This is a genomic window from Pseudomonas orientalis (genome assembly GCF_022807995.1).
Taxonomy (GTDB): Bacteria; Pseudomonadota; Gammaproteobacteria; order Pseudomonadales; family Pseudomonadaceae; genus Aquipseudomonas; species Aquipseudomonas orientalis_B.
The window spans coordinates 4,324,804-4,381,318 of sequence record NZ_CP094351.1 but is presented as its reverse complement, the minus strand read 5'-3'; the positions used below and the strand labels follow the sequence as shown (position 1 = coordinate 4,381,318).

At 60.6% G+C, this 56,515-nt stretch carries 57 protein-coding genes (2 of these 57 running past the window's edge); 45 read left to right on the top strand and 12 right to left on the bottom strand.

Features of this window, described 5'->3' with window-relative positions; genetic code table 11:
* A protein-coding gene (locus tag MRY17_RS19440; protein ID WP_243352715.1) for an MFS transporter crosses the window boundary here: on the top strand, nt 1-1,290 show its 3' portion. Its footprint begins 84 nt before the window's first position; only the last 1,290 of its 1,374 coding nucleotides appear in the window; its start codon lies beyond the left edge, outside the window; its stop codon occupies nt 1,288-1,290.
* A 57-nt stretch (nt 1,291-1,347) separates the two neighbouring features.
* Here the strand turns inward: MRY17_RS19440 and MRY17_RS19435 are convergent, their stop codons facing one another.
* The 4 genes from MRY17_RS19435 to flgA all read right to left on the bottom strand — a co-directional run bounded on the left by MRY17_RS19435 (nt 1,348) and on the right by flgA (nt 3,939).
* The gene (locus MRY17_RS19435) at nt 1,348-2,097 is read right to left on the bottom strand and encodes a flagellar brake protein (protein ID WP_057726462.1); all 750 of its coding nucleotides are present in this window, start codon (nt 2,095-2,097) and stop codon (nt 1,348-1,350) included.
* A 96-nt stretch (nt 2,098-2,193) separates the two neighbouring features.
* A complete protein-coding gene (locus MRY17_RS19430; RefSeq protein ID WP_181283050.1) occupies nt 2,194-2,664 on the bottom strand; it encodes a flagella synthesis protein FlgN in 471 nt (156 codons plus the stop codon).
* A 48-nt stretch (nt 2,665-2,712) separates the two neighbouring features.
* Nucleotides 2,713-3,033, bottom strand: coding sequence for a flagellar biosynthesis anti-sigma factor FlgM (gene flgM / locus MRY17_RS19425; protein WP_181283051.1), 321 nt, complete (start codon nt 3,031-3,033; stop codon nt 2,713-2,715).
* Nucleotides 3,034-3,174: 141 nt separating this feature from the next.
* Nucleotides 3,175-3,939: a flagellar basal body P-ring formation chaperone FlgA gene (gene flgA / locus MRY17_RS19420; RefSeq protein WP_243352714.1), complete on the bottom strand. Its 765-nt coding sequence runs from the start codon at nt 3,937-3,939 to the stop codon at nt 3,175-3,177.
* Between the two features lie 75 nt (nt 3,940-4,014).
* Here flgA and MRY17_RS19415 point away from each other — a divergent pair, with 75 nt between their 5' ends.
* The 7 genes from MRY17_RS19415 (at nt 4,015) to MRY17_RS19385 (ending at nt 10,291) form a co-directional block, all read left to right on the top strand.
* On the top strand, nt 4,015-4,947 hold the full coding sequence (locus MRY17_RS19415; RefSeq protein ID WP_181283053.1) for a chemotaxis protein CheV: 933 nt from the start codon (nt 4,015-4,017) through the stop codon (nt 4,945-4,947).
* A gap of 44 nt (nt 4,948-4,991) precedes the next feature.
* Complete coding sequence (gene cheR, locus MRY17_RS19410) at nt 4,992-5,819, top strand: protein-glutamate O-methyltransferase CheR (RefSeq protein ID WP_124359486.1); 828 nt, start codon at nt 4,992-4,994, stop codon at nt 5,817-5,819.
* Nucleotides 5,820-6,130: 311 nt separating this feature from the next.
* Complete coding sequence (gene flgB, locus MRY17_RS19405) at nt 6,131-6,538, top strand: flagellar basal body rod protein FlgB (protein WP_104504434.1); 408 nt, start codon at nt 6,131-6,133, stop codon at nt 6,536-6,538.
* A gap of 3 nt (nt 6,539-6,541) precedes the next feature.
* A complete protein-coding gene (gene flgC / locus MRY17_RS19400; RefSeq protein WP_024076985.1) occupies nt 6,542-6,985 on the top strand; it encodes a flagellar basal body rod protein FlgC in 444 nt (147 codons plus the stop codon).
* 16 nt (nt 6,986-7,001) lie between these two features.
* Nucleotides 7,002-7,721 (top strand): flagellar hook assembly protein FlgD, encoded by a 720-nt coding sequence (gene flgD, locus MRY17_RS19395; RefSeq protein WP_104504433.1) that lies wholly within the window; start codon nt 7,002-7,004, stop codon nt 7,719-7,721.
* Between the two features lie 31 nt (nt 7,722-7,752).
* A complete protein-coding gene (gene flgE, locus MRY17_RS19390; protein ID WP_181283054.1) occupies nt 7,753-9,063 on the top strand; it encodes a flagellar hook protein FlgE in 1,311 nt (436 codons plus the stop codon).
* A gap of 175 nt (nt 9,064-9,238) precedes the next feature.
* Nucleotides 9,239-10,291 carry a hypothetical protein gene (locus tag MRY17_RS19385; protein ID WP_243352713.1) on the top strand — a complete coding sequence of 351 codons (1,053 nt, stop codon included), beginning with the start codon at nt 9,239-9,241 and terminating at the stop codon, nt 10,289-10,291.
* Between the two features lie 91 nt (nt 10,292-10,382).
* Here MRY17_RS19385 and MRY17_RS19380 read toward each other — a convergent pair whose 3' ends face one another.
* The gene (locus MRY17_RS19380; protein ID WP_191952256.1) at nt 10,383-13,274 is read right to left on the bottom strand and encodes a ribonucleoside-diphosphate reductase subunit alpha; all 2,892 of its coding nucleotides are present in this window, start codon (nt 13,272-13,274) and stop codon (nt 10,383-10,385) included.
* 575 nt (nt 13,275-13,849) lie between these two features.
* Here MRY17_RS19380 and MRY17_RS19375 point away from each other — a divergent pair.
* Together MRY17_RS19375 and MRY17_RS19370 are read left to right on the top strand one after the other, a co-directional pair.
* On the top strand, nt 13,850-14,575 hold the full coding sequence (locus MRY17_RS19375; protein WP_181283056.1) for a response regulator: 726 nt from the start codon (nt 13,850-13,852) through the stop codon (nt 14,573-14,575).
* Nucleotides 14,572-16,182, top strand: a complete 1,611-nt coding sequence (locus MRY17_RS19370; RefSeq protein WP_243352712.1) for an ATP-binding protein — start codon at nt 14,572-14,574, stop codon at nt 16,180-16,182. The genes MRY17_RS19375 and MRY17_RS19370 overlap by 4 nt, the downstream gene beginning before the upstream one ends.
* Before the next feature lie 81 nt (nt 16,183-16,263).
* Here the strand turns inward: MRY17_RS19370 and MRY17_RS19365 are convergent, their stop codons facing one another.
* Nucleotides 16,264-16,980 (bottom strand): 4'-phosphopantetheinyl transferase family protein, encoded by a 717-nt coding sequence (locus tag MRY17_RS19365; protein WP_243352711.1) that lies wholly within the window; start codon nt 16,978-16,980, stop codon nt 16,264-16,266.
* 166 nt (nt 16,981-17,146) lie between these two features.
* Between MRY17_RS19365 and MRY17_RS19360 the strand changes: the two genes are divergently transcribed.
* Genes MRY17_RS19360 through MRY17_RS19350 form a run of 3 tightly spaced genes read left to right on the top strand, consistent with a single transcriptional unit; the run spans nt 17,147 to nt 19,491 of the window.
* Nucleotides 17,147-17,452 (top strand): hypothetical protein, encoded by a 306-nt coding sequence (locus tag MRY17_RS19360; protein ID WP_191952253.1) that lies wholly within the window; start codon nt 17,147-17,149, stop codon nt 17,450-17,452.
* An 18-nt stretch (nt 17,453-17,470) separates the two neighbouring features.
* The gene (locus MRY17_RS19355; protein WP_010208358.1) at nt 17,471-18,148 is read left to right on the top strand and encodes a response regulator; all 678 of its coding nucleotides are present in this window, start codon (nt 17,471-17,473) and stop codon (nt 18,146-18,148) included.
* Nucleotides 18,145-19,491 (top strand): ATP-binding protein, encoded by a 1,347-nt coding sequence (locus tag MRY17_RS19350; protein WP_181283060.1) that lies wholly within the window; start codon nt 18,145-18,147, stop codon nt 19,489-19,491. Before MRY17_RS19355 ends, MRY17_RS19350 begins: the two co-directional genes overlap by 4 nt.
* Nucleotides 19,492-19,509: 18 nt before the next feature.
* Here the strand turns inward: MRY17_RS19350 and MRY17_RS19345 are convergent, their stop codons facing one another.
* Nucleotides 19,510-20,508, bottom strand: coding sequence for an AraC family transcriptional regulator (locus tag MRY17_RS19345; RefSeq protein ID WP_181283061.1), 999 nt, complete (start codon nt 20,506-20,508; stop codon nt 19,510-19,512).
* A gap of 338 nt (nt 20,509-20,846) precedes the next feature.
* Here MRY17_RS19345 and MRY17_RS19340 point away from each other — a divergent pair, with 338 nt between their 5' ends.
* The 3 genes from MRY17_RS19340 (at nt 20,847) to MRY17_RS19330 (ending at nt 23,898) form a co-directional block, all read left to right on the top strand.
* Nucleotides 20,847-22,178 (top strand): dicarboxylate/amino acid:cation symporter, encoded by a 1,332-nt coding sequence (locus MRY17_RS19340; protein WP_065884792.1) that lies wholly within the window; start codon nt 20,847-20,849, stop codon nt 22,176-22,178.
* A gap of 140 nt (nt 22,179-22,318) precedes the next feature.
* Nucleotides 22,319-23,305: an XdhC family protein gene (locus MRY17_RS19335; protein ID WP_243352710.1), complete on the top strand. Its 987-nt coding sequence runs from the start codon at nt 22,319-22,321 to the stop codon at nt 23,303-23,305.
* The gene (locus tag MRY17_RS19330; RefSeq protein ID WP_124359476.1) at nt 23,302-23,898 is read left to right on the top strand and encodes a nucleotidyltransferase family protein; all 597 of its coding nucleotides are present in this window, start codon (nt 23,302-23,304) and stop codon (nt 23,896-23,898) included. The genes MRY17_RS19335 and MRY17_RS19330 overlap by 4 nt, the downstream gene beginning before the upstream one ends.
* 449 nt (nt 23,899-24,347) lie before the next feature.
* Here the strand turns inward: MRY17_RS19330 and rne are convergent, their stop codons facing one another.
* On the bottom strand, nt 24,348-27,506 hold the full coding sequence (gene rne / locus MRY17_RS19325) for a ribonuclease E (protein ID WP_243352709.1): 3,159 nt from the start codon (nt 27,504-27,506) through the stop codon (nt 24,348-24,350).
* A 758-nt stretch (nt 27,507-28,264) separates the two neighbouring features.
* Between rne and rluC the strand changes: the two genes are divergently transcribed.
* The 3 genes from rluC to MRY17_RS19310 are packed head-to-tail and all read left to right on the top strand — an operon-like array spanning nt 28,265 to nt 30,878.
* Entirely contained in the window at nt 28,265-29,224 is a 960-nt protein-coding gene (gene rluC, locus MRY17_RS19320) for a 23S rRNA pseudouridine(955/2504/2580) synthase RluC (protein ID WP_065951059.1), read from the top strand.
* The gene (locus MRY17_RS19315) at nt 29,211-29,873 is read left to right on the top strand and encodes an HAD-IA family hydrolase (protein ID WP_181283065.1); all 663 of its coding nucleotides are present in this window, start codon (nt 29,211-29,213) and stop codon (nt 29,871-29,873) included. Before rluC ends, MRY17_RS19315 begins: the two co-directional genes overlap by 14 nt.
* Before the next feature lie 21 nt (nt 29,874-29,894).
* Complete coding sequence (locus tag MRY17_RS19310; protein WP_181283066.1) at nt 29,895-30,878, top strand: S49 family peptidase; 984 nt, start codon at nt 29,895-29,897, stop codon at nt 30,876-30,878.
* Between the two features lie 129 nt (nt 30,879-31,007).
* Here MRY17_RS19310 and MRY17_RS19305 read toward each other — a convergent pair whose 3' ends face one another.
* Complete coding sequence (locus MRY17_RS19305; protein ID WP_191952248.1) at nt 31,008-31,586, bottom strand: Maf family protein; 579 nt, start codon at nt 31,584-31,586, stop codon at nt 31,008-31,010.
* Between the two features lie 105 nt (nt 31,587-31,691).
* On the opposite strand from MRY17_RS19305, the gene MRY17_RS19300 reads away from it, so the two are divergent.
* The 20 genes from MRY17_RS19300 (at nt 31,692) to MRY17_RS19205 (ending at nt 49,431) form a co-directional block, all read left to right on the top strand.
* Nucleotides 31,692-32,222: a YceD family protein gene (locus tag MRY17_RS19300; protein ID WP_057721115.1), complete on the top strand. Its 531-nt coding sequence runs from the start codon at nt 31,692-31,694 to the stop codon at nt 32,220-32,222.
* A gap of 13 nt (nt 32,223-32,235) precedes the next feature.
* Nucleotides 32,236-32,418 (top strand): 50S ribosomal protein L32, encoded by a 183-nt coding sequence (gene rpmF / locus MRY17_RS19295; protein ID WP_003179396.1) that lies wholly within the window; start codon nt 32,236-32,238, stop codon nt 32,416-32,418.
* A gap of 4 nt (nt 32,419-32,422) precedes the next feature.
* Nucleotides 32,423-33,433 carry a phosphate acyltransferase PlsX gene (plsX, locus tag MRY17_RS19290; protein ID WP_243352708.1) on the top strand — a complete coding sequence of 337 codons (1,011 nt, stop codon included), beginning with the start codon at nt 32,423-32,425 and terminating at the stop codon, nt 33,431-33,433.
* A 126-nt stretch (nt 33,434-33,559) separates the two neighbouring features.
* Nucleotides 33,560-34,498 carry an ACP S-malonyltransferase gene (fabD, locus tag MRY17_RS19285; protein ID WP_243352707.1) on the top strand — a complete coding sequence of 313 codons (939 nt, stop codon included), beginning with the start codon at nt 33,560-33,562 and terminating at the stop codon, nt 34,496-34,498.
* A 24-nt stretch (nt 34,499-34,522) separates the two neighbouring features.
* Nucleotides 34,523-35,266 carry a 3-oxoacyl-ACP reductase FabG gene (gene fabG, locus MRY17_RS19280; protein ID WP_057721118.1) on the top strand — a complete coding sequence of 248 codons (744 nt, stop codon included), beginning with the start codon at nt 34,523-34,525 and terminating at the stop codon, nt 35,264-35,266.
* 191 nt (nt 35,267-35,457) lie between these two features.
* Nucleotides 35,458-35,694, top strand: coding sequence for an acyl carrier protein (gene acpP, locus MRY17_RS19275; protein ID WP_003175607.1), 237 nt, complete (start codon nt 35,458-35,460; stop codon nt 35,692-35,694).
* 128 nt (nt 35,695-35,822) lie between these two features.
* Nucleotides 35,823-37,067: a beta-ketoacyl-ACP synthase II gene (gene fabF / locus MRY17_RS19270; RefSeq protein ID WP_181283070.1), complete on the top strand. Its 1,245-nt coding sequence runs from the start codon at nt 35,823-35,825 to the stop codon at nt 37,065-37,067.
* A complete protein-coding gene (gene pabC, locus MRY17_RS19265; protein ID WP_191952246.1) occupies nt 37,067-37,882 on the top strand; it encodes an aminodeoxychorismate lyase in 816 nt (271 codons plus the stop codon). Before fabF ends, pabC begins: the two co-directional genes overlap by 1 nt.
* Complete coding sequence (gene mltG / locus MRY17_RS19260; RefSeq protein WP_191952245.1) at nt 37,883-39,004, top strand: endolytic transglycosylase MltG; 1,122 nt, start codon at nt 37,883-37,885, stop codon at nt 39,002-39,004.
* 19 nt (nt 39,005-39,023) lie between these two features.
* The gene (gene tmk, locus MRY17_RS19255) at nt 39,024-39,656 is read left to right on the top strand and encodes a dTMP kinase (protein WP_243352706.1); all 633 of its coding nucleotides are present in this window, start codon (nt 39,024-39,026) and stop codon (nt 39,654-39,656) included.
* Complete coding sequence (locus MRY17_RS19250; RefSeq protein WP_243352705.1) at nt 39,649-40,638, top strand: DNA polymerase III subunit delta'; 990 nt, start codon at nt 39,649-39,651, stop codon at nt 40,636-40,638. The genes tmk and MRY17_RS19250 overlap by 8 nt, the downstream gene beginning before the upstream one ends.
* Before the next feature lie 56 nt (nt 40,639-40,694).
* Nucleotides 40,695-41,498 (top strand): TatD family hydrolase, encoded by an 804-nt coding sequence (locus MRY17_RS19245; protein WP_243352704.1) that lies wholly within the window; start codon nt 40,695-40,697, stop codon nt 41,496-41,498.
* Nucleotides 41,499-42,056: 558 nt separating this feature from the next.
* Complete coding sequence (locus MRY17_RS19240) at nt 42,057-42,710, top strand: TetR/AcrR family transcriptional regulator (RefSeq protein WP_243352703.1); 654 nt, start codon at nt 42,057-42,059, stop codon at nt 42,708-42,710.
* A gap of 116 nt (nt 42,711-42,826) precedes the next feature.
* Nucleotides 42,827-43,795, top strand: coding sequence for a GTP 3',8-cyclase MoaA (locus MRY17_RS19235; RefSeq protein WP_191952242.1), 969 nt, complete (start codon nt 42,827-42,829; stop codon nt 43,793-43,795).
* Between the two features lie 227 nt (nt 43,796-44,022).
* Nucleotides 44,023-44,628, top strand: a complete 606-nt coding sequence (locus MRY17_RS19230; protein WP_181283077.1) for a DUF4823 domain-containing protein — start codon at nt 44,023-44,025, stop codon at nt 44,626-44,628.
* A 16-nt stretch (nt 44,629-44,644) separates the two neighbouring features.
* Nucleotides 44,645-45,205 (top strand): DUF1285 domain-containing protein, encoded by a 561-nt coding sequence (locus MRY17_RS19225; protein WP_243352702.1) that lies wholly within the window; start codon nt 44,645-44,647, stop codon nt 45,203-45,205.
* Nucleotides 45,206-45,275: 70 nt separating this feature from the next.
* A complete protein-coding gene (locus MRY17_RS19220; RefSeq protein WP_181283079.1) occupies nt 45,276-45,989 on the top strand; it encodes a GntR family transcriptional regulator in 714 nt (237 codons plus the stop codon).
* A complete protein-coding gene (locus tag MRY17_RS19215; protein ID WP_181283080.1) occupies nt 45,986-46,999 on the top strand; it encodes an ADP-ribosylglycohydrolase family protein in 1,014 nt (337 codons plus the stop codon). Before MRY17_RS19220 ends, MRY17_RS19215 begins: the two co-directional genes overlap by 4 nt.
* 55 nt (nt 47,000-47,054) lie before the next feature.
* Nucleotides 47,055-48,521 (top strand): purine-cytosine permease family protein, encoded by a 1,467-nt coding sequence (locus tag MRY17_RS19210; protein WP_243352701.1) that lies wholly within the window; start codon nt 47,055-47,057, stop codon nt 48,519-48,521.
* Entirely contained in the window at nt 48,514-49,431 is a 918-nt protein-coding gene (locus MRY17_RS19205) for a PfkB family carbohydrate kinase (protein WP_243352700.1), read from the top strand. The genes MRY17_RS19210 and MRY17_RS19205 overlap by 8 nt, the downstream gene beginning before the upstream one ends.
* Nucleotides 49,432-49,546: 115 nt before the next feature.
* On the opposite strand, the gene MRY17_RS19200 is transcribed toward MRY17_RS19205, so the two are convergent.
* Genes MRY17_RS19200 through MRY17_RS19190 form a run of 3 tightly spaced genes read right to left on the bottom strand, consistent with a single transcriptional unit; the run spans nt 49,547 to nt 50,645 of the window.
* Nucleotides 49,547-49,927, bottom strand: coding sequence for a Rho termination factor N-terminal domain-containing protein (locus MRY17_RS19200; RefSeq protein WP_191956918.1), 381 nt, complete (start codon nt 49,925-49,927; stop codon nt 49,547-49,549).
* A 49-nt stretch (nt 49,928-49,976) separates the two neighbouring features.
* Complete coding sequence (locus MRY17_RS19195) at nt 49,977-50,243, bottom strand: hypothetical protein (protein ID WP_181285469.1); 267 nt, start codon at nt 50,241-50,243, stop codon at nt 49,977-49,979.
* Between the two features lie 51 nt (nt 50,244-50,294).
* Nucleotides 50,295-50,645 carry a hypothetical protein gene (locus tag MRY17_RS19190; protein ID WP_181285470.1) on the bottom strand — a complete coding sequence of 117 codons (351 nt, stop codon included), beginning with the start codon at nt 50,643-50,645 and terminating at the stop codon, nt 50,295-50,297.
* A 191-nt stretch (nt 50,646-50,836) separates the two neighbouring features.
* Here MRY17_RS19190 and MRY17_RS19185 point away from each other — a divergent pair, with 191 nt between their 5' ends.
* From MRY17_RS19185 to MRY17_RS19160, 6 genes are all read left to right on the top strand, one after another.
* The gene (locus tag MRY17_RS19185) at nt 50,837-51,316 is read left to right on the top strand and encodes a GNAT family N-acetyltransferase (RefSeq protein WP_181285471.1); all 480 of its coding nucleotides are present in this window, start codon (nt 50,837-50,839) and stop codon (nt 51,314-51,316) included.
* Nucleotides 51,317-51,465: 149 nt separating this feature from the next.
* Entirely contained in the window at nt 51,466-52,287 is an 822-nt protein-coding gene (locus MRY17_RS19180) for an SDR family oxidoreductase (protein WP_181285472.1), read from the top strand.
* 31 nt (nt 52,288-52,318) lie between these two features.
* On the top strand, nt 52,319-53,299 hold the full coding sequence (locus MRY17_RS19175) for a substrate-binding domain-containing protein (protein WP_181285473.1): 981 nt from the start codon (nt 52,319-52,321) through the stop codon (nt 53,297-53,299).
* Entirely contained in the window at nt 53,296-54,795 is a 1,500-nt protein-coding gene (araG, locus tag MRY17_RS19170; RefSeq protein ID WP_243352699.1) for an L-arabinose ABC transporter ATP-binding protein AraG, read from the top strand. Before MRY17_RS19175 ends, araG begins: the two co-directional genes overlap by 4 nt.
* Before the next feature lie 19 nt (nt 54,796-54,814).
* Nucleotides 54,815-55,780, top strand: a complete 966-nt coding sequence (gene araH, locus MRY17_RS19165) for an L-arabinose ABC transporter permease AraH (protein ID WP_181283891.1) — start codon at nt 54,815-54,817, stop codon at nt 55,778-55,780.
* A gap of 185 nt (nt 55,781-55,965) precedes the next feature.
* Nucleotides 55,966-56,515 carry the 5' portion of an IclR family transcriptional regulator gene (locus tag MRY17_RS19160; RefSeq protein ID WP_181283892.1) on the top strand. It continues 254 nt past the right edge of the window, so only the first 550 of its 804 coding nucleotides appear in the window; the start codon lies at nt 55,966-55,968; its stop codon lies beyond the right edge, outside the window.

The following is a 56,515-nucleotide window of genomic DNA, read 5'->3' as shown; positions in this document are numbered from 1 at the left end:
TTGGCCTTGCGCTTGGCGGCGGACCATGTCGACAGCCTGTGGGTGGGTGCGCTGATGGCAGCCAACTACTTTGGCCTGGTGCTGGGTGGCAAGATCGGCCACCGTTTGATTGCTCGTGTCGGGCATATACGCGCCTACGCTACCTGCGCCGGAATCGTCGGCGCGGCTGTGCTGGGCCATGGCTTGATCGATTGGCTGCCTGCCTGGATCGTGCTTCGGATCATCGTGGGCCTGGGGATGATGTGCCAGTACATGGTCATTGAAAGCTGGCTCAATGAGCAGGCAGATGCCAAACAGCGTGGTGTAGTGTTCAGCGGCTATATGATCGCTTCCTACCTCGGCTTGGTGCTGGGCCAACTGATACTGGTGATGCATCCCCATCTGGGGCTTGAACTGCTGATGCTGGTGGCGCTGTGCTTTGCCCTGTGCCTGGTGCCGGTGGCCATGACTCGACGTATTCACCCGGCGCCGCTGCATCCGGCACCGATGGAACCGCGTTTCTTTATCAAGCGTGTACCACAGTCCCTCAGCACGGTGTTGGGTGCCGGCCTGATCGTCGGCTCGTTCTATGGCCTGGCGCCGCTCTATGCGTCCCAGCAGGGGCTGACGACCGAGCAAGTCGGCTTGTTCATGGGATCCTGTATTTTCGCTGGACTGCTCGTACAGTGGCCACTGGGCTGGTTGTCGGACCGCTATGACCGCGCTCTGCTGATCCGCTGCTTCGCCTTGTGCCTGGCGGTGGCGGCGTTGCCCTTGGCGATCATGACTCAGGTACCTTTGGAAGTGCTGTTCGTGGCGGGCTTTTTTTGTTCACTAGTGCAGTTTTGTCTTTACCCGTTGGCCGTGGCTTTTTCCAACGACCACGTAGAAGGTGATCGTCGGGTATCGCTCACGGCCATGTTGCTGGTGACTTACGGAGTGGGTGCCAGCATCGGCCCGCTTCTGGCGGGTGTGGTGATGAAGCTGTTCGGCAGCCAGATGCTGTACGCGTTTTTCAGCTTGTGTGCGTTGATCCTGGTATGGCGTATACGGCCCAAGGCGGTGACCAATTTGCATCAGGTAGACGATGCGCCGCTGCATCACGTTGCAATGCCTGACAGCATGTCCAGTTCACCGCTGGTGGCCGCGCTTGATCCCCGGGTGGATGAACAGGTGGTACAGGAGCAGATGCAGACCACTGTTCCTGACCCGGAACCCGAACCTGCCATCGACGAGCCGGCTGCCGAGATTTCGCCTGAGTCAACCGACCCGGAAGAACATCCCCATGACTTGAGCCGAGCGCGCCCCTGAACGAAAAACGGGCAGATCCTATGAGGGTCTGCCCGTTTTATACTGAGTGTTCAAGGCTTAGAAGTCGTCGTCTTTGTCAAAGCGTCGAGCTTCACGTTGCAGCTGATACACAAAGCGTTCTACCTGGCGCTGCACTAAACCGCTCATGTTATGAAAGCGCACGCCGGCAAAGGTGGTGTTGATCCTGTCTTCGAAATGCAGGTAACGCAACTCGACAGAGGTAGTCATGCTGCCGAATGGCAGCGCGGCGATGAAGCGGTCATAGACCTGGCCCAGTTGCAGGCGTTCGGTAATGTCGCCTTCAAAGCGCAATTTGCACCCAGTGGCCGAAATGTCGAGCAACTTGCCGTTGATCGGAGCCTTGAGCTTTTCGCCACCCAGTTCAATATTGACCAACTGCGCCAACTTCAGGGCCGCGCGGAATGCATCACGACGCTGATGATAGACCACCTCGCTGGGCATGCTGCCCCTGTAGATACGGTGACCGTCCTTCTCGCTGATGCTCAGCGTGCCATTACTGTCCCAGGCAACCCTAACGCCATCATGGAAACCTTCGATGCGGAACGGTTCGCCATTTTCGAGGTGACGCTCACCGTCACGCGGAATCATCTCGTCCAGTACCAGCGTCTTGCTGTCTTTGTCGATATCTACAAGATAGCTTTGGAAGCGTTGGCTGCGCTCATGGAACGTGATGATCAACGGATCATGGCTGTCTTGAAGCATTCGCAGAGTGCTGGCGATTTCCAGAGGCGTGGTAAGAACCTTTGGCGGCTGCGGCGCATCTTCCGCATTGAGGGTGTTGAACACAGTTGTTCCATCTCCAGGCAAAATACGACTACACGCAAGAACCGGCATTTTGCCAGTATGTGGCGCACCTTGGATAGGCCGCGCTGTAAAGCGGTGTCAGGCTTGGCTGCGGGTACTTGGCTTGACCAGGCGTGAAGTGGAACCTTGGGCGTTATACAGAGCTGGGGGCTCACCGCCGTGAAGAATACGTAACTGGTTGGCCGTGGTGGCTTGCTGAAGCTGGATAGACTGGCCGTTGAGCAGGTTGGCTTCCTGGCACAGGGTGAGCAGCTCATTGAGTGCTTTGCTTTGCGTCAGCAACTGATCGCCGACCGAGGAATGACTTGCCAGCTGTGCCAGGCCGTCGTGATCGGCGGGCAGGCCCAGGCTGATGAGAATCTCGCTGCGCTTCTTGCCATGCTGTTCGAGCAGCACAATCAGTGACTGTTTGCGCGCGAGTATTTCTTCGAGCAAAGGCATGTCCCGACCATACAAGGCCAGGGACTCTTCTTTAAGCAGCTCGAGCAATTGTTGCGTCGGCGCCAGATCATCAATGATCAGTTGAAGCAAATGTTCGTCGTGGTGCATGGCTGGCCTTGGGTTTTAAGCGTCCAGAAGCCCAGCGCAGGCCTTTGCCTAGCGCTCGGCTTCGAAGTTAAGCAGCTTGCTGGCTACGCGGTTGCTGTCGACTGTATAAGTGCCATCGGCGATGGCCTGTTTCAACTCGGCCACGCGGGCTTTGTTCACAATCGGCTGATCGCGCAGCGAGTCAGTGACTTTCTGCAACTGTTGAGCCTCATTGCTCAGGTGTACCGACTCCCCACTTTGACTGGCACCCGCCTGTTCTGTCTTGGTCGGCAGGGGCTGGGACTTGGCTTCTACGTTTTCCTTGCCGGCGGTACGCGTAGTGCCTGACGTCGTCGGGGTGTTATTTAAACGGCTGAAATCGATGACCATGATCAAAAAACCTCTGGGTATTTGGACGCTTGCCATGTTTTCGGCAATACCCGGACAAACTTTAGGCGCGAATGACAATAAATCTCCGCACGGGACATTCCATGCACAGTGTAGGAAAACCTGGCGTCCCGTACCAGTAATCTATAACGCCACCTCGACTTGACCTGGAGCTGTCACCCGCGCCTTTATCACACGGTTGGAGTTGAGGTTCTTGACGCGGATCTGTTCGCTCATGCCGCCGTTGGACAGCGCTTCCCCCGGCATTCTTACGTTCAACCCGCCGCTGCTGGCGGATATCACTACCTGGTCACCTTTGCGAATGACTTCAGCCTGCTCCAGATGAACCAGGGTAATCACCTGATCGGTGACCACTGGTCGGGTGAGCCGCTGCCCGATCGCCTGGTCCAGGGAGGTCAGGTAACCCTGATTGATCAGGCTGATATCCCGTTCACGCAGTGCGACATCGTCATCGCCAATGATGCCCGTGCGCTTCAACGGTCGCGCCACCACGACAACGTCGCGAAACAATTTGACTTGAGCCGGCACAAAAACAGTCCAGGGCGAGGCGCCTTCACAACGTACTTTAACGGTCACACGGCCGATGGGCTGGGCCGGGCTTTCCAGGGTGGCTGTCAATTCCTTGTCACACATCGGCATACGCAGGCGCGGGTCCAACTGGTTGACCTGGATTTCATAGCGCCCCGGTGTCTGGGTGGTCTCCAGATAATCTTCTACAGTGTATTCAAGAAAGCCTTGGGTGACGCCGATAAGTAGATCAGGCAGGGTGACGTTGTCGGCGCGAGTGGTGACGCTCGCGCTCCAGACAAGCAGCGCCACTGCGGCGCAGAGCAATCTGCGATACTTTGGGCGGCAAGCGCGTCGGGAAACTGTCGTTTTAATATCCATAGCCAACCAAATAGCAAAGCTCGTGCCGTTTAGTGTTGGGTACGCATCGTACCTCTGGGATTTAGGAGTCTGGGCATGGCAGGTGTAATGGATTCAGTAAACCAGCGCACACAGCTGGTAGGGCAGAATCGCCTGGAGTTGTTGCTTTTTCGCCTGGACGGCAAACAGCTGTACGGGATCAACGTATTTAAAGTGCGTGAAGTGCTGCAGTGTCCCAAGCTGACGATCATGCCCAAGTCCAGTCCGGTGGTGTGTGGCGTAGCCAATATACGTGGCGCGACCATCCCCATTCTTGACTTGGCAATGGCCACCGGCTCCGCGGGTTTGCAAGACCGCGAGAGCCCGTTCGTGATCATTACCGAGTACAACACCAAGACCCAAGGGTTCCTGGTGCGCTCGGTGGAACGTATCGTCAACATGAACTGGGAAGAGATCCATCCGCCGCCCAAGGGCACCGGCCGCGATCACTACCTGACGGCTGTGACGCGGGTGGATAACCAGCTGGTGGAAATCATCGACGTGGAGAAAATCCTCGCCGAGGTCGCGCCCACTTCGGAAACTATTTCCGTTGGGGTAGTCGATGCCGAGACGGCGCACAAGGCGGTGTCCCTGCGCGTGTTGACCGTGGACGACTCCTCGGTTGCGCGCAAGCAGGTCACGCGTTGCCTGCAAACCGTCGGCGTTGAGGTGGTCGCCCTCAATGACGGCCGCCAAGCCCTGGATTATTTGCGCAAGTTGGTGGACGAGGGCAAGAAGCCGGAAGAAGAATTCCTGATGATGATTTCCGATATTGAAATGCCGGAAATGGACGGATACACCCTCACGGCTGAAATACGCAGCGATCCACGCATGCAAAAATTGCACATCATCCTGCATACTTCGTTGTCGGGGGTATTCAACCAGGCCATGGTCAAGAAGGTCGGTGCGGATGACTTCCTGGCCAAGTTCCGGCCTGATGACCTCGCATCCCGGGTAGTCGACCGGATCAAGGCAGCAGATCACAGCTAAGGGGCATTTCCCCTGGCGGTCACACGATTTAAGAGGCGGTATCAGTGTCTACGGGTAATTTGGATTTCGAACAGTTCCGGGTCTTCCTGGAAAAAGCCTGTGGCATATTGCTCGGTGAAAACAAGCAGTACCTGGTATCCAGCCGTCTCAACAAGCTCATGGAGCAGCAGGGCATCAAGTCCCTCGGTGAGTTGGTCCAGCGGATCCAGGGGCAGCCGCGCAGCGGACTCAAGGAGATGGTGGTCGATGCCATGACCACCAACGAAACCCTGTGGTTTCGCGATACCTACCCCTTTGAGGTGCTCAAGAACAAAGTGCTGCCGGAAGCCATCAAGGCCAGCCCGGGCCAGCGCCTGCGTATCTGGTCGGCGGCATGCTCCTCGGGGCAGGAACCGTACTCGATCTCCATGTCCATCGACGAATTCGAACGGACCAACATGGGCCAGTTGAAAGCCGGTGCGCAAATTGTGGCGACGGACCTGTCCGGCAGCATGCTCACCAATTGCAAGACCGGTGAGTACGACAGCCTGGCGCTGGGCCGAGGATTGTCCCAGGAACGCCTGCAGCGCTACTTTGACCCGAAAGGGGCAGGGCGCTGGGCGATCAAGGCACCGATCAAGAACCGCGTCGAGTTCCGCTCGTTCAATTTGCTCGACAGCTACGCCAGCCTGGGCAAGTTCGACATGGTGTTCTGCCGCAACGTGCTGATCTACTTCTCGGCCGAAGTGAAGAAGGACATCCTCTTGCGCATTCATGGCACGCTCAAGCGCGGAGGGTATCTGTTCCTCGGCGCTTCCGAAGCCTTGAACGGCTTGCCGGATCACTACCAGATGGTGCAGTGCAGCCCTGGAATCATCTACCAGGCCAAATAACAAAGTTTGCGCGGTAAAAATGTGGGAGGGGGCTTCCTCCCGATAGCGGTGTGTCATGTCATGAATAGTTGACTGACCCACCGCCATCGGGGGCAAGCCCCCTCCCACATTTGTTTCGCGGCAATTTCAACGGGAGCGGCAATCCTTCCATTGCCGCTTTACTGGCGCCACGCGGAAAGCACTTGCCGCTTTTCTGGCATTGCCACCGGCAATTCCCCCGTAAGCCCTTGATATATGGGGCTTGAGCACATTGGCATGCACCTTGCTATAACCCTGCTAACGAATAGCAGGTCAGCCTAAAGGTTTCCGCCATGAGCATCAGCTTCGATAAAGCGCTCGGTATCCACGAACAAGCCCTGGGCTTCCGCGCCCAGCGTGCCGAAGTCCTGGCTAACAACATTGCCAACGCCGACACCCCGAACTACAAGGCTCGGGACCTGGATTTCTCCGCCGTGCTCGCCGCACAGCAGGACAAAACCAAAAACGGCACCTTCGCCTTGAACATGACGAACAACCGTCATATCGAAGCGCAAGGCCTGAGCAGTGGTGATGAGTCGCTGTTGTACCGCACGCCGATGCAACCGTCGATCGACCAGAACACCGTTGATGCTCAACTGGAACAATCGAACTACGCCGAAAACTCGGTGAACTTCCAGGCCAGCTTTACCCTGCTCAACAGCAAATTCAAAGGGCTGATGTCAGCCCTGCGTGGAGAATAAGCCATGTCCCTGTCCAGTGTTTTCAATATTGCCGGCAGTGGCATGAGCGCGCAGACCACGCGCTTGAACACCGTCGCCAGTAACATCGCCAACGCCGAGACCGTGTCTTCGAGCATTGACCAGACTTACCGTGCCCGTCATCCAGTGTTTGCCACCATGTTCCAGGGCGGCCAGAGCGGCGGCAGTGATTCGCTGTTCCAGAACCAGGATGCCGCAGGGCAAGGCGTGCAGGTGCTCGGTGTGGTCGAAGACCAGAGCAACCTCGAAGCGCGTTACGAGCCTAACCATCCGGCCGCGAACGAAAAGGGTTATGTCTACTACCCCAACGTCAACGTGGTCGAGGAAATGGCCGACATGATCTCCGCCAGCCGTTCGTTCCAGACCAACGCGGAAATGATGAACACCGCCAAAACCATGATGCAGAAGGTCCTGACCCTGGGTCAGTGATAAGGGGCGCCAAATAATGGCCATCGTTGATACCTCGAACAACTCGGCAGTTCAGGACCTGTTCAATTCCAAGGTCAAGGACGCGTCAAACAATGTAGCGAATGTTTCCAAGGCCGCCACCGGCAACCAGGCGTTGGGCAAGGATGCATTCCTGCAACTGCTGGTCACCCAGCTGAAAAATCAGAACCCGTTGTCGCCACAGGATAACGGTGCGTTCGTGGCCCAGTTGGCGCAGTTCAGCAGCCTGGAAGGCATCAACACCCTGAACGACTCGGTAAACAACATCTCCAGCAACTTCAGCTCTTCGCAGGCGCTGCAGGCTTCGTCGCTGGTGGGACGTTCGATCATCACCCAGACCGACAAGGCACTGGTCGATACCAGCAAGAGCATGACCGGCTCGGTGGCGGTGACGGCGGCGACGGGCAACGTCTCGGTCAAGATCACCGACAAGGACGGCAATGTGGTGCGCACCCTCGATATGGGCGCCCAGAGTGCGGGTTCGTCGGACTTTATCTGGGATGGCAAGAACGACAACGGTGAGGTCGCTCCAGCAGGTACTTACACCTTCGCGGCCTCCACCAAGAACGACAAGGGCGACGCGGTGGCCCTGGCCACTTCGCTGCCGGCAACAGTGACCAGCGTGACGCTGAGCAAGACCGGCGGCGAAATGCTGCTCAACCTTGCAGGCGGCATGGGCAGCGTCAAGCTGTCGCAAATTCAGACTATCGGTACATAGAGCCGGCTAACGACGGCAGAGGGAGAGAAACATGTCTTTTAATATCGGCCTTAGCGGCCTCTATGCGGCCAACAAACAACTGGACGTGACCGGCAACAACATCGCCAACGTGGCGACCACGGGCTTCAAATCGTCCCGTGCGGAATTCGCGGACATCTACGCGGCGTCCAAACTGGGCACCGGGCAGAACAGCATCGGCAATGGCGTGAACCTGGCGGCGGTGTCGCAGCAATTCACCCAGGGCGACGTGAATGGCAGCGGCGGCATTCTGGACATGGCGATCCAGGGCGGCGGCTTCTTCGTGCAGAAGGGCAGCGACGGTTCGCTGGAGTACACCCGCAGCGGTGCCTTCCGTGCCGACAAGGACGGCTACATCACCAACAACACCGGTACCTCGCGCCTGCAAGGCTACGCGGCGGATGATGACGGAAAAATCATCAAAGGCGGTCTGACCGATCTGCAACTGAACCTGACGAACCTGCCGCCGAAGGCCTCCACCAAAGTGGACTCCACCAGTAACCTGAACTCTTCGGAGCCAGTGATTGATCAAACCGCCAAGCCGTTCGATCCCACCAAGACCGATACCTTCACCACGCAATACAGCACCACCTTGTACGATTCCCAGGGCAATGCGCACCCGATGGTCCAGTACCTGGTGAAAACCGACGGCAACAAGTGGAATGCCTACACCCTGATCGACGGCCGCAACCCTGATGGTTCGGCTCCGACGGGCACCCCATCGACGGCACCGGTGCCGTCGACCCTGACCTTCGATGGCGCGGGCAAGCTCACCAGTGTGGTGACCAGTGGTGTATCCGATAAGACCCTCACCGTTGCCGGCTGGGTTCCGGGCACAGTGACCAATGGTGTGTGGAAGGCCAACGGTGCGGATGCCAACCCGGGTGGGGTTACCGTCAACATGGCCAACATTACCCAGTACAACTCGGCCACCTACCGTAACCCGCCGGTCACCGACGGCTATGCCACCGGCCAGATCACCGGCCTGAAGATCGACGGCAGCGGCGTGATGTTCGCCACCTTCAGCAACCAGCAGAGCAAGGCCATCGGCCAGATCTCGCTGGCCAGCTTCAACAACGAACAAGGCCTGCAACCTGCCGGCAGCACCACCTGGAAAGAGACCTTCGCTTCGGGCCAACCGGGTTACGACACCCCGCAAGCCGGTACCCTGGGCTCGATCGTGGCCAACTCTCTGGAGAACTCCAACGTCAACCTGACCAATGAGTTGGTGGACCTGATCAAGGCCCAGAGCAACTACCAGGCGAACGCCAAGACCATCTCCACCCAGAGCACCATCATGCAGACGATCATTCAGATGACGTGATGCGCTGGCACTCCACAGAAAGCCCCTCGTAAGAGGGGCTTTTTTGTGCCCGTAGGAAAAGCGCTGGCGACATATAGGGTTACGCGCAGACATGCGCCGCACGGAACGCGGCATGCCCGCCTTGCCACTGATCGGTTCATAGCCGAGAGGTTCAGCAATCAAAGGAGGCGGGGATATGTGGGGTACGGGTGTTTTCTCGGTCGATAGCAATCGAGTAGGGCCGATACCAGGCATGGTTCCGGATCAGTCGAAGCCGTTAGCGCCTGATGCCGACAAGACAGCGGTTAAAACCTTGCTCAACCAGCTGTTTGAGGCACAGCAGTCGGGCAAGACGCAGACGATTCAGGATACGCGCGACAAGTTGAATGCGCTGCGTAAGAAGTTGGGGGATGAGAAGTTCAAGGAGATTCTTGAGCAGCTCAAGAGCGATGTCAGTGAAGCCTGGTGGGCTTGGTTGAAGGCGCTCTTTCCAGAATTGTTTGCGGATGAAGATGGCCCCTCTCCCGCTCCTTCTCCTACGCCGCCAGGTGGTGGTGGTGGTGGTGGTGGTGGTGGTGGTGGTGGTGGCGTGAATCGAGCGGATTTTGGCCCTGCTGAATCGATGAGTAACTTGCCGATCACCAGCGGCGCTAGCCATTTTGACTATAAAGTAGATAACAGCAATCCTGGCGTTGCACCCAAAAATATCTGGAGTGGCTTCAGCCAAGGCTTCACCGGAAATTGTGTCACCGTTTCAGCAATAAAGGCTGCAATGCAGCAGTTCGGCCAAAAACCTACCGATGTGTTTAAAAGTGTAGCGGAGGCGGGTAATGGTTGGGATGTGGTGATGCGAGATGGTGTGCAGGTCCATGTATCCAAAGACGAACTGAAGCAGGCCGCCCGTTTCGCTAATTTCAGAGGCGATGATGCCTCGATGATGACTGATGCGAACTTCATGTATGCCGCAAGTGCCAAGCGGGCGCAGAAGGAAGGGAATGACGGCAAGACCAACCTCAGCTTTTATGAAGCAATGCGCACTCTCAATGATGGAGAGGTGGCTCGTGAAGGTCTGGATCGTTTAGGGCTGCGTGGGCTATATCGGCAAGGCACTCATGCTGATTTCGCCAATGGAAAAATAGGCACTGTGGAATATAAAAACCATTCCATGGCAGTTATCGGTAATCGGGTCGAGCTAGGGGGAGGGCGCGGCGGGGTTCCGGAGCCTGGCATAGTCAGTGTATTTATATAAGCAGTCAAAAGAAAAACCCCGGTAAATCCATTTAAAGCCTGGAGTTACCGGGGTTTTTCATTTGCCTTTAGGCGCTAGCAAGCTCTGCGGCCTATTGGCAAGCCTCACAATCGGGCTCGTCAATCGCACAAGCCTTCGGCACTGGCGCCGGACCGGCCGGAGCGGCGAGTACCGAATCATCACCGTGGTTGCCGCTGGATACAGCGTTCAGCTTGCCGGTGTTGATGGTCGACTTCTCGGTGCTGGTCGCGGCCAGGGCACGCAGGTAATAAGTGGTTTTCAGGCCACGGTACCACGCCATGCGGTAGGTCACGTCGAGCTTCTTGCCCGAAGCGCCGGCAATGTAGAGGTTCAGGGACTGTGCCTGGTCGATCCACTTCTGACGACGGCTGGCGGCGTCAACGATCCACTTGGTGTCCACTTCGAACGCGGTCGCATAGAGCTCTTTGAGTTCCTGCGGGATGCGCTCGATCTGCTGCACCGAACCGTCGTAGTACTTGAGGTCGTTGATCATCACCGAGTCCCACAGGCCGCGGGCTTTCAGGTCGCGGACCAGGTACGGGTTGATCACGGTGAACTCGCCCGACAGGTTCGATTTCACATACAGGTTCTGGTAGGTCGGTTCGATCGACTGCGACACGCCGGTGATGTTGGCGATGGTCGCGGTCGGTGCGATGGCCATGATGTTGGAGTTACGAATACCTTTCTGCACACGGGCACGTACCGGCGCCCAGTCCAGGGATTCGTTGAGGTCAACGTCGATGTACTTCTGGCCACGCTGTTCGATCAGGATCTGTTGCGAGTCCAGCGGCAGGATGCCCTTGGACCACAGCGAACCCTGGAACGTCTCGTAGGCACCGCGCTCGTCGGCCAGATCGCAGGAAGCCTGGATCGCGTAGTAGCTGACCGCTTCCATGGACTTGTCGGCGAACTCGACGGCGGCATCGGAACCGTAAGGAATGTGCTGCAGGTACAAGGCGTCCTGGAAGCCCATGATGCCCAGGCCGACCGGACGGTGCTTGAAGTTGGAGTTCTGCGCCTGCGGCACCGAGTAGTAGTTGATGTCGATCACGTTATCGAGCATGCGTACGGCGGTGTTGACGGTGCGTTCCAGCTTGGCGGTGTCCAGCTTGCCGTTGACGATGTGGTTCGGCAGGTTGATCGAGCCGAGGTTGCAAACGGCGATCTCGTCCTTGTTGGTGTTCAAGGTGATCTCGGTGCACAGGTTCGAGCTGTGCACCACGCCCACGTGCTGCTGCGGGCTGCGCAGGTTGCACGGGTCCTTGAAGGTCAGCCATGGGTGGCCGGTTTCGAACAGCATCGACAGCATCTTGCGCCACAGGTCTTTGGCCTGGATGGTCTTGAACAGCTTAATCTTGCCTGGGTACTGAGCCAGCGCTTCGTAGTACTCGTAGCGCTCCTCGAAGGCCTTGCCGGTCAGGTCGTGCAGGTCCGGGACTTCGGACGGCGAGAACAGGGTCCACTGGCCGTCATCGAAGACACGCTTCATGAACAGGTCAGGGATCCAGTTGGCGGTGTTCATGTCGTGGGTACGACGACGATCATCACCGGTGTTCTTGCGCAGCTCGATGAACTCTTCGATGTCCATGTGCCAGGTTTCCAGGTAGGCACACACAGCGCCTTTGCGCTTGCCACCCTGGTTCACGGCAACGGCGGTGTCGTTCACCACTTTCAGGAACGGCACAACGCCCTGGGATTTACCATTGGTGCCCTTGATGTACGAACCCAGTGCACGCACCGGGGTCCAGTCGTTGCCCAGGCCACCGGCGAATTTGGACAACATGGCGTTGTCGTGGATCGCGTGGTAGATGCCCGACAGGTCATCCGGCACGGTGGTCAGGTAGCAGCTGGACAGTTGTGGACGCAGGGTGCCGGCGTTGAACAGGGTCGGGGTCGACGACATGTAGTCGAAGGACGACAACAGGTTGTAGAACTCGATCGCACGGTCTTCCTTGTGCTTCTCTTCGATCGCCAGGCCCATGGCCACGCGCATGAAGAACACTTGCGGCAGTTCGAAGCGGATCCCGTCCTTGTGGATGAAGTAACGGTCGTACAGGGTTTGCAGGCCCAGGTAAGTGAACTGCTGGTCACGCTCGTGGTTGATCGCCTTGCCGAGTTTTTCCAGGTCGAAGGTGGCCAGGATCGGGTTGAGCAATTCGAATTCGATACCCTTGGCGATGTAGGCAGGCAGGGCCTTGGCGTACAGGTCGGCCATCTCGTGGTGGGTGGCGCTGTCGGCCACGCCCAGGAAGCCCAGGCCTTCGGCACGCAGGGTGTCCATCAGCAGGCGCGCGGTGACGAACGAGTAGTTCGGCTCGCGTTCAACCAGCGTACGGGCGGTCATTACCAGGGCGGTGTTGACATCGGTCAGGGCCACGCCGTCGTACAGGTTCTTCAGGGTTTCGCGCTGGATCAGGTCACCGTCGACTTCTTCCAGGCCTTCGCAGGCCTCGGTGATGATGGTGTTCAGGCGGCCCAGGTCCAGCGGCGCAAAGCTGCCATCGGCCAGGGTGATGCGGATCGAAGGGTGCGCTTGCACGGCGTCGGCGGATGGCGCGTGTACGGCACGTTCCTTGGCGCGCGAATCGCGGTAGATCACGTAGTCACGGGCAACTTTCTGCTCGCCGGCACGCATCAGGGCCAGTTCGACCTGGTCCTGGATTTCTTCGATGTGGATAGTGCCGCCTGAAGGCATGCGACGCTTGAAGGTCGCGGTGACCTGTTCGGTCAAGCGGGCAACGGTGTCGTGGATGCGCGACGAAGCGGCAGCGGTGCCGCCTTCAACTGCAAGAAACGCTTTGGTGATGGCGACGGTGATTTTGTCATCGGTATAAGGAACGACAGTGCCGTTACGCTTGATCACGCGCAATTGGCCAGGTGCAGTGGCGGACAGATCCAGGTTCGAATCAGCGGCCTGCGGCACGGAGCCCTGCGGGTTCTCGCGAGTTGTGTCGGTTTGCATGGGGGGTTGTCTCCACGTTCTATATTTGATTGCGAGTGCCAGGCTTTCCTGCAACACCCGTACCGTTTTCCATGTCATGGATGAAAAACAGCTGCCATCCGCGTGAGCGGTTTGGTCTACTGAAAATCGTTTGGTTCCACGCTTCGCCAGCAATAAAACGCTTGAATTTCGAGCCGCTTATGTGGTTGGGCGTCTTTCTCAAAAACCCTACATGTAGGGTCTGGTGAAGTGCCGAGGTACAAGATAATGCGTTTTACGGGTGTTAGCAACGCACTAACCTGTGGATAACACTGTGAGTAAAATGTGTAAGAAACGTTGAATGGGCGTGTAGGCCGCATTACTGCTGGATTGCGCCGTTTGTCATTAAATGTTTCGAGCGCAAAACAAGTTGGCGGTTTTCGAAGGGCGCGAACCCTACCACAAAAAAACGGCATGACCGAATGGATTTCCCGGCTTGTGCTTATGGGTTGGCCCATGGCTACAATCGACCCTCGTTATGCCCTCAATACATGACAAACAGGCTGTGCCTGGACCGTCTCGGCCAGAAGAATTTCCTATAACAATGAGGACATCCCATGGGGCACGAACCCTGGCAGATATTGATCGTCGAGGATGACGAACGCTTGGCCGAACTGACCCGCGAATACCTGGAAAGCAATGGCCTGCGGGTATCGGTAGAGAACGACGGTGCCGTGGCGGCGGCGCGCGTTATCGCCGAACAACCGGACCTGGTGATCCTCGACCTGATGCTGCCGGGCGAAGACGGCCTGAGCATCTGCCGCAAGGTACGCCAGCGCTATGACGGCGTGATTCTGATACTGACGGCGCGTACCGATGACATGGACCAGGTACTCGGCCTGGACATGGGCGCCGATGACTACGTGTGCAAACCCGTGCGCCCGCGCCTGTTGCTGGCGCGTATCCAGGCCCTGCTGCGGCGCAGCGAACCGGCGTCAGCGGTGGTGGTGGAACACCAGCGCCGCCTGCAATTCGGCCCGCTGGTGGTGGACAGCGCTTTGCGCGAGGCCTGGCTGCACCAAAATGGCATCGAACTGACCAGCGCCGAGTTCGACCTGCTATGGCTGCTGGTGGCCAATGCCGGGCGCATTCTCTCGCGCGAAGAAATTTTCATCGCCCTGCGCGGCGTCGGCTACGACGGCCAGGATCGTTCGATTGATGTGCGCATCTCACGTATTCGTCCCAAGATCGGCGACGATCCGATCCACCCGCGCCTGATCAAGACCATCCGCAGCAAAGGCTACTTGTTCGTGCCCGAAGCCGCTGCCGACATGCCGCTGTGAACTCGATCTTCCTGCGTATCTACGGCGGTATGTGCGCCGCGCTGATCCTGGTCGCGCTGCTGGGTGTGCTGGCCCTGCACTTGCTCAACGATGTGCGCAGCGGCCAATACCGCGAGCGCCTGGCCCACGGCACGTTCGCGCTGATGGGCGACAATCTGCAGCCCATGAGCGCCATCGAGCGCCAGCGTGCATTGGCCGTGTGGGAGCGATTGCTGGGCATTCCGCTCGAGTTGCGCACCTTCACCGACGCACAACTGGACATGAGCCAGCGCAAGCGCCTGCAGCGCGGTCAGGTCCTGGTTGAGCAGACAGGCCCGCATGCGGCGCGGGTGGTGCGTCTGGTCAGCGAACAGGAACAACTGGTGCTCACCGGCGAAGTGCAGCAGATCAGCGAGCAATTGGCCCGCGCCACTATCTACCTGCTGGCCGACGAACTGGTACGGTTTGCGGTGGCCGAGCAGCCGCAACGTCTGGCTGACCTCAAGCAAGCCAAGGGCTTCGGTTTCGAGATGCACCTGATGACCCTCGACCAGGCCGATATGGACGATGACCAGCGCCGTCGCGTGGCGGAAGGCGATACGGTGATGGCCCTGGGCAAGGGCGGTGATTCGATTCGCGTGTTTGCCGGCATGGTCGGCACGCCCTGGGTGCTGGAGATCGGCCCGCTGTATCAAATGAACCCATACCCGGCGCAATGGCTGATCCTGATCGCCTTGATCGGCCTGACCCTGATCGGCCTGATCGTCTACCTGTTGGTGCGCCAGCTCGAGCGCCGGCTCAAGGGCCTGGAGGCGGCGGCCACGCGCATCGCCCAGGGCAATCTGGAGGTCCGCGTACCGGCGCGAGGCGTCGATTCGGTGGGACGGTTGGCGGCGGCGTTCAACGGCATGGCCGAACACTTGCAGCAATTGCTGGCGATTCAGCGTGAACTGGTGCGCGCAGTCTCCCACGAGTTGCGCACGCCGGTCGCGCGCCTGCGCTTCGGCCTGGAGATGCTGGGCGAGGCCACCACCGCCGAGGCCCGGCGCAAATACCTGGAGGGCATGGATGGCGATATCCAGGACCTCGATGGCCTGGTCGATGAAATGCTCACTTACGCGCGCCTGGAACAGGGCGCGCCGGCATTGAGTTTCCAGCGCATCGACCTCGATGCGCTGCTCGACCAGGTGATCGGCGAATTGTCGCCACTGCGCCCGCAGGTCAGCGTCACCCGGGGGATTTGCCCGTCACCGGCGCATCCGGCGGACGCCTGGGTCGATGCCGAACCCCGCTACCTGCATCGCGCGCTGCAGAACCTGGTCAGCAACGCCATGCGCCACGCCAAGGGCCAGGTGTTGATCAGTTATCAGGTCGGGCAGGTGCGTTGCCGTATCGACGTGGAAGACGATGGCCCCGGCATACCGGAAAGCGCATGGGAACGTGTGTTCACCCCGTTCCTGCGCCTGGACGACAGCCGCACCCGCGCCTCGGGCGGGCACGGCCTGGGGTTGTCGATTGTGCGACGGATTATCTATTGGCACGGCGGGCGGGCGTTGATCAGCAAGAGCCACAACCTGGGCGGGGCGTGCTTCAGTCTGAGTTGGCCCAGAGAACAGGGAAAACCCTGACACCGCCATCGGGGGCAAGCCCCCTCCCACATTTGGAATGCACTCCCCTGTGGGAGGGGGCTTGCCCCCGATAGCGGTCTATCAGGCGCCAACCGCCACCAGGCTCAACAACTGCTCCCCATCCACCCTGAACTGCCCCTCCAATTGCTTGCCATGACACCACTCACTGGACAGGTCCGTCAGCAACCGCAGCCGCACATACCCAGCCTGCGACCATTCCACCACCTCGGCATGCTCAAAGTAAAAACGCTTGCGTACGATAGGGTAGAGCGCCTTGAAAAGACTCTCCTTGACCGAAAACGTCAGCGTCACCAGCAGGGCGGTCTGCTCGCGCGGCAGGCTGGCCAGTCGGTGCACTTCATCGGCGGTAAGAATCTCCCCCGCCAGGCGTTCCGCCCGCTCCAGCGTCAGCAGGTGCTCCAGGTCCATTCCCAGCCCGCGCCACTGCGCCTTGTGCCCGACGATCGCCGCGGCGTGGCCGGTGCTGTGGGTGATAGAGCCACTGATATGCCCCGGCCACATCGGCGCGCGGTCTTCGCCAATGGCCGGCACGCAATCGAGGTTATCGAGGCGCCGCAGCGCTTCGCGGGCGCACAGGCGGCCGGCGAGGAATTCTGCCTGGCGCTTGGCCACCGAGCGCTGGATGCTCGCCGGCGGCGGCACGGCGCTGCGCTGGAAATCCGCGGGGTTTAATAAGGCCGGGTCGAATCGCGTGCTCAGAAACACCGTGCCCGGCAAGGGAGCAGGCAGCGGCCAATGGGCGTCGAGTGGGGTACAGCAGGCGGGTAGAGGCGTCATGCGCGACATTTTGCCGAGTTGGCGCGTCAGTGCATAGCCCGTAGTGATAGTCCGTGGTGTGTGGCCCCGTTGCGGTTCAGGTCGGGTTCAGAGCTCGTTCAGGGGGAGTTCAGGGGCGCTTGCGTAGTGTGGACCCCACAGCCTGAACGCTTACGAGGTAACCACCATGACTGCGATCAAGAAACTGCTGTTGGCCTTGACCATGCTCAGTGCCACTGCCGGTGTGCAAGCCAGCGATAGCACGTTTTCCGCCTTTGGCCGAGAGAAAGGCAAAAAAGCCAGCAACCTGATCCATCGCGTCAGCTTCGAAGAGGTGAGCGTTCAGGCCGCGCCGTGGGGCCAGTCGCTGGTCACAGTGCTTCAATCGGATTACCGCACCGGTTACGCGCCTCTGTCTGGTCAATACAATGGCATTAAACTGCGCCCGCAAGACCTGCAGGGCCGCTATGATATCCCTCGCTCGGACTGTTGAATTGCCTTGGAGAGCCTTATGAAATTGCTGGTGGTGGAAGATGAGGCGCTGTTGCGCCATCACCTGTTTACCCGCCTGACCGACAGCGGCCACGTGGTCGAAGCCGTGGCCAATGCCGAGGAAGCCCTGTACCAGACCGGCCAATTCAACCATGACCTGGCGATCATCGACCTGGGCCTGCCCGGCATGGGCGGCCTGGACCTGATCCGGCAACTGCGCACCCAGGCCAAGACTTTCCCGATCCTGATCCTGACCGCCCGCGGCAACTGGCAAGACAAGGTTGAAGGCCTGGCTGCCGGTGCCGACGACTACGTGGTCAAACCGTTCCAGTTCGAGGAACTGGAGGCGCGGATGAACGCCTTGCTGCGCCGCTCCAGCGGTTTTACCCAATCCACCATCGTCGCCGGGCCCCTGCTGCTGGACCTCAATCGCAAGCAAGCCTCGCTGGACGAACAACCGCTGGCGCTGACCGCCTATGAGTACCGCATCCTCGAATACCTGATGCGTCATCATCAACAGGTGGTGGCCAAGGACCGCTTGATGGAGCAGCTCTACCCCGATGACGACGAGCGCGACCCGAACGTCATCGAAGTGCTGGTCGGGCGCCTGCGCCGCAAGCTGGAAGGCCCGGCCGGGTTCAAGCCGATCGACACCGTGCGCGGCCTGGGCTACCTGTTCAATGAGCGCTGCCGTTGATTCGCTCGCTTCGTGTGCGTCTGATGCTGGCCGCCGCCACCCTGGCGGTGCTGTTCATGCTGGGGTTGTTGCCCGCCATGCAAGGTGCTTTCAGCCTGGCGCTGCAGGATTCCATCGAGCAGCGCCTGGCGTCGGATGTCACCACCCTGATCTCGGCGGCCCGCGTGGAAAATAACCGGCTGCTCATGCCGGCGCAGTTGCCCGATGAACGTTTCAACCTGACCGACAGCCGCCTGCTCGGCTATATCTATGACCGGGAAGGCCACCTGGTATGGCGCTCGCGGGCGACCCAGGAAAAAAACATCAACTACAAGCCGCGCTACGATGGGCGCGGCAATGAATTTGCGCGCATTCGTGAGGCCAACGGCCAGGAGTTCTTCGTTTATGACGTCGAGGTGCGGCTGCTGGGCGGCAAGAGCGCGGCGTTCAGCATCGTCGCCCTGCAACCGGTGCGCGAGTACCAACTGACCCTCGAAGGCCTGCGCGAAAATCTCTACCTGGGGTTCGGCGCGGCGTTGCTGGTGCTGTTGACGTTGCTCTGGCTCGGCCTGACCTGGGGCCTGCAGGCCCTGCGGCGCTTGAGTCAGGAGCTGGACCAGATCGAAGGCGGCACCCGCGAAAGCCTCAGCGAAGAGCATCCCCGGGAACTGCTGCGCCTCACCGGTTCCCTCAACCGTCTGCTGCACAGCGAACGTGAGCAGCGGGCGCGCTACCGCGATTCCCTGGATGACCTCGCCCATAGCCTTAAAACCCCGCTGGCAGTGTTGCAGGGGGTGAGCGAAGACATGGCCCAGCGCCCCGAAGAGCGCAGCCAGGCCTGGGTGCTGCAATCGCAGATCGAGCGCATGAGCCAGCAGATCGGCTACCAATTGCAGCGCGCCAGCCTGCGCAAAAGCGGCCTGGTCCGTCACCAGGTACGCCTGGAACCGGTGCTGCAAAGCCTGTGCGACACGTTGGACAAGGTTTACCGAGACAAGCGCGTCACCGTGTCCCTCGACCTGCCGGAGGCGTGCGACGTGCCCATCGAGAAAGGCGCCCTGCTCGAGATGCTCGGCAACCTGCTGGAAAACGCCTACCGCCTATGCGTGAAGCAAGTACGTATCAGCCTCGTGGAACACCCGGACGGCAGTGAGCTGTGCATCGAAGACGATGGTCCCGGAGTGCCCCCGGACCAGCGCGCACGGATCCTGCAGCGCGGCGAACGGCTTGATCGCCAGCACCCGGGGCAGGGCATCGGGTTGGCGGTGGTCAAGGACATCATCGAGAGCTATCACGCGCGGTTGACCCTGGGCGATTCGGCGCTGGGTGGGGCGGCGTTCAGGATTCACTTTCCGGCCTTGTGAGGGGCTGGCAAGCTCCCTTTAACTCTCCTGCGCGCGATACGCCCCCGGCGTCAACCCGGTCCATTTCTTGAACGCTCGATGAAAGGCTGACGGTTCCGAGAATCCCAACTGTTCTGCAATGTCCTGCAAGGACAAGTCCGCTCGCCCCAAGTGGTAGATGGCGATATCGCGTCGTAACTCATCCTTCAACGCTTGAAAGCTGCTGCCCTCTTCACGCAGATGCCGGCGCAGGGTCTGAGGGCTGATATGCAAGTGCTCGGCGACCGCCTCCAGGTCTGGCCAAGGCGTGCGGTCGCGGCTCAGCAAGCGGCGCAGTTGGCTGCTCAAGCTGTCGCCCTCATCCGGTCGAGACAACAAGTCGGCGGGGGAGCGCTGTAAAAAGTGCTTGAGGGTGCGTTCATCCTGCAGCAGCGGCAGGTTCAGGTAACGGCTGGGAAACACCAGGCTGCTGCTCGGTGCCGCAAATACCTGGGGGCATGGAAACAGCAGGTCGTATTCACCGGCGTGGGCCGGCATCGGATAACGGAAGGTGACCTGATGCAGCCGAATACGCTGGCCGATCAACCAACTGCCCAGACGGTGCCAGATCACCAGCAGGCATTCACTGAGAAAGTGGTCAGGGTCCCAGAGCGGCGAGTCGTCCAGGCTCAAGCGAACGCTATCGCCTTCGCGTGTGAGCTGCCAGCGCGGGCCGTCGGGGAACAGGCCATAAAATAACAGGCCGCGTTCCAGTGCCTTACCCAGTGTGCGGCAATGAATCAGCGCGTGACACATCATGGCGAACGTGCCGCGCCTGCTCGGCGCCTGGGCGAACCCCAGGTATTCGTCATCCAGCGCCAGCCAGAGCATTTGCAGCAATCGGGTAAATTGCTCCGGGGCGATACGCGCACGGGGTTCGTTCAGCAGCTCGGGCGTGATCCCCACCTGCTGCAACAGGCCCGAGTAGTCGTAGCCGGCCCGACGCGCCCCGCCTAGGGCAGCGCGGGCGAAGTGACTGGCGATGGTGCGTTCACGCATGACAGGGCCTCGTCCATGGAGTGGCCGATGGTAGCCATCACCCGGTGGGGTCACAAGGCGGATATCCGCCAAATTGTAGGACGAGGCGTGGCGAGTCGGCGGAAATCCGCCACCTTGTTTTGCGCCTGACCGGTCTCGGCAAGCCCCTGCCCCTGATGTCCAAAGGCTTTGGCCGGTTTCAAGCAAAGTGGCACGCGGTTTGCGATAGGGATCGTAGCGCAGGATTGTTCCTACAGGCCTCGCCAACAACAAATCCCTCCAGTGCAGGAGGGTTCGCAATTCAAGTGTCGTGGGCAATGGCGGATATTTGCCACACGGTGCGATTGAGGAACTTTGCAATGACGACTCGTCAGCCAATCTACAAATCCCTGTATTTCCAGGTGATCGTCGCAATCGTTATCGGTATTTTGCTCGGTCACTTCTACCCGCAGACCGGCGTGGCCCTCAAGCCACTGGGTGACGGCTTTATCAAGCTGATCAAAATGGTCATCGCCCCGATCATTTTCTGCACCGTGGTCAGCGGCATCGCTGGCATGCAGAGCATGAAATCGGTGGGCAAAACCGGCGGCTACGCGTTGCTGTATTTCGAAGTCGTTTCCACCATTGCCTTGCTGATCGGCCTGATCGTGGTCAACGTCGTGCAGCCGGGCGCCGGCATGCACATCGACGTGGCAACCCTGGATGCGTCCAAAGTCGCGGCCTACGTGACTGCCGGTAAAGACCAGAGCATCGTCGGCTTTATCCTCAACGTCATTCCGAACACCATCGTCGGCGCCTTCGCCAACGGCGACATCCTGCAAGTGCTGATGTTCTCGGTGATCTTCGGTTTCGCCCTGCACCGCCTGGGTGCCTACGGCAAGCCGGTGCTGGACTTCATCGATCGTTTCGCCCACGTGATGTTCAACATCATCAACATGATCATGAAGCTGGCGCCCATCGGTGCGCTGGGCGCCATGGCATTCACCATCGGTGCCTACGGTGTAGGTTCCCTGGTGCAGCTGGGTCAGTTGATGATCTGCTTCTACATCACCTGCGTGCTGTTCGTGGTGGTGGTGCTGGGCGCCATCTGCCGCGCCCACGGCTTCAGCGTATTGAAGCTGATTCGCTATATCCGCGAAGAGCTGCTGATCGTGCTGGGGACTTCGTCTTCCGAATCCGCACTGCCGCGCATGCTGATCAAGATGGAGCGCCTGGGCGCGAAAAAATCCGTGGTTGGCCTGGTGATCCCGACCGGCTACTCGTTCAACCTGGACGGTACGTCGATCTACCTGACCATGGCCGCCGTGTTCATCGCCCAGGCGACCGACACCCACATGGACATCACCCACCAGATTACCCTGCTGCTGGTGCTGCTGCTGTCCTCCAAGGGCGCTGCAGGTGTGACCGGCTCGGGCTTCATCGTGCTGGCTGCCACCCTGTCGGCTGTCGGCCACCTGCCGGTTGCCGGCTTGGCGCTGATCCTGGGTATCGACCGCTTCATGTCCGAAGCCCGCGCGCTGACCAACCTGGTGGGTAACGCCGTTGCCACCATCGTTGTGGCCAAGTGGGTCAAGGAACTGGACACCGACAAGCTGCAAAGCGAGCTGGCATCCGGCGGTACCGGTATCTCCGAAACCCGCGAAATCGACGACCTGGGCGTGGCCGAAGGCCCTGCACCTGTGGTCAAGTAAGCTGCAGATGGCGTGAACTAACGCCGACAGCCACACACAAACGCCCCGACTGGTTCGGGGCGTTTGCGTTTCTGGCGCGTCACGACAGTGGCTTTTGTTTTACAGTAAATGAATCGGTTGAAACGCTTGCGGGAGGTTTTGTGGACAGTGTGGATCTGAATGTCCTGCGCAGCGTGCTGGAATGGCGCCGTGCCGGGCAGCGTGTGGTGTTGTACAGCGTGGTGCAGACCTGGGGCAGCGCCCCGCGCCCGCCGGGGGCGATGTTGGCCTTGCGTGGCGACGGGGTGGTGATCGGCTCGGTGTCCGGCGGCTGCATCGAGGATGACTTGATCGCGCGCTTGCAGGATGGCCGTTTGCCAGATGACGGCCCGCCGGTGCAGTTGGTGACCTACGGCGTCACCCGCGATGAGGCGGCGCGCTTCGGCCTACCCTGCGGCGGCACCCTGCGCCTGACCGAAGAGCGGGTGGACGACTGGGCGTGGGTCGAGCAATTGCTCGCACGCTGCGAGGATCATCAAATCGTGGCGCGGGAGCTGGACCTGGCCACTGGCAACGTGACCCTCAGCGCCGCGAGCAAGACCGATGGGGTGACCTTTGACGAGCAGTGTCTGCGCGCCATCTATGGGCCACGCTGGCGACTGCTGTTGATCGGCGCCGGGCAGCTGTCACGCTACGTCGCGGAAATGGCGCGCTTGCTCGACTTCGAAGTGCTGATCTGCGATCCGCGTGAAGAGTTTGTGTATGGCTGGGAGGAACACCACGGCCGTTTCGTGCCGGGCATGCCCGATGAGGCGGTGCTCAATATCCAGACCGATGAACGCACGGCTATCGTCTGTCTGACCCACGACCCACGCCTGGATGACATGGCCTTGCTCACGGCGTTGAATTCCAGCGCATTCTACATCGGCGCCCTCGGTTCGCGGGTCAACACTCAGAAACGACGGGAAAACCTGGCGACGCTGGGGCTGTCGGCAGAAGCGATTGCGCGTTTGCATGGGCCCATCGGCTTGCACATCGGCAGCCATACGCCGGCGGAAATTGCCCTGTCGCTGATGGCGCAAATCGTCGCGATCAAGAACGGCGTGCAGCAGGCACATAAAAGATCGGATGCGGTGGTGGCCGGTTGATCGCCGCAATTATCCTGGCAGCGGGGCGCAGCAGTCGTTTTCGTGCCGTGACGGGACAGGACAAACTGTTGGCCTCTTGCGTGGGCCGTGACGGGGTGACGCGCTCGGTGCTCGACCACGTGCTCGTCAACTTGCCCCCCAGTGTGGGCAGGCGCTTGGTGGTAACCGCGTATGACCAGGCTGAAATCATACGTCTCGGACAAACACGCGGTTGCCAGGTGCTGACACTGAGCTCCACAGGCATGGCTGACAGCATCGCGCGAGCCGTTGCGGCCAGTAGCGACGCCGAGGGTTGGTTGATAGTGCTGGGAGATATGCCATTCATTCTGACCTCCACGATTGAAAGCGTGGTCGCTGGACTGACCGTCGATACCATCCGGGTGCCCGTCCATACGGAAAAGTATGGGCATCCTGTGGCCTTCGGAAGGGGGTGTGCTCAAGCACTGATGGAATTGTCCGGGGATGGCGGAGCCAGGCCTTTATTCGCTGCTTTTCAGGTTACGCCGGTGAATGTGATAGACCCCGGTGTGTTGTGGGATGTTGATGTGCCGACTGGTCTGCAATGGGAGCAGGTACGTGTGCCTACGAGTTGAGGTGGCGTCTTCCGATACTCAATTGCATGCGGTCTGATGGTTGCAATGCAGGGGCTCGCACTTAAATGAGGGCCTCTGGAGTACGGCTCCAGAGCTCTTTAATTGCAAGCACGGAGTAATAGCCATGAAAGTCAGTCCAGGCTCTTCACAGCCCTTCATCCCTCCAGCGACTCAGTCCACGTCTGCTTCCAGCACGTCGAATAATTCAAAAACCGAAGTCAAGGAAGAATCGAAAACTCAAGGGCACTCTTCGGAAAAAAGCAGGCCTATGATGCCGCTCAGTTCTGGGCAACGACTCCTTGAACAAGCGTCAAATCGTTACGATAAGATGTCGGGAGGCATGGGATGGTGAATGCACATCGAATGTGATCATTCAGTTTTCCGTTTTTCGATTTGAATAAAAAGCCCCGCCTGATCACTCAGGCGGGGCTTTTTAATGGCCGATGGAATCAGACGAGGGGTTTAGGCTCGTGCTCTTCTTCCTGGGCCTTGTGCTCTAACGCTGCAGCAGCAGCGGCAGCCTCGGCTTCCTTGCGGCGACGACGCACTTCACGTGGATCGTTCGGCGCACGGCCGTTTTCAGTCAGTGCACTGGCAGGTGCAGTTTCAACCGCCGGGGCAGCGACTTCGGCTACCACGGGGGTTTCGACCACCGGCGCAGGCTCGGCGACCGCCATTGGTTCGATCACCGGGGCGGGCTCAACGACTGGGGCAGGCTCGGCAACCATGACTTCGGCAACCGGAGCCTGCGCTTCTTCGACCACCGGCGCAGGCGCTGGCGCTTCTACCGGCGCGGCAGGTTCGGCAGTCCAGTGGAAGGCGGTCTGTTCTTCGCGAACTTCACGCACGACCGGGGCGGCTTCTTCGACAGCCGGCGCTTCAACAACGGCTTCAACCACTGGCTCAGGCTCGACGACCGGGGCGACTTCAACGGCAACCACTTCGGTCACGGGTTGAGCGTCGCGAACCGGTGCCACTTCCACTTCCGGAACCACTGGGGTTTCGATTGGGGTAGTGGCTTCGACCACCGGTGCTTCAACCACTGGGGTCTCGGCAGCGGGCGCTTCTGCAGCAGCGGTCTCTTCGACAGCAGCGGTAGCGCGTTCAGCCTGCTCATGAGCCTGGGCTTCGGCAGGAGCGCTGATGACCGAGCTGGCAACGGCAGCAGTCACGGCCAGGCCGGCAGCCAGGTCGGCACCGGTAGGCTCGTTGTTGGCGGCTTCTGCGTTCTCGCCGGCTTCTTCCGAGCCTTCGATCACGTTGCCGTTGGCATCACGCTGACGCTCACGACGATTGCTGCGACGACGCTGACCACGGGAACGGCGGCGTGGGCGATCGCCTTCGGCGTTGTCCTGGCCCTCTTCCTGCAGTTGCTCTTCGCCGGTCAGCACTTCTTCTTCACTGGCGGCAGCGGCCTGTTCGGCGCGCGGTTGACGCTCTTCACGCGGGGCGCGTGGTTGACGTTCCTCACGTGGCGCGCGCTCTTCACGCGGCTGGCGGGCCGGGCGTTCTTCGGTGGCAGTGGCAGTAGCAGTAGCAGCGGCGACGGCAGGCGCCGCGTCCAGGGGCTCGCGCAGTTCACGTACACGCTCTTCACGCTCGCCGCGCGGCTTGCGATCTTCGCGCGGGGCACGTGGGGTACGCGCACGCTCTTCGCGTGGCGCGCGTTCTTCACGGGCCACGGCCGGGGTTTCTTCACGGGCTTCGCGAGGTGCACGCTCTTCACGTGGCGCGCGCTCTTCACGCGGGGCACGTTCTTCGCGCGGCTTGCGCTCTTCGTCACGACGCCCGTTACGGTTACGGCTCTGCTGACGACCGTTGCGACGCTCTTCGTTACGCGCAGGGCGTTCGGCAGCGGCTTTTTCAACCACAACCGGGGCAGCAGGTTCTTCCTTGGTGGCGAACAGGCTGACCAGCGACTTCACCAGGCCTTTGAACAGGCTTGGCTCAGGCAGGGCGGCCGGCGCGGCAACCGGAGCAGCCGCTTCGGCCGGTACCGGTGCATTGGCGCGGGCCGGTGCGGTTTTCACGGCGGCTTCCTGGCGGACCAGGGTGCGGGTCGCCGCAGCCGGCTGGACTTCTTCCACTTCGGCGGCCGCTGCGGCGATTTCGTAGCTGGACTGGCCGCTGTGGGCTTCCGGGCTGTCATCGCGCAGGCGCTGCACTTCGAAGTGCGGCGTCTCGAGGTGATCGTTCGGCAGGATGACGATACGGGCACGGGTGCGCAGTTCGATCTTGGTGATCGAGTTGCGTTTTTCGTTGAGCAGGAAGGCGGCAACCGGGATCGGCACTTGTGCGCGAACTTCGGCAGTGCGGTCTTTCAGGGCTTCTTCTTCGATCAGGCGCAGGATCGCGAGCGACAGCGATTCAACGTCACGGATGATGCCGGTGCCGTTGCAACGCGGGCAGACGATGCCGCTGCTCTCGCCCAGGGATGGACGCAGGCGCTGACGGGACATTTCCAGCAGGCCGAAGCGCGAGATACGGCCCACTTGTACACGGGCGCGGTCAGCTTCCAGGCATTCGCGGACTTTCTCTTCCACGGCGCGCTGGTTCTTGGCCGGGGTCATGTCGATGAAGTCGATCACGATCAGGCCGCCGATATCACGCAGGCGCAGTTGGCGGGCGATTTCTTCAGCCGCTTCCAGGTTGGTCTGCAGGGCAGTTTCTTCGATGTCGCTACCCTTCGTGGCGCGCGCCGAGTTGATGTCGATGGACACCAGGGCTTCGGTCGGGTCGATCACGATGGAGCCGCCGGAAGGCAGTTCGACCACGCGCTGGAAGGCGGTCTCGATCTGGCTTTCGATCTGGAAACGGTTGAACAGCGGCACGCTGTCTTCGTAGAGCTTGATCTTGCTGGCGTACTGCGGCATCACCTGGCGGATGAAGGTCAGGGCTTCGTCCTGGGCTTCAACGCTGTCGATCAGCACTTCGCCGATGTCCTGGCGCAGATAATCGCGGATGGCGCGGATGATCACGTTGCTTTCCTGGTAGATCAGGAATGGCGCGGAACGATCCAGCGAGGCTTCTTTGATGGCGGTCCACAGTTGCAGCAGGTAGTCGAGGTCCCACTGCATTTCTTCGCTGCTGCGGCCAAGGCCTGCAGTGCGCACGATCAGGCCCATGTCGGCCGGTGCGATCAGGCCGTTCAGTGCTTCACGCAGTTCGTTGCGCTCTTCGCCTTCGATGCGACGGGAGATGCCGCCGGCACGCGGGTTGTTCGGCATCAGCACCAGGTAACGGCCGGCCAGGCTGATGAAGGTGGTCAGGGCGGCGCCCTTGTTGCCACGTTCTTCTTTCTCGACCTGGACGATGACTTCCTGGCCTTCGCTCAGGACGTCCTTGATGTTCACGCGGCCTTCAGGGGCTTTCTTGAAGTACTCGCGGGAGATTTCCTTGAGGGGCAGGAAGCCGTGGCGCTCGGAGCCGAAATCGACAAAGGCAGCCTCAAGGCTTGGTTCGATGCGAGTAATACGGCCTTTATATATGTTGGCCTTCTTTTGCTCGCGTGCACCGGATTCGATATCCAGGTCGTAGAGGCGCTGGCCATCTACCAGTGCAACACGCAACTCTTCGGGTTGAGTTGCGTTAATCAGCATTCTTTTCATGTTGTACCGTCGGTTTCCGGGCTGCCGGAAACGGCGTTCGGCACACACGACTTCTCACGGTCGGTGTCAGGTGCGTCAAGAGTGGTTGGCCACTCCAGTGTCCAGCAAAACCTGCCAATTGGGCGGGAATCGCGACGGACGCGTCCTGCTTGTTAGCGGTGGTGACAAAGGCACCACTTCAACAAAAGCTAAGGTCAGGAGGAGGAATCAACCGGCGACTGTGGACGAGATGAAGCGTCTAAATATAAGCCTAGTGCTACACGGTCCGACGGTTGTGCATCTCCACCCTACACGTATCCCTGATAATTCGGGTGCTGCCGCGCGCAGAATCCGCAGCGGGTTGGCATTTACCGTGTTCTCCAAAGGGGAGTCCACGCTCATGGCTAAACAAGACCAGGTGTGGGCGATTGCGCTCTCACCCGGCTCTTAACAGGCGTTGTTTCCGAAGCATTCGCCATGGTCTGGCTCAAGACTGACTGCACTTTGTGAACTGGCCGTAAATATCGGCGCAAAACGCGAGTATTCACTCTGCGTATCGCACTCGCTTCAGGCCTCATGTCACCTGCGCTTGTTACAATCCCAAGCCTTCCAGGGTGGCGAACGCCCCGTAGGACGGCCTCGCGTCCTGATGAATTGCGATGGTCAGGGCCGGCAGTTTGCCGCAAGTCCTCTGTCCAGGCCGCTTTTGGCGGCGTTCGCGACTATAGCAGCAATGATTAAGTGCTTCAATTCCATAAAAAATTGTTATCATCGCCGCCATGACCACTACCGCCCCCCAGACCCCCAGCGTCCAGCTGCTCGAGGTCTCGCCGGAATATGCCGGCCAACGCATCGATAATTTTCTCCTGGCCAGGCTCAAAGGCGTGCCCAAGACCTTGATCTACCGCATCCTGCGCAAAGGCGAGGTGCGGGTGAACAAGGGCCGGATCAAGCCCGAGTACAAGCTGCAGGCGGGCGATATCGTCCGTGTGCCGCCGGTGCGCGTGCCTGAGCGCGACGAGCCCGTGCCGCTCGCCCAGGGCTTGCTGCAGCGCCTGGAAGCGTCGATCGTGTTCGAAGATAACAAACTCATTGTGATCAACAAGCCCTGCGGCATTGCCGTTCACGGCGGCAGCGGCCTGACATTCGGTGTGATCGAAGCCTTCCGCCAGTTGCGCCCCGATGCCAAGGAACTGGAGCTGGTCCATCGCCTGGACCGCGACACCTCCGGCCTGTTGATGATCGCCAAGAAGCGCAGCATGTTGCGCCACCTGCACACCGCCCTGCGTGGCGACGGTGTGGACAAGCGCTACATGGCGCTGGTGCGCGGCAACTGGGCCAGTTCGATCAAGAGCGTGCGGGCGCCGTTGCAGAAGAGCAACCTGCGCTCCGGTGAGCGCATGGTGGAAGTGGACGAGGAGGGCAAAGAGGCCCTGACCCTGTTCAAGGTGCTGCGCCGCTTCGGCGACTTCGCCACGCTGGTCGAGGCCAAGCCGGTGACCGGGCGTACCCACCAGATTCGCGTGCACACCCTGCATGCCGGTCACTGCATTGCTGGCGACACCAAATACGGCGACGAGGATTTCTCCAGGGAGATCCGTGACCTGGGCGGCAAGCGCCTGTTCCTGCACGCCTACATGCTGACCGTGCCGCTGCCCGATGGTGGCGAGCTGAAGTTGCAGGCGCCGGTCGACGAAATGTGGGCCAAGACCGTGGAGCGCCTGAGTGTCGCACCTTGATTACAAGCTGCTGATTTTCGACTGGGACGGCACCCTGGCCAATTCCATTGGGCGCATCGTTGAGTCGATGCACGTGGCGTCGACCCGCTCGGGCTTCGAGTTGTGCAGCGACCTGGCGGTCAAGGGCATTATCGGTCTGGGCTTGCCTGAAGCGATTCGCACGCTGTATCCGCAGATATCCGACACCGAGCTGGTCGCTTTCCGTGAGCATTACGCCGAGCACTACATTGCGCTGGAAGCCGAGCCTTCGCCGCTGTTTGAGGGGGTGGTGCAGTCGCTGCAAGCATTTCGTGCCGAGGGTTATTACCTGGCCGTCGCCACGGGCAAGGCGCGTCGCGGGCTGGATCGGGTGCTCAAGGCGCACGGCTGGGGAGACTATTTCGATATCACTCGCGCGGCGGATGAAACTGCCAGTAAACCTCACCCTCTGATGCTGGAGCAGATCCTGGCGCATTGCGGCGTATCGCCGCGCCAGGCATTGATGGTGGGCGATGCCTCCTTCGACCTGATGATGGCGCGCAATGCGGGTATGGACAGCGTGGCGGTCAGCTATGGCGCCCAGTCTGCGGAAGCCCTGCAGCAATACGAGCCCAGGGTTACGATCGATCATTTTTCGCAATTGCAGGCCTGGCTAAGCCGGGCTCAATGAGACTTTGCTGGGGTTGATGGCATGAGTGACGAGTGGAAAGCGCCGGAAAAAGCAGAAAGCGGTGATGACAAAAGCTGGAAGCTGCTGGAGAAAACCCTCCTGGCCAGCGTGCAGGAGCAGCGCCGTGCGCGGCGCTGGGGGATTTTCTTCAAGCTGCTGACCTTCACTTACCTGTTGCTCATGCTGGCGCTGTTCAGTCCGTTGATGGACATGGAAAAGAGCGCCACCCGTGGCAGCCAGTACACCGCCTTGATCGAGGTGCGCGGGGTGATCGCCGACAAGGAGCCTGCCAGCGCCGACAATATTGTCAGCAGCCTGCGCGCCGCCTTCGAAGACCCCAAGGTCAAGGGCGTGATCCTGCGTATCAACAGCCCGGGCGGCAGTCCGGTACAGTCGGGCTATGTGTATGACGAGATTCGTCGCCTGCGCGCCCTGCATCCTGATATCAAGCTCTATGCGGTGATCTCGGACCTGGGCGCCTCGGGTGCCTATTATATTGCCAGCGCCGCAGACCAGATCTATGCCGACAAGGCCAGTCTGGTGGGCTCCATTGGCGTGACGGCGGCCGGTTACGGCTTTGTCGGCACCATGGAGAAGCTGGGTGTGGAGCGTCGCACCTACACCTCGGGCGAGCACAAGGCGTTCCTCGATCCGTTCCAGCCGCAGAAGGCCGATGAAACCGCGTTCTGGCAGGGCGTGCTCGACACCACTCATCGCCAGTTTATTGCCAGCGTCAAGCAAGGGCGTGGCGATCGGCTCAAGGACAAGGAGCACCCGGAGCTGTTTTCCGGGCTGGTGTGGTCGGGCGAGCAGGCATTGCCGCTGGGGTTGATCGACGGCTTGGGCAGCGCCAGTTCCGTGGCGCGGGATGTGGTTGGCGAGAAAGAACTGGTGGACTTTACGGTCGAGGAATCGCCGTTTGACCGGTTTTCCAAGAAGCTTGGTGCCAGCGTGGCCGAGAAGCTGGCGTTGTATATGGGCTTCCAGGGCCCGACCCTGCGCTGATCTCAAGCCAGCAGTAGATCAAAATGTGGGAGGGGGCTTGCCCCCGATGACGGTGTGTCAGCGATAGATAAGCTGGCTGATCCACCGCTATCGGGGGCAAGCCCCCTCCCACATTTGGTCGATGTGTACTTAAGGAATGTGTACGCCTTCAGCCAGCAGCATGTCCACCAGTCGGATCAGCGGCAGGCCAACAAGGCTGGTGGCATCAGGCCCGTCAGTGCTCTGGAACAGGCTCACACCCAGCCCCTCGGCCTTGAAGCTGCCCGCGCAGTCATAGGGCTGTTCGATCCGCAGGTAGCGCTCGACGCGTTCCGCGTCCAGTTCACGCATGTGCACGGTAAAAGGCACGCAGTCGACCTGGCAGTGCCCCGTCTCGCTGTTGAGCAGTGCCAAGCCTGTAAGAAAGCTCACACGCTTGCCGCTGGCCGCCAACAATTGCTCGCGGGCATTTTCAAAGGTGTGGGGCTTGCCGATGATCCGGCCTTCCAGTGCCGCTACCTGATCAGAGCCAATGATCAAATGGCCGGGGTGGCTGGCGGCGAGGGCGCGCGCTTTCTGTTCGGCCAGGCGCTTGACCAGCTCCACGGCGGATTCGTCGTCGCGATGGCTTTCATCGATGTCCGGCGAGCTGCAGGTGAACGGCAAGTGCAGGCGGCTCAGTAATTCCCGACGATAAACCGAGCTGGACGCGAGTAATAAAGGCAGCATATACGTCTCCTCAAGACAGCCGCCGATTCTAGCGGCGTGACCGGCTGACGCACAGGGCTGAATTTCCTTTGACATGGCCGGGTGCATCCCTATAATGCTGCGCCTATGTTGAATGACCCGATTCCACCTCACGTTGACCCGCGCAAATTGGCTGATCGTGGCACTTCCCTTCAAGGTGAATTGCCGCTGGCCGATTTGGAGAGACTCTGCGACTCGCTTTCCGACACTGTCGGTGCGGTCCAGGCCAAATTCGTTTTTGAACGAGATGAACGTAAATCTGTGGTCATCCACAGCCTTATCGACACCGAAGTCAAAATGGTTTGCCAGCGTTGTCTTGAGCTGGTCACCCTGCCGATCCACAGCGAGTGCAGTTATGCCGTGGTGAAGGAGGGTGCGAATACCCAGTCGTTGCCGAAAGGTTATGACGTGCTGGAACTGGGCGAAGATCCTTTGGATCTGCATGCACTGATCGAGGAGGAGCTTTTGCTCGCCTTGCCCATTGTGCCTGCTCATCATCCGGAAGAATGCCAGCAGCCGGCGGGCCTCGATGACGAGCCCGAACCGAGCGAGGACGAGGTAACGCGGTCCAACCCGTTCAGTGTATTGGCGCAGTTAAAGCGTGACCCAAACGTTTAGGAGTTAATCAATTATGGCTGTTCAGCAGAACAAAAAATCCCGCTCCGCCCGTGATATGCGCCGTTCGCACGACGCTCTCGAGGCTAGCACCCTGTCCGTGGAAAAGACCACCGGTGAAGTTCACCTGCGTCACCACGTATCGCCAGAAGGCGTATACCGTGGCCGTAAAGTGATCGACAAGGGCGCTGACGAGTAATCACTTGTCTGCTCAAGTCATCGCGATTGACGCAATGGGCGGGGACTTCGGTCCCCGCAGCATTGTTCAGGCCTGCATTGCCAGCCTGTCTGCTACGCCCTCGCTGCACCTGACCCTTGTCGGTCAACCCTCTTTACTTGAAGAACTGATTGCCAGCCATCCGGCGGTGGATCGCGCGCGCCTGACGGTTACCGCGGCCAGCGAAACCATCACCATGGACGAAAAACCGGCGGCGGCCCTGCGCGGCAAGCCCGACTCGTCCATGCGCGTGGCCCTGGAGCTGTTGCGCGACGCCAAGGTGCAGGCCTGTGTCAGCGCCGGCAATACCGGCGCGCTGATGGCCCTGTCGCGGCATGTGCTCAAGACCCTGCCGGGCATTGATCGGCCGGCGATGGTGGCGGCGATTCCTACGCAGCAAGGTTATTGCCAATTGCTGGACCTGGGCGCGAACGTCGATTGCAGTGCAGAGCACCTGTTCCAGTTCGCCGTGATGGGCTCGGTGGCCGCCGAAGCCCTGGGCGTGGTCCGGCCAAGGGTGGCCCTGCTGAATATCGGCACCGAGGAGATCAAGGGCAACCAGCAGGTCAAGCTGGCCGCTACTTTGTTGCAAGGTGCGCCGGGCTTGAACTATATCGGTTTTGTCGAGGGTGACGGTTTGTACCGAGGCGAAGCGGATGTGGTGGTGTGCGACGGGTTTGTCGGCAATATCCTGCTCAAATCCAGCGAAGGTTTGGCGACCATGATCGCCACACGCATTGAAGTGCTGTTCAAGCAGAACCTGATGTCGCGTGCGGTTGGCGCCCTGGCGCTGCCGCTGATGCGCCGTCTGCAGGCCGACCTGGCCCCGGCGCGGCACAACGGTGCGAGTTTTCTCGGATTGCAGGGCATTGTGGTGAAAAGCCATGGCTCGGCGGGTGTCGAGGGCTTTCAGAGTGCGATTGCGCGGGCCGTGATCGAGATTCAGGAAAACCTGCCGCAACGCGTGCGCGGTCGTCTTGAGGAGCTGTTGCTTTAGGCGAATCGGCCCGGGAGTGCTTAAATGTGACCGGCCAGTTCAATTGACCATCCAATCTGTCAGTTTCGTGCGCTCCCACCGTAGGCGTGCGCATTTTTGACGACCAGATCATTAGGGGCTTGTTACATGTCTACATCCCTCGCATTCGTCTTTCCAGGGCAGGGTTCGCAGTCCCTCGGCATGTTGGCCGAGCTGGGCGCGCAATATCCGCTGATCCTGGACACTTTCAAGGAAGCTTCCGAGGCCCTGGGTTACGACCTGTGGGCACTGACCCAGCAGGGGCCGGAAGAGCAACTCAATCAAACCGACAAGACCCAACCGGCCATCCTGACCGCTTCGATCGCCCTGTGGCGCTTGTGGCTGGCTGAAGGCGGCGCGCGCCCGGCATTCGTTGCCGGTCACAGCTTGGGCGAGTACAGCGCCCTGGTGGCGGCGGGCAGCCTGACCCTCGGTGAAGCGGTCAAGCTGGTCGAGCGTCGTGGCCAGTTGATGCAGGAGGCCGTTCCGGCCGGGCAGGGCGGTATGGCCGCTATCCTGGGTCTGGATGACGCGGTGGTGATCGAAGCCTGCGCCGAAGCGGCGCAGGGCGACGTGGTCAGCGCGGTGAATTTCAACTCCCCTGGCCAGGTGGTCATCGCGGGTGCCAAGGCGGCGGTAGAACGCGCCATCGAAGGCTGCAAGGCGCGTGGCGCCAAGCGTGCGCTGCCGTTGCCGGTCAGCGTGCCATCGCACTGCGAACTGATGCGCCCGGCGGCCGAGCGTTTTGCCGAGTCCATCGCCGACATTAACTGGCAGGCGCCGCAGATCCCGCTGGTGCAGAACGTCAGCGCGGCGGTGGCTCCTGATCTGGACACCCTCAAGCGTGACCTGCTGGAGCAACTCTACAAGCCGGTACGCTGGGTTGAGTCGGTGCAGACCCTGGCCGCCAACGGCGCTACCGAACTGGTCGAGTGCGGCCCGGGCAAAGTCCTGGCCGGCCTGAACAAGCGCTGCGCCGACGGCGTATCGACTGCCAACCTCAATACCCCGGATGCCTTCGCTGCCGCTCGTGCGGCGCTGGCCTGATCCCCGAACTTAGGAGAAGCCTGCATGAGTCTGCAAGGTAAAGTTGCACTGGTTACCGGCGCAAGCCGTGGCATCGGCCAGGCGATCGCCCTGGAACTGGGCCGTCAGGGCGCCGTCGTGATCGGCACCGCCACGTCCGCCTCGGGGGCCGAGCGTATCGCCGCAACCCTGAAGGAAAACGGCGTGCAGGGCACCGGTCTCGAGCTGAACGTGACCAGTGACGAGTCCGTGGCGGCCGTGCTGGCCGCGATCACCGCTCAGTTCGGTGCCCCGGCGATTCTGGTGAACAATGCCGGTATCACCCGCGATAACCTGATGATGCGCATGAAAGACGACGAATGGTACGACGTGGTCGATACCAATCTGAACAGTCTGTTCCGCCTCTCCAAGGGCGTTTTGCGCGGCATGACCAAGGCGCGCTGGGGTCGAATTATCAATATTGGCTCAGTAGTGGGTGCCATGGGCAACGCCGGCCAAGTAAACTACGCTGCGGCCAAGGCCGGTCTGGAAGGTTTCAGCCGTGCACTGGCACGTGAAGTCGGTTCGCGGTCGATTACGGTAAACTCGGTGGCTCCAGGGTTCATCGACACCGATATGACCCGCGAACTGCCCGAAGCACAGCGTGAAGCCTTGCTGACGCAGATTCCGCTGGGCCGTCTGGGCCAGGCTCAAGAGATCGCGAATGTGGTCACTTTTCTGGCATCCGACGGTGCGGCATACGTGACTGGGGCTACAATCCCGGTGAACGGCGGGATGTACATGAGTTAAATTGTGACGGATCGCTTCAAAAATATGTCATACGAGCTGTCTAAAATCCGTTATAAAGCTGCAACTTAATTTATAGGCAGGTGGCCGGGCGGGTACAGGATGAAGCTTTCGGTTGAAAAACCGAAATGGCTTTCTATACACTTACCCACTGGCCAGCTGCCTGAATTTGTCCATTAGGAGTTAAACAAGGTATGAGCACCATCGAAGAGCGCGTCAAGAAAATCGTCGCCGAGCAACTGGGCGTTAAGGAAGAAGAAGTGGTCAACACGGCTTCCTTCGTAGAAGACCTGGGTGCCGATTCCCTTGACACCGTTGAGCTGGTGATGGCTCTGGAAGAGGAATTCGAGACCGAAATCCCGGACGAAGAAGCTGAAAAAATCACTACTGTTCAAGCTGCCATCGACTACGTTACTAGCCACCAGGCGTAATAGTTTGTAGTCGTCGCCTGCTGTCAGGGAAAAACCGCACTGCTGTAACGGCGTGCGGTTTTTTCTTTAAGCGGTGACGAAAAGTACGCTGCGAAGCAAAGTGTCGTCATTAGAAAAAGGAGAGTGCTGTGTCGCGTAGACGCGTCGTAGTCACCGGTATGGGTATGTTGTCGCCACTGGGCACGGATGTGCCAAGCAGTTGGCAGGGCATTCTGGCTGGCCACAGTGGTATCGGTCTGATCGAACACACGGACCTTTCTGCCTATTCCACCCGTTTTGGCGGCTCGGTAAAGGGTTTCAATGTCGAGCAATACCTCTCGCTCAAAGAATCGCGCAAGCTCGACCTGTTCATTCAGTACGGCCTGGCAGCCGGTTTTCAGGCAGTTCGTAACGCCGGCCTGGAAGTCACCGACGCCAACCGTGAGCGCATCGGCGTGGCCATGGGTTCGGGGATTGGTGGCCTGACCAATATCGAAGAAACCAGTCGCACGCTGCACGATTCCGGCCCCCGTCGAATTTCACCGTTCTTCGTGCCGGGCTCGATCATCAATATGATTTCCGGTTTCCTGTCCATCCATCTGGGCGCACAGGGGCCTAACTACGCCATCGCAACGGCGTGCACCACCGGCACGCACTGCATCGGCATGGCGGCGCGCAACATTGCTTACGATGAAGCTGACGTGATGATCGCCGGTGGCGCCGAGATGGCCGCCTGTGGCCTGGGCATGGGCGGCTTCGGCGCGTCCCGTGCGCTGTCGACCCGCAACGATGAACCGACCCGCGCCAGCCGTCCGTGGGACAAGGGCCGTGACGGTTTCGTGCTGTCCGACGGTGCCGGTGCCCTGGTACTTGAAGAGTTGGAGCATGCCAAGGCGCGTGGTGCCACCATCTACGCCGAGCTGATCGGGTTTGGCATGAGCGGCGATGCCTATCACATGACCTCGCCACCGTCCGACGGTGCCGGTGCTGCACGCTGCATCACCAACGCCTTGCGCGATGCGAAGGTCAATGCTGACCAGGTGCAGTACATCAATGCCCATGGCACTTCGACGCCGACCGGTGACCTGGCGGAAGCCGAGGCCATCAAGTCGGTGTTCGGTGAGCACGCCTACAAGCTGGCGGTCAGTTCCACCAAATCCATGACCGGCCATCTGTTGGGCGCGGCGGGTGCGGTCGAGGCGATCTTCAGTGTGATGGCCATCAAGGACCAGGTCGCTCCGCCGACCATCAACCTTGATGAGCCGGACGAAGGCTGCGATCTGAACTTCGTGCCGCACGAAGCACAAGCGATGCCGATCGACGTGGTGATCTCCAACTCGTTCGGGTTTGGTGGCACCAACGGCTCGCTGGTGTTCCGCCGGTTCGCCGAGTGATGCACAGCTGGGTCGACGGTCAGCCAGCGGACAGCGTGCCCCTGAAAGATCGCGGCCTGGCGTATGGCGATGGTGTGTTTGAAACCATCGCGGTCAAGGCCGGGCAGCCGCTGCTGCTCGACCGTCATCTGCAGCGCCTTGATGAGGGCTGCAGGCGCCTCGTATTGGCGGCGGATCACACTTTGGTCCGCAGCGAAGTGCTGGCCTACGCCGCAGCCCTTGGCGATGGCGTGCTCAAGTTGATCCTTACCCGTGGCGACAGCCAGCGGGGTTACGGCATCAATCCCGATGCCGCCGTCCGCCGTATCTTGCAGGGCGGTCCGCCCGCCACTTATCCCCAAAGCCATGGAACCGACGGCATCCGCCTGTTCCCGTGCGCCACCCGCCTGGCCGAACAACCGCTGCTGGCCGGACTCAAACACCTGAACCGCCTTGAACAGGTGATCGCCCGCGCCGAATGGCGGGATGCCGAGCATGCCGAAGGCTTGATGCTGGATAGGTCCGGGCGTGTCATCGAAGGCGTGTTCAGCAACCTGTTTCTGGTGCGCAACGGCGTGTTACTAACCGCTGATCTGACGCGTTGCGGCGTTGCCGGGGTGATGCGCGCCGAGATTCTGGCCCAGGCGCAAGCCCTGAGCGTCCCGGTGGCCGTGGCCGACATCCGCCTGGAGCAGTTGCAACAGGCTGACGAAGTCTTCGTCTGTAACAGCATTTATGGCATCTGGCCGGTACGCAAGTGCGCTGGGATGAGCTGGTCGGTTGGGCCGCTCACCCGTAAACTGCAGGGCATTGTTCGCGCGCTATTGGATATTTGAGTGATACGAAAACTGGTTGTACTGCTGCTGATCGGTCTGTTCTCGGCGGCTTTGCTGTTGGGCTTTTGCGCCTGGAAATACAACGCTGCGCTGAAGCAGCCGTTGCATCTGACCCAGGAGCAGTTGCTCGATGTACCGGCAGGGGCGACGCCCACCGGCACCTTCAATCGTCTGGAAGCCGATGGCGTGCTCGACGGTGCCTTCTGGCTGCGTCTTTACTGGCGCTTGAACCTCGACGGCCAGCCGCTGCACAGCGGCGAATACCGCATGACCCCGGGCCTCACCGCCGAAGGCCTGATCGGCCTGTGGCAACGTGGCGAAGTGGTGCAGTACAGCCTGACCCTGGTCGAAGGCTGGAACTTTCGCCAGGTACGCTCGGCCCTGGCCAAGCACGAAAAGATCGTGCAGACCCTTGCCGGTCTCAGCGACAACGAAGTGATGGACAAGCTCGGCCACCCTGGCGTGTTCCCTGAAGGACGGTTCTTTCCGGACACCTACCGGTTTGTGCGTGGCATGACGGACGTCGAATTTCTGAAGAAAGCCTACAACCGCCTGGACGATGTGCTGGCCCAGGAGTGGAGCAGGCGCGCCGCTGATGTGCCTTACACCGAGCCTTATCAAGCGCTGATCATGGCCTCCCTGGTGGAAAAGGAGACCGGTGTGCCCGAAGAGCGCGGGCAAATTGCCGGTGTGTTCGTACGTCGCTTGAAGATGGGCATGATGTTGCAGACCGATCCCACGGTGATCTATGGCCTGGGTGAGCGCTACAACGGCAAGCTGACCCGCGCCCATCTCAAGGAAGCCAACCCTTACAACACCTACATGATCGCCGGCCTGCCGCCGACGCCCATCGCCATGGTGGGCCGCGAGGCGATTCATGCCGCGCTGAATCCGGTGCCGGGCAGCAGCCTGTATTTTGTCGCCCGTGGCGATGGCAGCCATATTTTCTCGGATGACCTGGATGCGCATAATGCCGCCGTGCGTGAGTTTCAACTCAAGCGCCGCGCCGATTACCGCTCCAGCCCGGCACCGCAGGTCAAGCCGCTGGAGAATACGGTGCCGCCCATTGACGTACCGGTAGACCCCGCGCCGGACACCAGCGCCCCGCAAAGCCCGCAATGACTCTGACTAAGGACTGCCTGTGACCGGCTTGTTTATGACCCTCGAAGGCCCGGAAGGCGCCGGCAAAAGCACCAACCGCGATTACCTGGCCGAGCGCCTGCGCGCCGCGGGCATCGAAGTGGTGTTGACCCGTGAGCCCGGCGGTACGCCGCTGGCCGAGCGCATCCGTGAGGTATTGCTGACGCCGGGTGAGGAGCCAATGAACCCCGACACCGAGCTGCTGCTGGTGTTCGCCGCCCGCGCCCAGCATCTGGCCGAGGTGATCCGACCAGCCCTGGCCCGCGGTGCCGTGGTGATCTGCGACCGTTTTACCGACTCCACCTACGCCTATCAGGGCGGTGGTCGCGGCTTGTGCCAGGAGCGTATCGCTGCCCTGGAAACCTTCGTACAGGGTGATCTGCGCCCCGACTTGACCCTGCTGTTCGACCTGCCGGTGGAAGTGGGTATGGCCCGCGCCAGCGCGCGCGGTCGCCTGGATCGTTTCGAGCTGGAAGGCCAGGCATTTTTCGACGTCGTGCGCACCGCGTTCCTCGAGCGTGCCAGGGCGGAGCCTGCGCGTTATCACCTGCTTGACGCAGCCCAGCCGCTGGCTCAGGTGCAGCAAGCCCTTGATGCGCTGTTGCCCACCCTTTTGGAGCGCGCCCGTGGCTGAAGCCTACCCGTGGCAGGACGGCCTCTGGCAGCAATTGGCCGGCCGTGCCCAACACGCCCACGCTTATTTGCTGCACGGCCCGACAGGCATTGGCAAACGTGCCCTGGCCGAGCGTTTGATGGCCAGCCTGTTGTGCAAGCGCCCGGTTGAGCTGCAGGCCTGCGGTGCATGCAAATCCTGCCTGCTGCTGAAGGCCGGCAGTCACCCCGATAACTATGTGCTGGAGCCTGAGGAAGCGGACAAGGCGATCAAGGTCGACCAGGTGCGCGACCTGGTCAGCTTCGTGGTGCAAACCGCGCAGATGGGCGGGCGCAAGGTGGTGCTGATCGAACCGGTGGAGGCCATGAACATCAACGCCGCCAACGCGTTGCTCAAGAGTCTGGAAGAGCCGTCCGGCGACACCGTGCTGTTGCTGGTGAGCCATCAATCCAGCCGCTTGTTGCCGACCATTCGCAGCCGTTGCGTGCAACAGGCGTGTCCGTTGCCGAGCGAGGCCATGAGTCTGCAATGGCTGGCGCAGGCGCTGCCGGATTGCTCGGCGCAAGAACGAATCGAATTGCTGACCCTGGCCGCAGGCTCCCCGTTGGCGGCGGTAAAGCTGCAGGCCCAGGGCGTGCGAGAGCAACGTGCGCTGGTGGTAGACGGTGTGAAGAAGCTGATCAAACAGGAACTGTCCGCCACGCAATTGGCCGAAAGTGCGTGGAAGGACATTCCCCTGCTGCTGTTGTTCGACTGGTTCTGCGACTGGTCCAGTCTGATCCTGCGCTACCAGTTGACCCAGGACGAAGACGGCCTCGGTTTGCCGGACATGCGTAAGGTGGTGCAATACCTTGCGCAGAAAAGTGCCCAGGACAAGGTGCTGAGCATTCAGGACTGGATTCTCGCCCAGCGCCAGAAAGTGCTCGGCAAGGCCAACCTCAACCGCGTGCTGTTGCTTGAAGCACTGCTGGTCCAATGGGTCGGCTTGCTCGGCCGGCGTTAATTTCCTTTGCCGACGGGTGTATCGTCGACCAGACACTACTCAAGTTGTAATTGCCCATGCTCGTAGATTCCCATTGCCATCTTGACCGTCTTGATCTCGCCCAGCACAACGGCTCGCTGGACGCCGCCCTCGACGCTGCGCGCCAGCGCGGGGTAGGTCACTTCCTGTGCATTGGCGTCAGTGCTGAAAATGCCGCCGACGTCAAAGCCCTCGCTGATCGCTACGCCGATGTGGATTGTTCGGTGGGCATTCACCCGCTGGACCTCAAGCCCGGCGAAGCACCGGCCCTGGACTGGCTGCTCGGCGAACTCAATCACCCGCGCGTCGTCGCCATTGGCGAGACCGGCCTGGATTATCACTACGAACCGGAAGCCGCCGATCTGCAGCAGGCCTCATTCCGCCTGCACCTGCAGGCTGGGCAACACACCGGCAAACCGGTGATCGTCCACACCCGTGGGGCTCGCGCCGATACCCTGACCCTCCTGCGCGAAGCCGCGCTGCCCCAGGCCGGTGTGCTGCATTGCTTTACCGAAGACTGGGAGATGGCCAAGGCCGCCCTGGACCTGGGCTTCTATATTTCCTTGTCGGGCATCGTTACCTTCCGCAATGCCGACGCGTTGCGTGATGTGGCGCGCCAGGTGCCTGCCGACCGGTTGCTGGTGGAAACCGATTCACCGTACCTGGCGCCGATCCCCCATCGCGGCAAGCCGAACCTGCCGGAGTATGTGCGTGACGTGGCGGATTACCTGGCGATGCTGCGCGGCGAGTCCTACGAGCGCTTCGCCGAACAGACGACCGAGAACTTCAAGCGTCTGTTTCCATTGGCCCATGTGGCCGGCGCTACTAGTTCTGCGACGTAGCGCGCTTGCCTTGCACTGTAGGAGCGAGCTTGCTCGCGAAAAACGTCAACGATAACGCGTGCATCCTGGATTAACGCGGTGTCTATGAGTTCTTCGCGAGCAAGCTCGCTCCTACAGGAGAAAATCGCAGGCAAAAAAAACCCGGGTTCGGGGGGGGGAATCCGGGCTAAGACCATTAGGAGTAAAACAAGGGCACGCAGTCCGTCGGTACCCAGGTCGACGCTTCACTTGGGGGAGATGTCGCGCCGACACTTGAAGTATTGATCACTCTCGGATTCAGTCCAGTCTCGATTGATCGATTTTTAAACAGATTTGGAATACGCGCGCTTCCCTTGAGTTCTCATTGAACGGATGCGCAGGTCTGAATGGCGCGTATCGTTTCTGACTGATATCAGCCAAATCGTTGGCGTACTGAAAGTAAAGTTCATAACCGGTTCACATAGGCGTTGCCCAACGACCGTTCAGTCGGGATAATCCCTCGTATTGGGTAAATCGTATCGCCACGTATCCTTGGCTTGCGCAACCCTTCCTATTCCGACCTTTGCAGACCTCTTCCTCATGCATAAAGAACCCCGTAAGGTCCGTGAGTTTCGCCGCCGTGAGCAGGAAATTCTCGACACCGCACTCAAATTGTTCCTCGAACAAGGCGAAGACAGCGTCACCGTCGAGATGATCGCGGATGCCGTGGGTATCGGCAAAGGCACTATCTACAAGCACTTCAAATCCAAGGCCGAGATTTACCTGCGCCTGATGCTCGACTACGAGCGTGACTTGAACGAGCTGCTGCATTCGGCCGATGTCGACAAGGACAAAGAGGCCTTGTCCCGGGCCTATTTCGAGTTCCGCATGCGCGATCCGCAGCGCTACCGCCTGTTTGACCGCCTGGAAGAAAAGGTCGTCAAGGGCCATCAAGTGCCGGAAATGGTCGAGGAACTGCACAAAATCCGCGCCTCGAACTTTGAACGCCTGACCTTGCTGATCAAGGGCCGTATCAGCGAAGGCAAGCTCGAAGACGTGCCTCCGTACTTCCACTACTGCGCCGCCTGGGCCTTGGTGCATGGCGCTGTGGCGCTGTATCACTCGCCGTTCTGGAGCAATGTGCTGGAAGACCAGGAAGGGTTCTTCCAGTTCCTGATGGATATTGGCGTGCGCATGGGCAACAAGCGCAAGCACAGTGCCGAGCTGCCGTCCGTGGAATCGCCGTCCACTTGATGATTGGCTGCCACGCGCAGTACCCCAGGAATATACTCAGGCAAGGACCCTTGCTAAAAGCTGATTTATCAGTCAGCTTTTAGTGCGCCCCGATTCATCCTCTGCCGGAGTGGTTCATGATCGTTGATCGTCAAGGCAGGCGATTTCGCAATTTGCGGATCAGCCTGACCTCAGCCTGCAATTACGCCTGTACCTATTGCGTGCCCAACGGCAAGCGGCTGGTGGCTGCCCAGGACGAACTCTCGGCCCAGGCCATGGCGCGAGGCGTGGCTTACTTAATCGAAGCGGCCGGCATCGAGCGCCTGCGGATTACCGGTGGTGAGCCGCTGGTGAGCCCCAAGCTGGAAGCTTTCATGGACGCGGTGGGGCGGATGGGGCTCAGCGATATCAGCCTGACTACCAATGGCCAGTTGCTGGCGCGCAAACTGCCACTGCTGGTGGACGCCGGTATCCGGCGCATCAACGTGTCCCTTGACACTCTGAATGCCGACGCCTTCCGCAGCATCGCCCGCGGTGGTGACCTGGCCACCGTGCTCGACGGTATGGACCAGGCCCGCGCGGCCGGGATCAAGATCAAGGTCAATATGGTGCCCTTGCGCGGCCAGAACCTGGACCAGGTAATGCCGTTGCTCGATTACTGCCTGGAGCGGGGCTACGAGCTGCGCTTTATCGAATTGATGCGCATGGGCCACTTGGCCAAGGACTCCAATGCCTTCCTGCAGCAATTTGTCAGCCTGCAACAATTGCTCAGCCTGATCGGCGAACAGCATGAATACCTGCAGGCCAATGCGCCCGTCGATGCTACGGCGGTGCGCTACGAGGTGCCGGGCAAGGGCTTCTTTGGCGTGATTGCCAATGAAAGCGTGCCGTTCTGCCGCACCTGTTCACGGTTGCGGCTGTCGTCTACGGGGTGGTTGCATGGTTGCCTGTCTTCGAGCAATCGTCACTATGTCGGCGACCTGCTGGACAAGCCGCGCCACCAGGCGCTGCCGGCGCTGCAAGGTCTGCTGATGAAGGCCCTGGGCGACAAGCAGGAAGTGGCCTTCTCGGGCGGCGCGACGGTGATGAAGATCATTGGCGGCTAACTTCCTCCAATGTGGATGCGGTCTGTAGGAGCGAGCTTGCTCGCGAAAAACGTCAACGATAACGCGTGCCTTCTGAATGAGCGCGGTGCCTGTGGGTTTTTCGCGAGCAAGCTCGCTCCTACAGGGCATCAGGGCTTGCCCCCTCCCACATTTGATTCAAGCTGGCGCAGATTCTGCATCTCACGCCTATTCGCCGGTTTTCCGTCACCGGCCTCTGGAGGAATAGGATGCGTAGTCTGGTTTTGTTGCTGGCGTCGTTGGCGCTCAGTGGTTGCATGACCGTCAGCGATATGGCCGAAGGCACCCGCTATCAGATGAGCGACGCGGGCTTGCTCGACCACAGCGATACGCGCCGCACCGCTTCAATTCGTGTGCAGCCGGACTCCTTTATCTTTATCGCCCAGGGCGCTTTCGTGCCGCCTGGCAGTGCGTATCCACGCCCGAATGTGGTGGCCGAGGAAGCCTTCAACGGCTTTGTCGAATATTTCCCCATGGTGCGTCGCGCCCGTCAGCCCGAAGGCCTCGAACAGGCCATGGCCGAAGCGCGCGCGGCGGGGGCTCATTACCTGCTGTATTGCCGTTTTGCGGCAGCCGATGACCGTATCGGCAACGCCGACGAATGGACCGATCAGCAAGCCCTGGACCGCGTTGGCCTGGACAGCGGCGTGATCCAGATCATGCTGATCGAGACCAGCACCCAGTATTTGATCGATACTGCACGTATTCGCAGTCGTGGCGGTTTACTGACGTTCCACGACAACACGCCACAAGATCTGATTGCCCGGCCCCTGGCGCAGTACGCCCGGGGCTTGCTCGGCATGAGCAATCAGTAAGCCTGAGGAGACCTCCATGACCGATACCGCCAAAGCCAATGATCTGTTGGCGCAACTGCCCAAAGGCAAAGGGCCGGCGCCGGTGCATCTGTGGAACCCGGATTTCTGCGGCAATATAGACATGCGCATCGCCCGCGACGGCACCTGGTTCTATCAGGGCACGCCTATCGGGCGCAAACCCATGGTCAAGTTGTTCTCCAACATCATTCGCCGCGATGGCGATGATTATTTCCTGGTGACGCCGGTGGAAAAGGTCGGCATCACTGTCGATGACGCGCCGTTTGTCGCCGTCACGCTTGAGGTGCAAGGGCAGGGGGAGAGCCAGGTGCTGCGGTTTACCACTAATGTCGACGAACAGGTCGACGCCGGCCCTGAACACCCGCTGCGGGTGGTGATCGATCCGCTCACCGAGGAACCGGCGCCTTACCTGCGGGTGCGCAGCAACCTCGAGGCCCTGGTGCACCGCAACGCCTTCTATCAATTGGTCGAGCTGGCCGTAAGCCGTCCGCTCAACGGTCAGAACTGGCTTGGCGTATGGAGCAACGGGGAGTTTTTCCCAATTGGCCTTGAGCCCTGAAGCGGGCTTTTTGATTTTCCTGAAATAATTCGCTTGCTGGAAACGTCGTCTTTCGGTTATCAATTTGTACATGATTAGACATGTTCGATTCGATAAGAAAAAACGCGTCGTCGACGAACTCATCCGCCGTATCGAGGGTGGGGTGATGGCCGACGGTTTCCTGTTGCCGGGTGAGCATCAGCTCGCCGAAGAGTTTGCGGTCAGTCGTGGCACGCTGCGTGAAGCGCTGGCCGAGCTCAAGCGGCGTAACTATATCGCCACCCAAAGCGGTGTCGGCTCCATCGTCACCTTCGACGGCATGGGGCTCGACCAGCGTCATGGCTGGGCCCAGGCCCTGGCGGACACCGGCGCACAAGTCAGCACCGAGGTGCTGCGCTTCGAAGCGGTGACGCGTGCGGATCTGTTCAGCCGGTTTGGCAGCGAGCAGTTCATTGCCCTCGATCGCCTGCGCCGCACCGCCGACGGTACTGCGGTGTCGCTGGAGCGCTCGCTGATGCCGGCCACCGGCGACCTGGAAAGCCTGCCGCGCATCGGCCTGATCGACCATTCCCTGACCATCACCCTGGCGGCCTACGGCTATGTGGGCGCCACGGGTGACCAATGGATCGGCGCCGAGGCCCTGAGCGATGACGACGCCCAGTTACTTGGTCGTCCGGCCGGCACGGTATTTCTCAAGGCCTCGCGCACCACCTATGACCGTCGCGAGCGTTTCATGGAGCATGTTGAAAGCTTGCTCGACCCTGTGCATTTTCGTTTGCACCTGCAATTCGGGGCGTCCAAATGACTGCTGAAAACCGCGCGCTTGGCGCGTTTTATGGCCTGGCCCTGGGCGATGCGCTGGGCATGCCCACCCAATCCCTGAGCCGTGAGCAGGTCCGGCAGCGCTTCGGCGCCATCACCTCCCTGGAAGATGCCGGCCCCCACCAACCCATCGCGCCGAACATGCCCGCCGGTTCCATCACCGATGACACCGAGCAGGCGATCCTGGTCGGTGAGTTGTTGGTGGAAGGCCGCGGCACGATCGAGCCCGGCGTACTCGCCCGACGCCTGATCGACTGGGAAGCGGCCATGCGCGCCAAGGGTTCCCAGGACCTGCTCGGGCCGTCCACCAAGCGTGCGATCGATATGATCCTCGCCGGGCACACCCCCGAAGAATCCGGGCGCTATGGCACCACCAATGGCGCAGCCATGCGCATCACGCCGGTGGGCATCGCCGCCGATGTCAGCGACCCGGCGCGGTTTATCCAGGCGGTGATCCAGGCCTGCCAGGTCACCCACAACACCAGCCTGGGCATTGCCAGCGCGGCGGCGGTTGCGGCAGTGGTCTCGGCCGGTATCAACGGCGTGGACTTGGGCGAAGCGCTGAACATCGGCACTCAGGTTGCCCAACAGGCGGAACAGCATGGCCACTGGGTTGCCGGCGGACGTATGTCCACCCGCATCAGTTGGGCGCGCACCCTGAGCGTCGGCAGCGGCGACACCGCCCTGTTCACCGACTTGCTCTATGAATTGATTGGTACTTCCGTTGCTTCCCAGGAGTCGGTGGTGGTGTCGTTCGCCCTCGCGCAGCAGGTTGCGTCAGGCGACATGAACGCTTTCGAGGCGCTATGCCTGGCCGCGAGCCTGGGCGGCGACACCGACACCATCGCCGCAATTCTCGGCGCCATGCTCGGGGCCTGTCTGGGGACGCAGTGCTGGCCCGGGCCATTGATCGAGCAGGTCAAGCAGGTCAACAGCCTGGATCTGCAAGGGCTGGTTCAGGACCTGCTCGCCTTGCGCCAGGCATCACGTTGATCCGCCATTGAAGCTTTGCCACAACCATAACAATACAGGCACCAGGAGCACCCCCATGAGCAGCACCTCTTCCGGCCAAGGCGCCGGGCAATTGGAAACGCGCGGCATCGAGCCGGTCCCGGAAGGCGAGTGCAACGGGCATCCGCTGCAACTGTTCTGGGTCTGGTTCGCGGCCAATATCAGCATCCTCGGCCTGCCCCTGGGTGCCACCCTGGTTGCGTTTCGCGGCCTGGCCATCTGGCAGGCGATCATCGTCGCAATCCTGGGCGCTGCCGGTTCTTTCGCGGTGGTGGGCATCATTTCCATCGCCGGTCGCCGTGGCCGCGCGCCCAGCCTGACCTTGTCCCGCGCTATCTTCGGCGTACGCGGCAATATCGGGCCGACCCTGGTATCGCTGATGTCGCGCCTGGGCTGGGAAACGGTCAACACCACCACGGCTGCCTTTGTGTTGCTGTCGCTGTGCTCGATCCTGTTCGGTTCCCCGGTGGAAGCCAAGAGCGCGCCGTTGCTCACCCTGATCTTCATCGCGATTTTCGTGTTGCTGACCCTGGCCGTTTCGGGGCTGGGCCACGCCACCTTGCTGGTGATCCAGAAGTGGGCGACCTACGTGTTCGGCGCGCTGAACATTCTGGTGGGCGGCTTCCTTTGCGCCACCATCGACTGGAGCGCGGTATTCAACGCCACCCCGGCGCCGCTGAGCGCCATGATTATCGGCATCGGCACCATGGCGGCCGGTACCGGTATCGGTTGGGCCAATGCCGGTGCCGATATGTCGCGTTACCAGCACCGCAGCGTCAAGGCTGTGCGCCTGGTGGCCTCCGCCGCGTTCGGTGCGGGCATACCGCTGGTGTTGCTGATCACTCTCGGTGGCCTGCTGTCGGTGGGTAACAACGACCTGGCCTCGGCCACGGACCCGATCATTGCGATCCGCGACATGCTGCCGACCTGGATGGCGGTGCCGTACCTGATCACCGCGTTCGGCGGGCTGCTGTTGTCGAACAACCTGTCGGTGTATTCAGCCGGCCTCACCACCCTGACCCTGGGCTTGAAGGTCAAGCGCGTGCATGCGGTAATCGTCGATATCGTGGCGATTTTTGCCGGCTCCATTTACTTCATGCTGATCGCCGACAGTTTCTACGGTCCGTTCATTACCTTCATCTCGTTGCTGGCAGTACCGATTACCGCCTGGGTGGGGATTTTCGTGGTCGACCTGATCCACCGTCACTACTACAGCCCCAAGGATTTGCTGGATGTCAGCCCGAGCAGCGCCTACTGGTATCGCGGCGGTGTGGAGTGGCGCGCATTTGGCGCCTGGGCGCTGGCCATCGTGCTGGGGTTCAGCTTCACCACCATCGGCACCACCGCCGACAACATCTGGTTTGCCGGGCCGCTGTCCGATTCCTGGCTGGGCCATAACGGCCTTGGCTGGATTGTCACCTTCCTGGTGGCCGGCGGCGTATATGCCGTACTGGGCGGCGCTGCCGATCGACGTCCGGCGTCAGTCGAGCGCGCCAATGTCTAGATTGCTGCACACCGGACAGGTCATCGTCGACCTGGTCATGGCCCTCGATACCTTGCCGGCGAGCGGGGGCGACGTGTTGGCCAGGTCCGCCAGTTTCGAAACCGGCGGTGGCTTCAACGTCATGGCTGCCGCGCGGCGCAATGGTTTGCCGGTGGTTTACCTGGGGCGTCACGGCAGCGGCCGCTTTGGTGACTTGGCCCGCGCGGCGATGCAGGCAGAGGGCGTTGAAATGGCATTGCCGGCCAGCGGCGGTCAGGACACCGGTATCTGCGTGTCCCTGACCGAAGCCACTACTGAGCGCACGTTTATTTCCCATCTCGGCGCCGAGCGAGAGCTGAGTGCCGAGGACTTGGCCCAGGCAGTGCCGCGCAGTGATGACTACGTGTACGTCAGCGGTTACAGCCTGCTGCTTGAGGGCAAGGCGCAGGCGCTGATCGACTGGTTGCTGGCGCTGCCGTGCGAGATCGTGGTGGTGTTCGATCCGGGTCCGCTGGTCAAGGCGCCGGACTCGGCCTTGATGCGGGCGCTGCTGCCGCGTATCGATATCTGGACCAGCAATGGACCTGAAGCACTGGCGTTTACCGGTGCACCGGACATCGCCGCTGCGCTGCCCGCGTTGAGTCGGCACCTGCCCGCCAACACGCTGTTGGTGGTGCGCGATGGCCCGAACGGGTGCTGGGTAGGGCGGGCGGGCGACATCAGGCATGTGCCGGGTTTCAAGGTGCCGGCGGTGGACAGCAATGGCGCGGGGGATGCGCATGCCGGGGTAATGATTGCCGGACTGGCGAACGGCTTGACCCCCGCCGAGGCGGCGCGTCGAGCGAATGCAGCGGCGGCATTGGCGGTGACACGCTGGGGGCCGGCGACTGCTCCAGGCACTGCCGAAGTCGATACATTAGTTTCAGCATAAACACACATCAAACTGTGGGAGGGGGCTTGCCCCCGATTGCGGTGGGTCAGTTATAGATGAGCTGACTGATACACCGCTATCGGGGGCAAGCCCCCTCCCACATTTGGAACTCTATTCAGCCGGCCTTGCGCAGCGCCTGGATCAGCTCATCCTTACGCATGCTCGAACGCCCGGGAATATTTCTGGCCCGCGCTTCCTTCATCAGGCTTTCCTTGGTTTGCGTACCCAGCGACGCACGACTGCCGCGAGGATGCCCCTCACGGCTGGCCGCCGCTCGCTTGGCTGAATCCTGCTGGTCCTGTTTCTTCTTGGCCGGCGCCTTGCGCTGACCGGACCCGCCGGTTTTTTCACCGCCGCCGGACTGCTTGTTGACGGTAGCCCAGGCACGGGCTTCAGCTTCCTCCTTGGACACGCCCTTATGCTCATAACTGTCTTCAATATGAGCGGCCTTGCGTTTCTGTTCAGTGGTGTATTTGGCTTTGCTTCCACGAGGCATCGCTAAAACTCCTTCTGGCCCCAGCGCCGGGGCCAGAGCAGAAATGGAATCACTGCAAGCCTTGACCTTCGAGCTTGCGTGCTTCATCCACACCCGACGCGGTCAACTTGATCGGCAGGCTCAACGAGTATTCACCGGCGTCGTCGGTGGCCACATTCCCGTCCCTGATCAACCCTCGGTCCTGTAGAAACGCCAAGACACTGGCGACTTCTTTTTCACCGCGGTAGTTATCCAGCACCTCCTTGCCCAAGCCTTGCGGGTGAGCGTGGAGCAGGCGGGTGAGGACTTCCTTTTCGAGATCTCTATCGACGTTCATGTGTACCTCTTCACTGGGAAATGATCGGGTGTCGAGCGTGTCAGGCACGTATCAAGGTGCGGGTTGTTTCGGTGCGCCTGGCAGGTTCGAATCGTCGCCCTTATTGATCTTCGGTTCATTGACCGATGGGCCCATCTTGCCGTTGCCTACTGCAGCCGGAGCCTGGCGCTGGGTATCGTGGCCCTGGGTGTGCGGGTCGGCGGCGTTGGTGTTGTCGATGATCGCGCCGCCGTTGGTGTCCAGGCCCGTGCCCATCGAATCCTGGGATTCCTGAGTGGCAGGGCTTGGCGGGGTGCCGACCGGATCAGTCTTGCCGGTGGAAGACGTAGCGGCAAACGCGCTCAACGACGCGGCAGACAACAGGCCAGTGAGGGCCAGGGCAGCGAATTTGGAATTTTTCATGAGGGTGTCTCCATATGATTAATGTCCTTACCCTTGATTGGTCAGCCGCACTTTGCTGTTTGTGCCTTGATGGCGACGAACGGTCTTACGCGGCCTGTAAGATTTTGTGTACCTGTCATACGGAAATTGCGCTGCAATCAGTCATCAAAGCGTCTTAGTATGTGGGCTTTGAACTTGCCCAAGGCGCGCCCATGACCATCGAGATTCGCCCCGCCGTACCCAGCGATGCTGCGCAGATCCTGACGTTCATCACTGAACTGGCCGAGTATGAAAAAGCCCGGCACGAAGTGATCGCCAGCGTGGTGGATATTGAACGCAGTCTGTTCGGCGAGGGCGCCACCGCCCACGGCCTGATCTGTTCGCGCGATGGCGTGCCGATTGGCTTTGCGGTGTTCTTTTTCAGCTATTCCACATGGTTGGGCAGCAACTGCCTGTATCTGGAAGACCTCTATATCAACCCGGAGCAGCGCGGCGGCGGGGCGGGCAAGAAGTTGCTGCGCCACCTCGCCAGGATCGCTTGCGACAACGGCTGCGGGCGCTTCGAATGGAGCGTGCTGGACTGGAACGAGCCGGCGATTGCGTTCTACAAGTCCATCGGCGCGCAGCCCCAGGAAGAGTGGGTGCGCTACCGCATGGAGGGTAATGCGCTGAGGGATTTTGCCCAAGGCTGACAGGCGCCTGGAACCGGCCAAATGCGGCCGGTTTTTTTATGTATTTGCTCACATTATGGGATGTAAATTTATATATTGAGATGTTTCAATCAGTGGGTTTATAGTCGCTTGCATCAGCACTCACTACCAAAAATAAAACAGGTGAAGCGATGCAGGCACAACCGTTGTCCTTACCCGCCGTGCCCGAGCCGACCTATGGCGAGCGTCTCAAGCACAAAGTGGTGATCATCACCGGTGCCGCGCAAGGCATTGGCGAGGCCATCGTGGCGTGCTTCCAGGCGCAGCAGGCGCGGTTGGTGATCGCGGACATCCAGGGCGACAAGGTCGAAAAAGTCGCGACCCATTGGCGCGCAAGCGGCGCCGAGATTGTCGCGCAGGCGGTGGATATCACTTCCACAGAGCAATGGCAGGCATTGGTCAATGTGGCCATCGAGCGCTTCGGCCGCGTGGACGTGCTGGTCAACTGCGCCGGGGTCAATGTGTTTCGCGACCCGCTGCAAATGACCGACGAGGACTGGCGCCGCTGCTTCGCCATCGACCTTGACGGCGCCTGGTACGGTTGCCGCGCGGTGCTGCCGCACATGATCGAGCAGGGCATCGGCAACATCATCAACATTGCGTCCACCCATTCCAGCCACATCATTCCCGGCTGCTTTCCCTATCCTGTCGCCAAGCACGGCCTGCTCGGGCTCACTCGCGCCCTTGGCATCGAATACGCGCCCAAGGGCATCCGCGTGAATGCCATCGCTCCGGGCTATATCGAAACCCAGCTCAACGTCGACTACTGGAACGCTTTCCCCGACCCCCATGCAGAGCGCCAGCGGGCGTTTGACCTGCACCCGCCCAAGCGCATCGGCCAGCCCATCGAGGTGGCGATGAGCGCGCTGTTCCTGGCGACCGACGAGGCGCCCTTTATCAATGCCACCTGCCTGATGATCGATGGTGGGCGGTCTGTGATGTACCACGACTGAATCGTTTTCCAATAACAAAAAAGAGGTGGTCATGTTCAAGAAGACAATCGGCGCTGTGGCGCTTGCGTTGGCGTTCAGTGGGTTCGCATCCGCTGAAGAAGTGAAGATCGGTTTCCTGGTCAAGCAGGCCGAGGAGCCTTGGTTCCAGACCGAATGGGCCTTTGCCGAAAAAGCCGGCAAGGAGCACGGTTTCACGGTGATCAAGATCGCCGTGCCGGATGGCGAGAAAACCCTGTCGGCCATCGACAGCCTGGCCGCCAACGGCGCCAAGGGCTTTGTGATCTGCCCGCCCGACGTGTCCCTGGGCCCGGCGATTGTTGCCAAGGCCAAGGTCAACGGCTTGAAAGTGATGGCCGTGGACGACCGCTTCGTCGATGCCAAGGGCAACTTCATGGAGGACGTGCCGTATCTGGGCATGGCCGCGTTTGAAGTCGGCCAGAAACAGGGCGCCGCCATGGCCGCTGAAGCGAAAAAACGCGGCTGGGACTGGAAGGACACCTACGCGGTGATCAACACCTTCAACGAACTCGACACCGGCAAGAAACGCACCGACGGCTCGATCAAATCCCTGGAAGAAGCCGGCATTCCCAAGGACCACATCCTCACCGCCGCGCTTAAAACCCTCGATGTACCCGGCAGCATGGACGCCACCAACTCGGCCCTGGTCAAGCTGCCCAGCGGCGCGAAAAACCTGATCATCGGCGGCATGAACGACAACACCGTACTGGGTGGCGTACGTGCCACCGAAAGCGCCGGCTTCAAGGCCGCCAATGTGATCGGCATCGGCATCAATGGCACCGACGCCATCGGCGAGTTGAAGAAAGCCGACAGCGGCTTCTTCGGCTCCATGTTGCCAAGCCCGCATATCGAGGGCTACAACACCGCGCTGGCGATGTACGAGTGGGTTACCACCGGCAAGGAACCGGCAAAATACACCGCCATGGATGAAGTGACTTTGATCACCCGCGCCAACTTCCAGGAAGAACTGACCAAAATCGGCCTGTGGAAATGACCGGCGCGGCCTTGCGTTTCAACGGCATCGGCAAGGAGTTTCCCGGTGTGAAAGCCCTGGCGCAGATCAGCTTTGAAGCGCGGCCGCACTCGGTACATGCGCTGATGGGCGAGAACGGCGCGGGTAAATCGACGCTGCTGAAGATCCTCGGCGGCGCCTATATCCCCAGCAGCGGCACGGTGCAGATCGGCGAGCAGACCATGGCGTTCAAGTGTGCCGCCGACAGCATTGCCAGCGGCGTGGCGGTGATCCACCAGGAGCTGCACCTGGTGCCGGAAATGACCGTGGCCGAGAACCTGTTCCTCGGGCATATGCCGTCACGCTTCGGCGTGGTCAACCGGGGCCTGCTGCGCCAGCAGGCGCTGGCCTGTCTCAAGGGCCTGGCCGATGAAATCGATCCCGAAGAGAAACTCGGCCGCCTGTCCCTGGGCCAGCGTCAATTGGTGGAAATCGCCAAGGCGCTGTCCCGTGGCGCCCATGTGATCGCCTTCGATGAACCGACCAGCAGCCTTTCGGCGCGGGAAATCGACCGCTTGATGGCGATCATCACGCGCCTGCGTGATGAGGGCAAAGTGGTGCTTTATGTATCGCACCGCATGGAAGAAGTGTTCCGTATCTGCAATGCGGTGACGGTGTTCAAGGATGGCCGCTTCGTGCGCACCTTCGAAGACATGAGCGCGCTGACTCATGACCAGTTGGTGACCTGCATGGTCGGCCGCGATATCCAGGACATCTATGATTACCGCCCGCGTGAGCAGGGCGAAGTGGCGCTCAAGGTCGACGGCCTGCTCGGCCCCGGCCTGCGCGAACCGATCAGTTTCAACGTGCGCAAAGGCGAAATCCTCGGCCTGTTCGGGCTGGTGGGGGCAGGGCGCACGGAGCTGTTCCGCCTGCTCAGTGGCCTGGAGCGTGCCAGCGCTGGCAACCTGGAACTGTGCGGTGAGCCGCTGCAATTGCGCTCACCGCGCGATGCCATCGCGGTCGGTGTGTTGCTGTGCCCGGAAGACCGCAAGAAGGAGGGCATCATTCCACTGTCCAGCGTCGCCGAGAACATCAACATCAGTGCCCGTGGCGCGCATTCGGCGTTCGGCTGGCTGTTGCGCGATGGCTGGGAGAAGGGCAACGCCGACGGGCAAATCAAGGCCATGAAGGTCAAGACGCCCAGCGCCGAACAGAAAATCATGTATCTCTCCGGCGGCAACCAACAAAAGGCCATTCTCGGCCGCTGGCTGTCGATGCCGATGAAGGTGCTGCTGCTGGACGAGCCCACGCGCGGCATCGACATCGGCGCCAAATCGGAGATCTATCAGATCATTCACAACCTCGCGGCGCAGGGCATTGCGGTGATCGTGGTGTCCAGCGACCTGATGGAGGTCATGGGTATTTCCGACCGCATTCTGGTAATGAGCGAAGGTGCCCTCACGGGCGAGTTATCCCATGACCAGGCGGATGAAGCACGACTGCTGCAACTGGCACTTCCGCGTACGCGGGCTTGAAGAACAAGAGGGCACAGGTATGTCTCAGGTAAAAACGGCAAAAGGCTTCTGGCCAGGGTTCAACCAACGCAAGTTTCTCGATGACTGGGTGATGTTATTGGCCGCCTTGGGCATCTTTGTGCTCAGCGCGTTGTTCATCGACAACTTCCTTTCACCCCTGAACATGCGCGGCCTTGGCCTGGCGATTTCCACCGTGGGCATCGCCGCGTGCACCATGCTGTTCTGCCTGGCGTCGGGGCATTTCGACTTGTCGGTGGGCTCGGTGATCGCCTGCGCCGGCGTAGTGGCGGGCATTGTGATCCGCGACACCGACAGCGTGATGCTCGGCGTGTCGGCTGCCCTGGCCATGGGCCTGGTGGTGGGGCTGATCAACGGCATCGTCATCGCCAAACTGCGCATCAACGCACTGATCGCGACCTTGGCGACCATGCAGATCGTACGCGGCCTGGCCTACATCTTCTCCAACGGCAAGGCGGTGGGGGTGATGGATGAAGGCTTCTTCGTGTTCGGCAACGGCCAACTGCTGGGCGTGCCGGTGCCGATCATCATTACCGTGTTGTGCTTTGTGTTCTTTGGCTGGCTGCTCAACTACACCACCTATGGGCGCAACACCATGGCCATTGGCGGTAACCAGGAAGCGGCGCTGCTGGCGGGGGTCAACGTTGATCGCACCAAGATCATCATCTTTGCCGTACACGGTCTGATCGGCGCGCTGGCCGGGGTGATCCTGGCCTCGCGCATGACCTCGGGCCAGCCGATGATCGGCCAGGGTTTCGAGCTGACGGTGATATCGGCGTGCGTGCTGGGCGGGGTGTCGTTGAGCGGCGGTATCGGCATGATCCGCCATGTGATTGCCGGGGTGCTGATCCTGGCGATCATCGAGAACGCGATGAACCTGAAGAACATCGACACGTTTTACCAGTACGTGATCCGCGGCTCGATCCTGCTGCTGGCGGTCATCATCGACCGCATGAAGCAACGCTGATCCCGAGCCATATGAGGATCAAAATGTGGGAGGGGGCTTGCCCCCGATAGCGGTGGATCAGCTACAGATGCATCAACTGACCCACAGCAATCGGGGGCAAGCCCCCTCCCACATTGGATGCCCGTGTTCAGGAGGGCAGCTTTTGCCATAATGGCGCCGTTTTCGTACTTCCCAATAGGCCCGACATGCAGGAAAACGCTCACTCCCCCGTCAAAGACGCAGCCCCCACCGGCACCCAGACCCTGCTGCGTGGCCTGGGCGTGGTGCAGGCGGTGGCGGCCGGCGCGCGGGATCTGAAAGAGATCGCCCGGCGTATCGGCACCACCCGCAGCACCACTCACCGCCTGGCCAGTTGCCTGGTGGAGGAGCGTTACCTGCGCGTGGTGCCGCAGGTCGGTTACCTGCTGGGGCCCAAGCTTATCGAGCTGGGGTTCCAGGCGCGCGAAGAGCTGCCCTTGGTCAACCTGGCGGTGCCTTACCTGGACGAGTTGTCAGCCCTCACCGGCGACACCATTCACCTGGCAATTCGCGAATACGACGAGGTGCTCTACCTGCACAAGAACCCCGGCCGCAATGGGCCGGAAATGCGCTCGCGAGTGGGCCATCGCATGCCGCTGGCGCGCACCGGCATCGGCAAGGCGTTGATGCTCGATGACAGTGTGGAGGAATGGCAGCGCCTGTACCAAGTCAGCCTGCCGGCGGGGGGCAGGAACCTGCAATGGCCGCAGCACCCCG

Excerpts from the sequence above, each read along its gene's own strand:
- MRY17_RS19340 (WP_065884792.1), top strand. The coding sequence starts at position 20,847 with ATGACGACTCGTCAGCCAATCTACAAATCCCTGTATTTCCAGGTGATC.
- MRY17_RS19365 (WP_243352711.1), bottom strand. The coding sequence starts at position 16,980 with ATGACGCCTCTACCCGCCTGCTGTACCCCACTCGACGCCCATTGGCCG.
- MRY17_RS19205 (WP_243352700.1), top strand. The coding sequence starts at position 48,514 with ATGTCTAGATTGCTGCACACCGGACAGGTCATCGTCGACCTGGTCATG.
- MRY17_RS19355 (WP_010208358.1), top strand. The coding sequence starts at position 17,471 with ATGAAATTGCTGGTGGTGGAAGATGAGGCGCTGTTGCGCCATCACCTG.
- MRY17_RS19195 (WP_181285469.1), bottom strand. The coding sequence starts at position 50,243 with ATGAACGTCGATAGAGATCTCGAAAAGGAAGTCCTCACCCGCCTGCTC.
- MRY17_RS19360 (WP_191952253.1), top strand. The coding sequence starts at position 17,147 with ATGACTGCGATCAAGAAACTGCTGTTGGCCTTGACCATGCTCAGTGCC.
- acpP (WP_003175607.1), top strand. The coding sequence starts at position 35,458 with ATGAGCACCATCGAAGAGCGCGTCAAGAAAATCGTCGCCGAGCAACTG.
- MRY17_RS19225 (WP_243352702.1), top strand. The coding sequence starts at position 44,645 with ATGACCGATACCGCCAAAGCCAATGATCTGTTGGCGCAACTGCCCAAA.
- MRY17_RS19215 (WP_181283080.1), top strand. The coding sequence starts at position 45,986 with ATGACTGCTGAAAACCGCGCGCTTGGCGCGTTTTATGGCCTGGCCCTG.
- MRY17_RS19245 (WP_243352704.1), top strand. The coding sequence starts at position 40,695 with ATGCTCGTAGATTCCCATTGCCATCTTGACCGTCTTGATCTCGCCCAG.
- fabG (WP_057721118.1), top strand. The coding sequence starts at position 34,523 with ATGAGTCTGCAAGGTAAAGTTGCACTGGTTACCGGCGCAAGCCGTGGC.
- flgC (WP_024076985.1), top strand. The coding sequence starts at position 6,542 with ATGTCCCTGTCCAGTGTTTTCAATATTGCCGGCAGTGGCATGAGCGCG.
- MRY17_RS19240 (WP_243352703.1), top strand. The coding sequence starts at position 42,057 with ATGCATAAAGAACCCCGTAAGGTCCGTGAGTTTCGCCGCCGTGAGCAG.
- MRY17_RS19345 (WP_181283061.1), bottom strand. The coding sequence starts at position 20,508 with ATGCGTGAACGCACCATCGCCAGTCACTTCGCCCGCGCTGCCCTAGGC.
- MRY17_RS19210 (WP_243352701.1), top strand. The coding sequence starts at position 47,055 with ATGAGCAGCACCTCTTCCGGCCAAGGCGCCGGGCAATTGGAAACGCGC.
- araG (WP_243352699.1), top strand. The coding sequence starts at position 53,296 with ATGACCGGCGCGGCCTTGCGTTTCAACGGCATCGGCAAGGAGTTTCCC.
- flgD (WP_104504433.1), top strand. The coding sequence starts at position 7,002 with ATGGCCATCGTTGATACCTCGAACAACTCGGCAGTTCAGGACCTGTTC.
- MRY17_RS19220 (WP_181283079.1), top strand. The coding sequence starts at position 45,276 with ATGATTAGACATGTTCGATTCGATAAGAAAAAACGCGTCGTCGACGAA.
- rne (WP_243352709.1), bottom strand. The coding sequence starts at position 27,506 with ATGAAAAGAATGCTGATTAACGCAACTCAACCCGAAGAGTTGCGTGTT.
- flgE (WP_181283054.1), top strand. The coding sequence starts at position 7,753 with ATGTCTTTTAATATCGGCCTTAGCGGCCTCTATGCGGCCAACAAACAA.
- MRY17_RS19310 (WP_181283066.1), top strand. The coding sequence starts at position 29,895 with ATGAGTGACGAGTGGAAAGCGCCGGAAAAAGCAGAAAGCGGTGATGAC.
- MRY17_RS19385 (WP_243352713.1), top strand. The coding sequence starts at position 9,239 with ATGTGGGGTACGGGTGTTTTCTCGGTCGATAGCAATCGAGTAGGGCCG.
- flgB (WP_104504434.1), top strand. The coding sequence starts at position 6,131 with ATGAGCATCAGCTTCGATAAAGCGCTCGGTATCCACGAACAAGCCCTG.
- pabC (WP_191952246.1), top strand. The coding sequence starts at position 37,067 with ATGCACAGCTGGGTCGACGGTCAGCCAGCGGACAGCGTGCCCCTGAAA.
- MRY17_RS19235 (WP_191952242.1), top strand. The coding sequence starts at position 42,827 with ATGATCGTTGATCGTCAAGGCAGGCGATTTCGCAATTTGCGGATCAGC.
- MRY17_RS19230 (WP_181283077.1), top strand. The coding sequence starts at position 44,023 with ATGCGTAGTCTGGTTTTGTTGCTGGCGTCGTTGGCGCTCAGTGGTTGC.
- MRY17_RS19185 (WP_181285471.1), top strand. The coding sequence starts at position 50,837 with ATGACCATCGAGATTCGCCCCGCCGTACCCAGCGATGCTGCGCAGATC.
- fabD (WP_243352707.1), top strand. The coding sequence starts at position 33,560 with ATGTCTACATCCCTCGCATTCGTCTTTCCAGGGCAGGGTTCGCAGTCC.
- MRY17_RS19375 (WP_181283056.1), top strand. The coding sequence starts at position 13,850 with ATGGGGCACGAACCCTGGCAGATATTGATCGTCGAGGATGACGAACGC.
- MRY17_RS19180 (WP_181285472.1), top strand. The coding sequence starts at position 51,466 with ATGCAGGCACAACCGTTGTCCTTACCCGCCGTGCCCGAGCCGACCTAT.
- MRY17_RS19200 (WP_191956918.1), bottom strand. The coding sequence starts at position 49,927 with ATGCCTCGTGGAAGCAAAGCCAAATACACCACTGAACAGAAACGCAAG.
- MRY17_RS19380 (WP_191952256.1), bottom strand. The coding sequence starts at position 13,274 with ATGCAAACCGACACAACTCGCGAGAACCCGCAGGGCTCCGTGCCGCAG.
- MRY17_RS19430 (WP_181283050.1), bottom strand. The coding sequence starts at position 2,664 with ATGCACCACGACGAACATTTGCTTCAACTGATCATTGATGATCTGGCG.
- flgA (WP_243352714.1), bottom strand. The coding sequence starts at position 3,939 with ATGGATATTAAAACGACAGTTTCCCGACGCGCTTGCCGCCCAAAGTAT.
- MRY17_RS19305 (WP_191952248.1), bottom strand. The coding sequence starts at position 31,586 with ATGCTGCCTTTATTACTCGCGTCCAGCTCGGTTTATCGTCGGGAATTA.
- flgM (WP_181283051.1), bottom strand. The coding sequence starts at position 3,033 with ATGGTCATCGATTTCAGCCGTTTAAATAACACCCCGACGACGTCAGGC.
- rpmF (WP_003179396.1), top strand. The coding sequence starts at position 32,236 with ATGGCTGTTCAGCAGAACAAAAAATCCCGCTCCGCCCGTGATATGCGC.
- rluC (WP_065951059.1), top strand. The coding sequence starts at position 28,265 with ATGACCACTACCGCCCCCCAGACCCCCAGCGTCCAGCTGCTCGAGGTC.
- MRY17_RS19300 (WP_057721115.1), top strand. The coding sequence starts at position 31,692 with ATGTTGAATGACCCGATTCCACCTCACGTTGACCCGCGCAAATTGGCT.
- MRY17_RS19190 (WP_181285470.1), bottom strand. The coding sequence starts at position 50,645 with ATGAAAAATTCCAAATTCGCTGCCCTGGCCCTCACTGGCCTGTTGTCT.
- MRY17_RS19415 (WP_181283053.1), top strand. The coding sequence starts at position 4,015 with ATGGCAGGTGTAATGGATTCAGTAAACCAGCGCACACAGCTGGTAGGG.
- MRY17_RS19175 (WP_181285473.1), top strand. The coding sequence starts at position 52,319 with ATGTTCAAGAAGACAATCGGCGCTGTGGCGCTTGCGTTGGCGTTCAGT.
- araH (WP_181283891.1), top strand. The coding sequence starts at position 54,815 with ATGTCTCAGGTAAAAACGGCAAAAGGCTTCTGGCCAGGGTTCAACCAA.